This window comes from Pseudoalteromonas sp. 2CM28B, assembly GCF_023161935.1.
Map to the genome: position 1 here is coordinate 230687 of NZ_JALNTH010000002.1, position 57671 is coordinate 288357.

Consider the following 57671-nt stretch of genomic DNA (forward strand, 5'->3'; position numbering starts at 1 on the left):
GCCAGGTAATGTTGTATTCATACAAATTCATACCATAACTTTGCATGCCTTGTTTTTGCTTTTTATACGCTGGGCGAGGATCTTGTTTTAGCACATTGCTGATAAACGCTTGTAGCTCAGGATAGTGGCTTTGTTTATTTATAAATTCCAAAGCTTGCTCACTAAATTCAACACTCATGTGAGTTTCTGGGCGCGTGTCGGCAAAGCCTGCACTGGCATCAGGTAAAGCGTCTGAATAGGGCAAATAAGGCTTAATATCAACAATAGGTGTACCATCAAGTAAATCAATACCGGCGAGCAATAACGCTAACTGCCCTTTTTTGTATTCAATTCCCTCTAACTTAACAGCACTCATCCCTATAGCGTTAGGTCTGAATGTAGCGCGTGTGGCAAAAACGCCTTTACGCTCATTGCCACCAAGGCGCGGCGGACGCACCATTGCTGAATAGCCTTTATCTGCGGTTTCATGAAAACGAAATAATAGCCAAATATGGCTAAATTCATCTAAACCACGAACAAATTCTTCACGATTAAAATCTGGAGCAAAAATAAGTTTAGCTTTTGCTTCTGGCACTAATCGAGGTTGTCTAGGAATGGCAAACTTTTGTTTATACGGTGATTGAATATGACCAATAGCCGAAATCTGATAATCGCTCATAATGCTCGCTAACAAATAAAATAGGGAGGTATTCTACCTGTAATTACCATTGGTGGCATTAGCTTAATATAATCAGCATAAAGAGAGTTTAGACTGATTCGTTTAAATGTGGAATAACAAAGGGCAAGGCTAAACCTAGCCTTACCCTTACATTGCAACTATTGAGTTGTTATTAAAACATATATTGGAAAGATACTGACGCAACGTCCATTTCTGGGTCGATATCATCATCTAATTCGTAACGCTCATACTCTAAACGCACTTGCATATTGGTTGTGAAAGCATATTCAATACCTGCACCATAAAATACGTCACCACCGTCTTGTGATACGCTAACGCTGCCTACTGGTAGTTCTTGAGTTAAATCAGCATCCCATTCGAACCAACCGCCTTTTGCATAGATAGAAAAATTTTCAGTGATTGGCGCTGCAAAACGCGCTGCTAGTGATACCCCATCAATTTCTGCTTTACTGTCTATGTCACTCACTTCATCAAAATTTTGATAGGCAAGTTCAAGGCTTATATGTTCATTAAATTGAGTACCGATATAACCTTTTAACATTTGCGCGTCGTCATCGAAATCGGTGTCGTTTTCGCTATCTTCAAACTGAAATGAATATTGGCCGTAACCAATACCCGTATAAATACGTGGAGAGTCCATGTCGGTAACATCTGCCTGTGCTGCTGAATTAAAACCCAGTGTTGCTAAAGCAAGTGCAGAAAGAGAAAGTGTTTTAATCATTGTATAGCTCCTTTAAAAAATAATATCTAATGTTCGATAGATTCATCAAACGTCGATTTACTTATTGCAGTGAACATGCCAATAATTTTTTTGTTAATATTTGCTCTTAAAGTGTATTTATTGAACTTTTTTGGTGGTTTAAGTACGCAAAACATCCAGCTGTTAAGCGTACTGTTAATTTGTAAAAAAATAAAAATTGTAGAATTTACAGCTTGCTGTAGTTTATACATACCTGCAAAAGGTACCGAATTAGACTTGATAAAGTAAGTTTTCTGTTTCTATCGCTATTTGTTTCATTTTAATGGCATAATTTTCTAGCTTTTTATCTTCGTCAGTAACAGATGTGAATTCAGGAACGGCAACAGGGTAACCGGTCTCATCCATAGCAACAAAACTTATTACACAATGATTAGTTTCAACTAAGTTTTGGGTTTTAGGGTCGCCACAGCGTACTTGTATGAAAATTTGCATACTGGTTTTACCTGTGTGTGCAATTTTGGCTTCCACTTCAACAATCTGGCCAACCAAAATAGGACGGCTAAACTTAACGCCCGCAACCGATACGGTTACGCAGTAATGACCGCTCCAACCTGCAGCACAGGCATAGCCTGCTTGGTCAATCCACTTCATGACCACACCACCATGCACCTTACCACCAAAATTTACATCGGTAGGCTCTGCTAAAAAACGAAAAATTACACTCGACGACGCCATAACATACTCTCATTTATTCATATTACTTAACAGCATAGCGCAAAAAAGGGGCCGAAGCCCCTGCAATTTAGGATAAGTTTATAATTTCTTTAGAAAGGTTGTTACATATTGGGGTAGTTAGGACCGCCGGCACCTTCAGGAGTGACCCAGGTGATATTTTGGCTCGGATCTTTAATATCACAGGTTTTACAATGGACACAGTTTTGCGCATTGATCACAAAGGCTTGCTCGCCTTCGACTTCTTGTACTTCATAAACGCCGGCAGGGCAGTATCGCTGTGCAGGTTCATCAAATTTAACTAAATTTACCTTAATCGGAACTGATGCATCTTTGAGTTTCAAATGACACGGCTGCGATTCTTCATGATTAGTGTTTGATAAAAATACCGAAGAAAGCTTATCAAAGCTGAGTTTGCCATCAGGCTTCGGATAGGCAATCTTTTGAGCTTGATCAGCGTCTTTCAAAGTGGCGTGATCGGGTACGTTATCTTTAAAACTAAACGGTAGGGCACCCTTAAATATGTTTTGATCAAGGGTGTTATACGCACCGCCTGCAAATTTGCCTAAGGTATGCATAGCGGGGCCAAAGTTACGAGATTGATACAGCTCTTTATACACCCATGATTTTTTAAACTCAGCGGTGTACTGGGTTAAATCCGTGTTAGCTAAATCGTTTTGTAGCGCATTAAAAATCACCTCAGCGGCTATCATGCCTGACTTCATAGCCGTATGATTACCTTTAATCTTTGCAAAATTTAGGGTGCCTGCATCACAGCCCACTAACAAGCCACCCGGGAAATGCATTTTAGGCAAAGAGTGTAAACCGCCTTTGGCAATGGCGCGCGCACCATAAGCAATACGCTCACCCCCTTCAAGGGTTTTTTTAAATACCGGGTGGTGTTTTAAACGCTGAAACTCATCAAATGGGCTTAAATGTGGATTTGAATAATTTAAATCAACAATTAAACCAACCACCACTTGGTTGTTTTCGCTATGATACATAAAAGCACCACCGCCAGTATCGCCACTCAATGGCCAACCGGTTCCGTGAACTACTTTACCAAGCTGATGTTTAGATTCATCTACTTGCCAAATTTCTTTAAAGCCTAAACCGTAATGCTGTGGCGAGCTTTCATCGTCTAAAGCAAACTGATTGATCAGTTGCTTACCTAAATGGCCGCGACAGCCTTCAGCAAATACCGTGTATTTAGCACGTAACTCCATACCCGGCATGTAACCGTCTTTTTCGTCGCCGTTTTTATCCAGCCCCATATCACCGGTAATAATGCCTTTAACAACATCATCTTCAATAATAAGTGAATGAGCACTAAAGCCTGGAAATATTTCGACGCCCAAGTTTTCTGCTTGCTCAGCAAGCCAACGACATACATTCCCCATAGAAACAATGTAGTTACCGTTATTATGAAATGTGTTAGGGGTTGCAAAATGAGGTATAGAGGTTGCCTTTTGTTCGTTATTAAACCAATAAATTTCATCGCTTTGGACTTTAGTCGTAACAGGCGCGCCCAATTCTTGCCAGTTTGGCAGTAGTTCATCCAATGCTTTGGTTTCAAAAACAGCACCTGATAATACATGCGCGCCCACTTCAGAGCCTTTTTCAACCACACAAATCATGCACTCTTGTTGTTTTTCTTGTGCTTGCTGCGCGAGTTTAATTGCTGTTGAGAGCCCAGCAGGGCCTGCCCCTACAACAACAACATCAAATTCCATGGTTTCGCGTTCAATCATAATAACCTCTTTATCTATGACGGACTTACTCTTGCCCTATAGGCAAAAAGTAAGCTAAGCAACCTGTTATTTTGTGATGCAAATTAAACGTTACAGGTTGTGAATAGTTTAAGGTTATTTTAGGTTGACGTTTACGTCAACAGGAAGTAGTCTGATTTCATAAAATAAATAGGTTGACGTATACGTTAGCTTATAGGTTTAAATAATTATGGAGTCCCTATGAAAGTTCTCGTACCAATAAAAAGAGTGATTGATTACAACGTAAAAGCTCGCGTTAAACCTGATAACAGCGGTGTTGATTTAACAAACGTAAAAATGGCAATGAACCCATTTTGTGAAATTGCGGTAGAAGAAGCGATTCGTTTAAAAGAAGCGGGTACTGCAAGCGAAGTGGTTGTTGTGACTATTGGCGCTAAAGCATCACAAGAGCAATTACGCACAGCACTTGCCCTTGGCGCTGATAAAGCGATTCATGTTGAAACCGAGCAAAACCTAGAATCTCTTCATATTGCAAAGTTACTTGCGAAAGTGGTTGAGCAAGAATCTCCTGAGCTCGTTATTTTAGGCAAGCAATCTATCGATTCTGATAATAATCAAACGGGCCAAATGCTCGCTGCATTAACTAATCGCGGCCAAGGTACATTTGCTTCAAAAGTGGTTATTGAAAATGGCAAAGTGAATGTAACCCGCGAAGTTGATGGCGGTTTGCAAACTGTTGCACTTAATTTACCAGCGATTGTAACCACAGATTTACGTTTAAACGAGCCACGTTATGCGTCGCTACCTAATATCATGAAAGCCAAACGTAAACCGCTAGAAGTTATTGCGGCTGATTCGTTAGGTGTCGATTTAACACCGCGTATTGAAGTCGTTCGTGTAGAAGAACCAGCAAAACGCAGCGGCGGCATTATTGTTGAAGACGTTGCACAGCTTGTGGAAAAACTTAAAACAGAGGCAAAGGTGATTTAAATGAAAACTCTTGTAATTGCAGAGCACGATAACGGTGCCTTAAAACCAGAAACCTCAAAAACCATTAACGCCGCTAAAAAATTAGGCTTTGATGTCGATGTATTGTTAGCTGGCATAAACTTAGGTGCCATGAGTGAGTCACTTGCGAGCATTGAGGGTGTTACAAATGTATTACTTGCAGATAACGCGGTGTACGAGCATCAACTTGCCGAAAGCATGACAGATTTAGTGTTATCACTTGCAGATGAGTACAGCCATATTGTGGCAAGTGCCACAACGACAGGTAAAAACTTTATGCCGCGTGTTGCCGCATTATTAGATGTTGCACAAATTTCAGAAATTATTGCTGTTATTGACGCAGACACGTTTAAACGCCCAATCTATGCGGGAAATGCCATAGCAACGGTTAAATCACTCGATAATAAAAAAGTGATCACCGTGCGTGCAAGTAGCTTTGATTTACAAGGCGAACAAGCGCCAGCTAATGTCACAACCTTAGATACGGTCTCTGATTCACAGTTAAGTAGCTTTGTTAGTGTTGAGCAAACCGAATCTGAACGCCCAGAGCTCACTGCAGCTGATGTGGTTATTTCAGGTGGTCGAGGTATGCAAAATGGTGAAAACTTTGCACTTCTTAATGGTATTGCCGATAAGCTGGGGGCTGCAATTGGCGCTTCACGTGCAGCGGTTGACGCAGGCTTTGTCCCTAACGATATGCAAGTAGGTCAAACAGGTAAAATTGTTGCGCCTAATTTATACATAGCCGTAGGTATAAGTGGTGCTATTCAGCATTTAGCTGGCATGAAAGATTCAAAAATTATTGTGGCCATTAATAAAGACCCAGATGCGCCAATATTCCAAGTGGCTGATTACGGTTTAGTTGCTGATTTATTTGATGTATTACCTGAGCTTGAACAAGCTTTATAAAGTTTAATAATCACAGCATAATATAAAGTTAAATATTCTGATTTAAAGCCGCCGTTTCATTATTGATTCTGCGGCTTTTTTCATTAAAAAAACCAACAGCACAGCTAATGCAAGCCAAGTGTTACGGCTGATAAAACGAGCAGCAATTATTTTTGCTATTGGCTTAGCGTTAACTATTTACCCCTTTACCACGAGCATTGAAAACTTGAGAATACTGGGCGTATTACAGCGAATAGGCATTGCCTATATTTTAGCGTCTATCTGTGTATTGTTACTCAATAGGCGAGGGGTGATCAGCTTATTGGTTGTTATTTTAATTGCATATTGGTTACAGCTTTTAAGTGTTGGTTCTAATAATGCCTATGCACTAGAGAATAACCTGGATAGAACGGTTTATATAGCGGTGTTAGGTGAACCGCATTTGTGGTGAAATAAAGGATTAGCGTTTGATCCAGAAGGGCTTTTGAGCACCTTACCTAGTATCGTGAGTGTTTTATTTGGCTTTTAGGTTACCCGCCTACTTACCAGCTCTAGCAGTCAATGGACAAGTATTAAGCGTTTGTTGTTAATCGGGGTTGTCGGTATTGCACTAGGGCAATTAGGCTCGCTGATTATGCCAATTAATAAATCGCTTTTGACCAGTACCTTTGTTATTTACACCTCAGGGATTGCCTGTATTGTACTGGCCTTTTTTTGTGGCTTTGCGACATAGTAAAACCCGAACGTCTTGTTAATCCATTAATTGTGTATGGCTCGAATCCTTTGTTTTTTTATGTGTTATCGGGTGTGTGGGTACTGAGCTATTCACTAGTTAATATTGGCGAGCTAAACTTGGGGGGTGGATGTATGAGCAACTCGCTTTAGTTATGAGTGCTAAATTGGCATAGTTCACCTTTGCTTTATTACATGTTATGGGCTTTTAGTTAATGTCAAATATGCTTTATAAACGCAAGATATTTATAAAGATTTAGATAAAGACAATAAAAAACCAACCCTTAGGTTGGTTTTTTATTTAACGTTACAAAGCGTGGCTTAGTACGTTGCGCTGCCTTTAGTACGTGGGAATGCAATCACATCACGTACGTTACCCATACCGGTAACATAAGCAACTAAGCGCTCAAACCCTAAACCAAAGCCAGAGTGTGGCACGCTACCGTATTTACGTAGGTCGCGGTACCAGCTGTAGTCTTCTTTATTTAAGCCCATTTCGTCAAGGCGTGCATCTAATACATCAAGACGCTCTTCACGTTGTGAACCACCAATGATCTCACCAATACCAGGTGCCACTACGTCCATAGCCGCAACGGTTTTACCGTCTTCGTTTTGACGCATGTAAAATGCTTTAATATCTCGCGGGTAGTTTTTAATAACAACCGGTGCTTTAAAGTGTTCTTCTGCTAGGTAACGCTCGTGCTCAGACTGTAAATCTACACCCCATTCAACAGCGTACTCAAATTTCTTGCCACATGCTTTTAGAATTTCTACAGCGTCTGTGTAATCAACTTGTGCGAAGTCTTTTTCAACAAATTCTTCTAAACGGCTAATCGCAGTTTTTTCGATACGTTGAGCAAAAAACTCCATGTCGTCACGGCGTTCTTCTAATACCGCTTTAAACACGTACTTAAGCATGTTTTCAGCCAATTTTGCGATATCTTCTAAATCAGCAAACGCAACTTCTGGCTCTACCATCCAAAATTCAGCTAAATGGCGAGATGTATTTGAATTCTCTGCACGGAACGTAGGGCCAAAGGTGTAAATTTTAGACATAGCTGATGCATATGTTTCACCGTTTAGCTGGCCAGATACCGTTAGGAATGCTTCTTTACCAAAAAAGTCTTCGCTGTAATCAATTTCGCCTTTATCTGTCATTGGCAGGTTTTGCATATCAAGGGTTGATACGCGGAACATTTCACCCGCACCTTCACAGTCACTGGCTGTGATGATTGGTGTACTGATCCAGTAAAAGCCTTGCTCATGGTAAAAACGATGAATCGCTTGCGCTAAACAGTTACGTACACGCGTTACTGCGCCAATCATATTGGTGCGCGGGCGAAGGTGAGCGTGCTCACGTAAATATTCAATGCTGTGGCGCTTAGCCGACATTGGGTAAGTATCTGGATTTTCAACCCAACCTAACACAGTCACTGAATTAGCTTGAATTTCGAAAGATTGACCTTGTCCTGCAGATTGCACTAATACACCGGTGACCGACACAGAACAGCCTGCTGTTAAGCTTGTAACTTCATCATAATTATTCAGTGAATTAGGAACTACCGCTTGAATAGGATCAAAACACGAACCGTCATGAACGGCTAAAAATGATATTCCTGCTTTTGAATCGCGGCGTGTACGGATCCAGCCTTTAATGGTTACTTGGCTGTCTACCGCAACATTGCCTTTTAATAGCTCTGAAATCGCTAAATGGCTCATCTTCACTCCAATGATATAAGTTGCCTAACTATATAAATTAATTGTGCGTTACTCATGCATTTATGTATGTAAGGTCACTGCACTTGAACCTTGTATAATACCAGTAAAGTAAAATAAAAAAACTGTTGTGGGCAACTCTTTAAAAGTTTTTAGTCACGCGCGGTTTTTTTAACCAGTTTTTAGAGTTAAATGGCTACTATTACCATTTGTTACTCTGAAAATTCATCAATTTGTGGCATTATTAGTAATCAAACCGAATTAACGTTTACCATTAATAAAAAATGGATGCTATGAAACAAGTTTTTATTTTACGAGGACTGCCAGGCAGTGGTAAGTCATATTATGCGCAAAATCTCGCTGACGAATTATCGGGCGCAGATGAAAGCAATTATTTTATTTGCTCAACAGATGATTACTTTGTAAACGAGCAGGGTGAATATCATTTCGATAAGTTTAAATTATCGCAATATCATAACCTAAACCTAGCACGTTTTATTAACGCGTTAGCACAAGGTATTGAACTGGTTATTGTTGATAACACTAATATTAAAAAATGGGAATTCATTGCCTATTCGCAAGCAGCGATAGCTTTAGGGTATCAAGTAAAAGAAGTGATTGTTGGTGAAGTAAAAGACAAATCAATGCAACACTTATATGCCAAGCGCAATAGTCATAACATACCGCTTAAAACCATTAGTAAAATGGCCTACATGTTTGAGTGGTAATTATTAAATTTCAGCTAAAACGTCTATATCAGCGTGGGTAATGGCATCTAAATGAGCGGTAATTTTTTCACTGCTCCAGCCCTACCATGCAATTGCTAAAAGTTGATTGATAGTTGTTTCATCAAAACGCTTTTTTATTACTTTTGCAGGGTTACCGCCAACAATGCTATAGGCAGGTACATCATTGGTTACCACAGATTTACTCGCTATGATGGCGCCGCTGCCAATTTTTACCCCCGGCATAATAGTGGCGTTGTAACCAATCCATACATCATTACCTATTTCAGTATTGCCCTTGAAAGGTAAGTCAATTTGTTGAAGTGCAGACTTTTCCTAACCGTTACCAAATATAAAAAATGGATAAGAAGAAAAGCCGGAGGTTTGATGGTTAGCCCCATTCATTATAAAAGTAACGTCTTTAGCTATGGCGCAAAACTTACCTATGATGAGACGATCCCCAATAAAATCGAAATGATAAAGGACATTTTTTCAAAATGTTCAGGCCCATCAGGGTCGTCGTAATAGGTGTAATCACCCACTTCTATATTAGGTGACTTAATAAAGTTTTTTAAATAACCTACTTAAGGAAAACCGTCCATAGGTGATGGATTGTTTGGATTTGGTCCGTTCATGGTTTCCTCTCAAGTAAGATAAATACGCTACTAGCTTTTAAATGCCGCCAATGGGTGAGATGTACTGAGCGAAACATGTACCTTGTCACCTGGGTGTACAACCACCTCATGGCTTACTCGGCTAGTTACTACGGTTTCGCATGCAAGTTTAACCGCGCATAAACGGCTACCGCCTTCAAAGCGTACCCAAATTACTTCACCATTATTACCAATACTGCTTTGTACTAATAATACATCATCTGGACGAAGTAAAACTTCTACCTCACCAGTGTCACAATCAATGCCGTTTGCAGGCACATTACCAATGTCGGTAAGCGCTTGGCCGTTATTTAGGGTTCCTTTTATAAAGCTGGCTTCACCTAAAAAGCGCGCAACAAAGCGGTTGTTTGGGGTACTAAAACACTGCTCTGGGGTGTCAATTTGTTGTATTTTACCGCCTTTTAAAACACCCACACGATCGCCCACCGAAAGCGCTTCTTCTTGATCGTGCGTTACCCAAATTGCCGGTACACCAGCTTCTTTTAATGCGTTGCGGATATCCCAACGCAACATATCTTTTAAGGCAGCATCAAGGTTAGATAACGGCTCATCAAGTAATACAAAGTCAGGTTGGTGGGCAAGGGTACGCGCTAATGCTACGCGTTGCTTTTGCCCGCCTGACAGTGTGGCTGGTTTTTTATGCCTAAATGCATCTAAACCAAGAAGTTTTAGCCAGTGATCGGCAGGGCTGGTGTCTTTAAGTTTAAAACATACGTTTTGCTCAACTGTTAAATGAGGGAACAACGCAAAGTCTTGAAACACCATACCTACGCTGCGTTTTTCAGGCGCCACAGTATGCTTTGGTGTCGCTGTCCATTTAGCTACTTTAATTTCACCCTCACTAATTGGTAAAAGCCCCGCTAACGCTTGTAAAATAGTACTTTTTCCGCAACCTGTTGGACCAACAAGCATTAATATTTCGCTTTCACCTAAGGTGAAATTTAAATCGCTAACAACACGGTTACTGCCATAATCTATAGACAACTGACTTACAGATAGCATTTTTTATAAATCCTTAATGTTCAAACTGGTTGCGTTTTTCGCCAGACATCATAATAGCTAAAGCACCCGCAGAAATCACTACCAACAATAAGCCAGGAATAGCAGCACGGCCAAAATAACCGGCTTCGTAAACACGCCATAAGTAGGTAGATAGCGTTTCAAAGCCTGTGGGGCCTAGTAAAAGTGTGGCTTCTAATTCACGCATTGACTCTAAAAAGACCAAGGCGCCACCTGCAATAATACCACGCATAGTTAGGGGTAAAGTAATACGCGTAAAGGCTTCGCGCGGGCTTGCGCCTAGTACCCGCGCTGATTTTACCAAGCTTGGGTCAAGATGCTCGGTGCTGGTACGCACAGAACCTACCGCAAGTGGTAAAAAACGTAGCATATAAGCAATAATCAATAAGCCCAGCGTTTGATATAAAAAGGGTAGTTGTAAGCCGCCGTACACAAGCGCTGTGCCCATAACAATACCCGGAATACCAAAACCAAAGTAAGTAACACGTTCCATTATTTTACCAGCCTTACCACTTAAAGCCGCATGGGCAACCGGAATGGCAACAATAACTGTAACAATAGCGGCAATGGCTGAAGCGTAAGTTGAATGCCAGGCAATACTAAAATCAAACGAGCTAAAGCCATCACGCACTAACCACAAAGTAAATACTGCTAAGGGTAGGCCAATAGCGAGTAACAAAATAGGTGCAAAGGTGGCAAACATAGCGCCTAGTTGCCATTTTTTAGGGAATAAAATAAGCGAACGACCTTGACGCTCTGAGGCGGTTTTTATTTGTGATTCAATCATTAATAAAAAGCCAACAATTACCATCAGTTGCAGTGACAACATAGCCGCACGGCTTAAGGCAAAAGCATTATATTCCACATAAATAACACGGGTAAACGTATCTAAGCGCATCATTGCGGGAGTACCAAAGTCAGATAAGGTATATAGTGCAACCAATAACGACCCTGCAGCAATGCCATTTACTACGCGGGGTAAAATAACTTTAAATACGCTTTGCGTCATCGACATACCCAGCGTTCGAGCAGCGTTGACCATACTGGCATCTAAACTAAGTAAAGACGAACGGGTAGTCATCATAACAAACGGAAAAGTATACAAGGTCATGACAATGGCGGCTCCCGTTAAGCCATACATAGAAGGGGTTTCAAAACCAAGTAAGTTGTTTATTTCACCGCCAGGACCAAATGCAGCATAAAGCGTAAAAGCGCCAATGTAACTGGGAATAGCAAGCGGGGCTGCAAACACCACCAGCCAAAACTTTTTAAACGGTAACTGCACATAGGCGCTAATGAATGCTAAGGGCACACCAATTAAAATTGAACCTAATACAGTTAATCCCATTAACGACAGGGTATTGCCTAAAATAGTTAAATTATGGCTATCAAAAAAAGAGCTTGCGTCAGAGGCAAGCGTAATTAAAACAAAAATAGGGGTCAGGGTCACTAGCGCTGCAAGCAGCGCCATTGGGTAAGATGTAGGTATTCGCATTATAAAACGCCGCTGCTGCGCATTAAATCTATAGTTGGGCGTAAATCAGCCAACTGGGTTAAATCAATTTTAGGTGGCGAAATACTGGTTAACTTTGGCAATCCATCGGGTTGAGTAATGCCATTAACCAGTGGGATTTCATAGGCTTCGCTTGCTAAATAACTTTGCACTTCAATGCTAAGTAAATAGCGCATAAAGTTGATTGCCAGTGGGTCGTCAGATAACGATAAAATACCTGAAGCGTTAACTAAACAGCCAGCATCATTTTGCGTAAAGGCTAAATCAAGTTTTGCATCGGGCTTACCTGATTTTAAGCGCAGCGTGTAGTAATGATTAGCAAAACCAATGTCTACTTCACCACGTTCAACGCCCATTACCACACCGAGTTCACCGGCGTAGGTTTTAGATCGTTTTTTAACTTTTTTGAGCCACTTAGCCGTTTTATCATCACCTTCTAAAAGCCGCATAGCAGTAATAAACGATTGAAAAGAAGCATAAGCAGGCGCCCAACCAATACTTAAATCACTGTCGGCAATGTCCATAATGCTCGTTGGAATTTGCTCTTTGGTTAAGCGATCGGTATTAAAAGGTAAAGTACGAATACGGCCAGTAACAGGTGCCCATTCATCATATCTAAATTGTGGCTGTAATTGCGCTGATAAATCACTCGGCATGGGCTTGGCAAGACCGGCATCGGTAACTAAACCAATTGCCCCAGAGTCGACTGCCCAAAATAAGTCGGCACGTTTAACCCCTGCATTTGCTTCGGCAACAATGGTGTTGGCAAGCGCTGCGGTAGGGCCGCGACGAATGGCAAGGTCAAGTTCAGGGTTCTTTTTTTGAATGGCTTGTAATACGTTTTCGTATAAGCCACCTTCACCACGGCCTAAATAAAGCGTCAATGCACCTTTTAGTTTAGGCAATGTATCAACAGACACGGGGTTTGCAATAGCAATATCAGCGGCAAAAGCGCGTGAAAGCGATAGCGGTAAAGCACCCGCTACCCCTAACGCAGCTAAGCCTTGAATAAAGGTTCTGCGTTTCACTTAAAATACATCCTTACGTGCTTTTTCTGCTTTTTCAATCAGCGTTTGAGCGCGGCTTAGTTTGGTTTGCATATCAACAACCACATCACGAACTTCATCAACACTTTTATTATTAGAAATTGCTTGTGGAAGTGTGACGTTAAAGTCTTTTTCTAGGATTTCTACTAACTTCGCGTCTTGCTCAATTAGTGTACCTTCAACACCTTCGAATAAATGTAGGTAGGTGTCGTGCACTATGTTGGTGGCTTCATCGCTTAAACGTTCTGCGTATTTAGCGACCACTCGGTCTAATTTGTGTTTAATTTCGTCGATAGTCGCGCTTTGCGTCATTTCTTTGGTTGCTGTTGCTTTAACGCTATCTAATAACCCTTTTTGTTGAAACTTAGCCGCCAGTTTAACTGCGCCTAATCCTTGCCATAGGGCATTATTCATTGCTTGTTGTTGTTTGCGTACTTCTGACGCTGGTTTTTTATTATCGATAGCCATTTTTATGCCATACAAACCTTGCCAAATAGAGGCATAGACAGGCACGTAATTAGTTTCTATGGCGCTGTGGAATTTAACTGACTCCCAGTACTCAACCAAATCATCACTATTGACTGCTTTTGCGCCTTTTTTCTCGTAATCGCTTACCATGGTATCGACTTTAGAGATCATCCATTCAACGTCTTCATTGTAAGTTTTTAAATTAGCTTGAAGGTGATTAACATGCTCACCAATAGGGCCATTAGCAAGTGCCGGTTGTGCAAAAATCGCAGAGGCGAGTAAAAAACTTGCACTTAATGTCTTGGCAGGCTTAAGTAATATTTTCATAGCAAGTGAGTCCATAAATGTTATTGTAAATGATAGGCATTATCATATCCCTAAAGATCACTCAGATCAACACACTAAATGACAGGTCAGGGCTAAAAATACCAATGTTTTGGGACGAATAGGCAGCAAACTAATTATTTGCATAAATTTTAACGTAATCCTTGATGATAGTTAACCTATCTATACGTAATGTTTACCTTTTATGGCGTTATAAATAGCATCACATAAAGCGCGAATACTGTTTTTGTCACTTATATACGGTGGCATTAGATAAATTAGCTTACCAAAGGGGCGTATCCATACTCCTTGAGATACAAAATAAGCCTGAATTTTAGCGACATCAATGCTACCAGCCTCTTCTGTAAGCTCTACTACGCCAATAGCTCCTAAAGTACGTACATTCGCCACGGTGCTGAGCGCTTGGCATTTATGCAGCTGCTGTAATTGAGTATTTATTTCGCTGATATGGTGTTGCCAGTTTTGGCTTAGTAATAAATCAATACTGGCACAGGCAACAGCACAGGCAAGGGGATTTCCCATAAATGTAGGTCCGTGCATCAAAACCCCAGCTTCTCCTTCGCTGATCCCTGTGGCTATTTTTTCGCTAGTTATGGTTGCCGAAAGTGTCATTGCGCCACCAGTCAGCGCTTTACCTATACACAGTATATCGGGCTCTATATTGGCATGCTCTACAGCAAACAATTTGCCGGTGCGGCCAAATCCGGTGGCAATTTCATCGCAAATAAGCAGCACATTATATTGAGTGCATAGTTTACGCACACAGGCTAAATACTCAGGATGATAAAAATTCATTCCTCCGGCGTTTTGCACTATAGGTTCAATAATAAACGCGGCAACGTGCTGGTGGTACTTTAAAAAATAGCTTTTGAGTTCATCAGCCTCAGCTTGATTAAACGCACTATTAAATTGGCTAATAGGGGCAGGCACAAAAATATGCTCAGGCAAAAAACCAGCGTACAAATTATGCATAGAATTAATAGGATCGCACACACTCATCGCTGCAAACGTATCGCCATGGTAGCCTTTGAACGGAGTCATTAATTTTTGTTTTGTTGTAACCCCTTGGCTTAACCAATATTGCAGCGCCATTTTTATCGCTACTTCCACACTTACTGAGCCACTGTCGGCTAAAAACACCTTTGTTAATCCCTCTGGCGTTATCGCTACCAGCTTTTTACAGAGCTCTACTGCCGGCTGGTGGGTTATGCCACCAAACATTACATGGCTCATTTTATCTATCTGGGCGTGCATCGCTTCATTTAAAACCGGATGGTTATAGCCGTGAATAGCACTCCACCATGAGGCCATACCGTCAATAAGTTGTTCACCCGTTTCTAAGTAAATAAGGTTGTGATTTGCATGCGTAACGGGGTAAACCGGAATAGGTTGAGTCATTGAGGTGTAGGGGTGCCAAATGTGCTGACGATCAAAATCAAGGTCTATCGTTTGTTTTTTGTTCATATGTAAACTTTAACTAAGTGGGCTTCGTTGACAATGGTACGGCAATACGTATTCTAAGCCAATAACACCAAGAGCAAAAAATAAAAGAGAGTATTATGGAGCTTGCAACAGTTCGACACGATTGGACCCATCAGGAAGTAAAAGCCTTATTTGAAATGCCATTTAACGATTTATTATTTAAAGCCGCCTTTGTGCATCGCGCTAATTTTAATCCAAACGAAGTACAAATTTCTACGTTGTTATCTATTAAAACAGGTGCCTGCCCAGAAGACTGTAAATATTGCCCGCAATCGGGGCATTACAAAACTGATTTAGAACGCGAGCGCCTAATAGAAGTAGAAAAAGTGGTAGAGCAAGCACGGTTAGCAAAACAAAAAGGCGCCACTCGTTTTTGTATGGGGGCTGCATGGTCAGATCCAAAAGACAGAGACATGCCATACATTTCGCAAATGGTAAAAGAAGTAAAAGCCCTTGGCCTTGAAACCTGTATGACTTTAGGCATGTTAAATAACGAAAAAGCTCATGAACTGCGCAGTGCAGGGCTTGATTACTATAACCACAACCTCGACACTTCACCTGAATACTATGAGCAAATTATATCAACTCGTACCTTTCAAGACCGCCTTGATACTATAGGCAATGTGCGAGACGCTGGTATGAAAGTATGCTCCGGCGGTATTGTCGGTATGGGTGAGCAAGCAAGCGACCGCTATGGCTTATTAATGCAGTTAGCTAATTTACCCCAGCAGCCCGAAAGCGTGCCAATTAATATGCTAGTAAAGGTGAAAGGGACACCGCTTGAAAACGTTGATGACTTAGATCAGTTTGAGTTTATTCGTACCATTGCCACAGCACGTATTATGATGCCCCATAGTTACGTACGTTTATCAGCAGGACGCACAGCAATGAATGAGCAAATGCAGTCAATGTGCTTTTTTGCCGGTGCTAACTCTATATTTTATGGTGATAAACTTCTTACTACCGAAAACCCAGAAGCCGATGCCGACATGCAATTAATTAAAAAGCTCGGGATGAACCCAGAAACACGCCACGATTATTCAGATGAAGCCGTTGCTGCGTCTTTGTCATCGCAAGTGGCTGATAAAGCAACCGCAGAATTGTTTTACGAAGCGTAAAGTGCTCAGTACTATGCTAATGGTTTAAAGTATTGCGTTGAAGGTTAAAGCATTTATGTCATTTGAATTTATAAACACCCATTTAGATGAACGCAAAGCACAGCAGCTCTTGCGTAAACGCTATGTAGTACAAAGCGCAACAGCGCGCACTATTACGGTTGATGATAAAACCTACCTTAACTTTGCGAGTAACGATTATTTAGGGTTTGGCGATTCGCCGGTGGAATTAACCAGCGCGCCATTACTAGGTAGCCACAGTTCAGCACTAGTGACAGGTTATCAACAGCCACAGCAAGCGCTTGAGCAAGCTTTATGTAGTGCTTTGGGTTATGAGGCAGGTATGCTGTTTAATTCGGGCTTTAGTGCTAATAGCAGTGTTATAAAAGCGCTATTTCAAGATAAAGCGACAGCGCAACACAGTGCGATTTTTCAAGATAAACTCAATCATGCCAGTTTAATTGATGGCGCATTACACGCCAACGCCGCGTTAATACGCTTTAACCATAACGATATAAACCATTTACGCTCACGGCTAGAAAAATCAAAAGCGCGAAATAAGCTCATTGTATCTGAAGGTGTGTTCTCCATGGATGGTGATACCGCGCCAATCAAAGCGCTATTAACCTTAGCAAAGCAGCATAACGCGTGGTTAATGATAGACGATGCCCATGGTTTTGGTGCTTTAGGAAAATCGGGGCTTGGCAGTTGTGAAGCCTTAATTGCAGCCGACACCTTGCCCGATATCTTAGTGATCACCTTTGGTAAAGCGGTTGCTAGTAGTGGGGCGTGCGTATTAGGTTCGCAGCATTTTATAGATTACATGCTGCAGTTTAATCGTGATTATACCTACTCAACCGCTATGTCGCCGTTTATTGCCTCACATACTTTAGCGCGTATAAAGAGCATAAGAGGCGCCAACGACAAGCGAGCCAAATTAAACGCTAATATTGCGCTGTTTAAACGCCTAGCAAAAGAGCAGCACATTGCGCTAATGGACTCTAACACCGCGATTCAACCAATTGTTTTAGGCTGCGCCGAGCAAACGTTAAAAGCCAGTGAGCAACTAAAGCAGCAGTGCATTTGGCTAACGGCTATTCGCCCGCCAACTGTTTTACACAATACCTCGCGTTTGCGTATTACCTTAAGTGCAGCCCACACCCATGACGATATAAAACAACTCGTTGGTAGTTTACAGAAGGTCATTTCATGATAAGCCCGCAGGCAATTAAAACTAAGCCACTTAATCCCACCACAGTGTATTTAGCGACTCAGGCTTTAAAAAAAACCACAGCGCATAACTTTTCAAAAGCAGCAAACAGTTACAGCCAGCATGCCAATGTGCAAAAACAAGCAGCAAATGATTTATTTAAACTCATTAGAGCAAACCCTAAAAGGCTCTGTGTTGACCTAGGCGCAGGGCCGCTTGTTAATACTCAGGCTTTAAGGGCATTATTTGGCCAAGTTGTTGCCATAGATTTAAGTTTTAACATGCTAAAAAGCAGTGATTTATACACCCCAAAACTGTGCGCCGACATGGATAATTTACCGCTGCAAGCTAACAGTATTGATGTGCTATTTAGTAATTTTGCTTTGCAGTGGTCTACTAATTTTGAAATCTTAATGCACTCGCTTTATCAAGCATTAAAACCAGGCGGACAAGCCTATATTAGTACGGTTGTTGCAGGGTCATTAAACGAGATCAAAACCGCCTTTGCAGTGCTTGATTCACATAATCATATTAATCAGTTTGCAAGCCATAATAATATAAACCAATCGGTCGAAAATGCCGGGTTTAAGATCACCACCTCAAAAAAAGTCATTTATACCGATCAGCACAGTAGTGCATTAGCGGCTATAAAATCGATCAAAGCCATTGGTGCCACCACACAAAATCATGCAACAAGTCGTCGTGGTTTATTAACTAAATCAGCGCTGCAAAAAGTATGTGATGCTTATCCGATTATAAACAATAAAGCCCATGTATCTTACCATGTAGTATTGTTATCATTAGAAAAAGCCCAGTAAAAATAATAAGGCCATGCCATGAACCAGTTTTTTATTACCGGTACCGATACCGACGCCGGTAAAACTCATGTAACCAGTTTGCTGTTAAAGTTACTCGCGCAACATAAAAAGCGCGCAATAGGTTTTAAGCCGATTGCCTCTGGGTGTGAAATGGCGTTTGAGCAGCTTGTGAACGCCGATGCACTAATGCTAATGGAAAGCGCCACAGTCAGCGCTAAATACGACATAATTAACCCATTTGCATTTGCGCCGCCAATAGCTCCGCACATTGCTGCAGAGCAAGCAGGTATAAACATAACAGTAGAAAAGCTCAGCATAGCTTATCAACATGTTAAGCAACAAGGCGCCGATTACCTATTAACAGAAGGTGCAGGCGGCTGGGCATTACCAATTAATAATAACGAGTATTTATACGACTGGGTAAAAGCAGAGCAACTGCCAGTAATATTAGTGGTAGGGATGAAACTAGGCTGTATAAATCATGCATTACTCACTGCTGCACACATGCAAAGCTTAGGGATTAATTGTGTAGGGTGGATTGCAAACCAAGTTGATGCCACTATGGATGAATTCCAAGCAAACCTAGATTCACTGAAAACACGTTTACCATTTCCACTGCTTGCCATTAGCCCATACACAGAGCAAGCTCATAAATTACAAATTTATAAAACCCTGCTTGAAATATTATCGATAAATCCATAAATAACCCTTGTGTTGTGACATAGTTTGTCACAGAATAGCGCTGACGTTATGACATAGTGTGTCATAACGCAGTGATTGCTCAAAGCCGATCAAACATAGTAAATCGCTCAGCAATAAATGTTATTTTTGGAGAACTCGTATGAAACGTGTATTTTTGTTTTTATTAACTAACCTCGCGGTTATGTTGGTATTAGGTGTGGTGCTTTCAATAATAATGAGTGCGCTGGGCTTAAGCCATCGTAGCCTTGGCGGAATTTTACTAATTGCGACTGTATTTGGTTTTGGTGGATCGTTTATTTCGTTATTTATGTCGAAATGGATCGCCAAAAAATCAACTGGTGCGCAAGTGATCACCCAACCTCGTACCGAAACCGAACAATGGCTGGTAAACACTGTGGCTGCTCAAGCTAAAAAAGCCGGTATTAACATGCCAGAAGTGGCGATTTACGACAGCCCAGAAATGAACGCGTTTGCAACTGGCCCGAGTAAAAATAATTCGCTGGTGGCGGTAAGTACGGGTTTATTACATAACATGAGCCAAGATCAAGCCGAAGCCGTATTGGCGCACGAGGTATCGCATGTGGCTAATGGCGACATGGTAACGCTAACGCTTATTCAAGGTGTTGTGAATACCTTTGTTATTTTTGCCGCTAAAGTAATGGCTGGCATTGTTGACAACTTCATCAATAGCGATGAAGAAGAGGGCGGCAGCAGCTGGACTTACTTCTTATTCGATATGTTATTCCAAATATTATTTGGCGTACTGGCAAGCATAGTGGTTGCTCATTATAGCCGTAAGCGTGAATTTGCAGCCGATAGCGGCGCAGCTCAGTTGGTAGGCGCAGATAAAATGCGTTCAGCCCTTGAGCGATTAAAGCAAAACCACCCATCGCAATTAGAAGGCTCAATGATGGCCTTCGGTATTGCCAGTGGTAAAGGCATGGCTGAGTTGTTTTCATCTCACCCGCCGCTTGACGCACGTATAGACGCACTACGTCGTTAAAAAAATTCAAGTTTTTCACAGTACTTGTAAACAAAAAGCCTGCATTTGCAGGCTTTTTTATTTTTAATGTTTTTTATTGCGATTGAATTATGTCAGTAATGCCCTCCGGCGAGAGTATTTCAATCCAGTAACCGTCTGGGTCTTTAATAAAGGCAAGGCCTTTCATAGAACCGTCATCTGGCTGTTTTACAAACTCCACATCGTACTTAGCAAAGCGCTCACAGGCAGCGTATACATCGGGTACACTAATACCAATATGGCCAAAGCCTTTTGGTTCTTCATTACCGCTGTGATAACCGCTAAAGCTGTCGTCGTTTTCAGTGCCCCAGTTATGGGTAAGCTCAATCAGCGCAGGGCGGCGAAACACCCACTGGGTTTTTTGTTTATCATCGCCTTTTGGCATATCTTGCTCGTAGCCTAAAAAGTACAATGTAAATTCCATATCAGGAAAGTCGTACTTACCTAACAACTTCATGCCCAATACGTTTTCATAAAATGCCAGCGACGGTTTTGGATCTTTAATACGTAACATAGTTTGCTGCATCACATAGCCCTCAGTGGCTTGTGCAATTTGCTCTGGGGATTCGTTATAGCTAGACATGAGATAATCCTTAATAAAATGACTGAAAAAACCTTAATGGATTTAAAAATGCAGGGGGTGAGCTCATCATAATATACAACAGCAAAAATTATAACCACCTAGCTAAATCACTAGCCAATGAGTTGAGTGTTTTATAAGCGAAAAATGGCATGTTTATCGATACTGTTTATTTATGCAGTTGAGGTGTTTTGTCCAATAACATTATTTAAAGTCGCTTTGGTGTATTTAACAAGAGGTGTTTTACAGCCTACGTAATTAATTGTTTAAATTGAAGTTGTTTAGTGGAATTATTAAACAATGTAATATACGCCGTTTTGGGGTGTTATAACCCTCAAAGTGGTGTTCAACAAGCTGTTAAAACTCAAAAGTTAATAGGAATGTTAACAGATAAAGAAAGATCACAGCTTCAAGAGCGACTAGTAAAACTTTACTTACGATTAAACGGATACTTTTCTGATGGTTTTATTGTTCATCATGATATTAATGGCAGGATTAGCTCAGAAGTTGATATTTTGGGAGTTAGATTCCCAAATCATAGTGAATCCGAAAGAGAAGCGGGGTTATGTTCACGTTTGCAGCTAAATGACAGTAATAATATTGATGTCCTTATCGGAGAAGTTAAATCCAATGGAGTTTCACTAAGGTTTAACAACACAATATCGACAAATATTGAGGTTTTGCGCAAGATCTTAAATCGAGTTGAAACCATCTAATAAGTTATGACCAAATACCAGTAATAACCCAGCTATAAATACAGGGTATATACTTATTAAGCGAAGCAAGCCAAGCACCACAAAGCCCCAGCCAATCGCCCAAATTACTTGAGCATATAACGTCGGGAAAAGAGGATTAAAACTCCATGACCATGATACAATTGTAAACTCAAATAAAATAAGCACTAAGCCTCGAACTATTAAAGCGTTAGCAAACTGACGAGTACACGCGTATTTATGCTCTGTAATAGCGGCAGAGAGGCCTGCTAGAAATACAAATAATGGCGCACAAAAATGCGATATAAAGCGTGTGAAAAAAGTAAGCGCATCTGTTCCGGGTAAGGTCATGGGATCAGTTACTGAATAATTTAGACAATAATACATGCCGTGATCTATCACCATAAATATGATGATAATGCCGCGTAATAGATCAATATGATGCAAGCGACTTTGCGATAAAGCTAATGACATAAAATACAATTAACAAGAATGAAAAAAATGAACTTGATAATATGTTATATTATATCAAAAGGCGAGTTTGAGGGTTGAATTTAACAGGGTGATCGCGTCAGCGCTAAGCAATTAATTATAATTTTCCTTATTTAAATTTTTTAACATACCTAAGCGTTATGAAGTTTATTACTGCCAACAAAATAGCTATTTCATAGCGGCTGTACGCAATAGCGATACCAATTAAACCCATATTCCAAATACTCGCAGCTGTTGCTGTTCCAGATGTAGACTGGTTATTTTTTAAAATAGCGCCACCACCAATAAAACCAATACCTGTAATAATACCTTGTAACATTTTAGATTGCGCCTCTGCGCCCTCTAAAACTGACATTGCAATCAGTGCATAACCACATGATGCGACGGCAACTAAAGGAAACGTTCTTAGACCTGCACCATTATGGCTACGCTCTCTATCATATGCCATTGGCAGGGCAAGTAAATACGCCATGCCAAGATGAATCAAATTATCAATAATGTCACTCCACTGTAGATCAATTTCCATTGCTATTTCCACGGATAAATTCTAAATAAGTAGCAAAAATTGAACCAAGGTATTAATTTAAATAAAATCATTGTGTTACCTTTTTTTTATCGAGGGGGATGAGTGGCGTTAGCAATATTTACACAATAAAGTGCGTTTTTACCCAGCAATGAATTTCAGCTGCGTACCACACAAGCAAACTCTATTAGGTAAAATTGTGGGGCTTACATATTTTTACAACACTCCTTTTTAAGTCGTATATAATTTGGCTCATTTGCAACGAGAGTTTACATGCGCATTTTATTAATTATTATCTTTTCAAATAATGTATTAAGTGGTTGTACAGTTATGGGTATATTTTTGGATGAAACGGCGAGATCCAAGTCAAACATCAATAGCACTAACAGTTTTGTAAAGGATAAAGATAGTTTTAGTTTTAGCAAGCTTGGTTACGAAACTGATAAAGCCATAATTGAATTTATAAAAGGAGATGACGGTGTGATTAAAAAATGTAGGCAGGTTACTAAGGTCTTAAAAGAATGTGTAGAAGTAGATAAATCTACTCTACACAGTAATGGATCTAAGCCGCTAGAAACTGATGATGAAATAATAAGTGTTGGTCTATAAAGCTACTAATAAAAAAGTAACTATGATCGTAGCCAGCGTGCATTTCGAGCTGCAGCGGATACGCTTTTTTATCAGCGATATCGACCAAGTTTTGCGGCTTAAGCTGCTCTTCTAAAAAGTTATCAGCATCACCTTGGCTTACCAGCATAGGTAAATAGTTTGCTTGCTCGGCTTGTTGCATTAATTCGCAAGTATCGTAGTGTGCCCACGTTGTTTTGTCGTCACCTAAGTAGCCTGTAAATGCTTTTACACCCCACGGACACGCCATAGGATTAACAATAGGACTAAATGCCGAAGCGCTGGCGTACGAATGTGGGTTTTTAAGTGCAATCATCAATGCGCCATGCCCGCCCATTGAATGACCACTAATTGCTTTTTTATCTGTAACAGGAAAGTGTTGCTCAATTAGTGCCGGTAACTCATTAACAACGTAATCATACATATTAAAATGGGTGTTGTAGGGCGCTTTTGTGGCATTAAGGTAAAACCCAGCACCTTGTGCAAAATCATAGCTGTCTTCGTTTGGCACGTTATCACCACGTGGGCTCGTATCTGGCGCTACAATGGCGATACCCAGCTCCGATGCTTTTTTAAATGCGCCTGCTTTTTGCATAAAGTTTTCATCGGTACAGGTTAAACCTGATAACCAGTACAGTACCGGCACCTTATTGGTTTCACTGGCGCCTGGCGGTAAAAACACTGCAAAACGCATAGTGCAACGAGTGCTTGAGGCGCTATGGCTGTATTGCTTATGCCATCCGCCAGCCACTTTAGCTGTTGAAATATTTTCTAACATAACAATCCTTAAAAGCCGTTACTTAATAGCAACGGCTTGTGATGGTAATTAAGTGAAATGAGCGTATTAGTAATGAATTACAGTACGAATACTTTTACCTTCATGCATTAAATCAAAGGCATCGTTAATTTCTTCTAGGCTCATGGTATGAGTGATAAAATCGTTTAGCGCAAATTCACCCGCCATGTAACGCTCTACAATTTCAGGAAGTTGTGAGCGACCTTTAACACCACCAAATGCGCTACCACGCCATACACGGCCAGTAACAAGTTGGAACGGACGAGTTGAAATTTCTTGGCCAGCACCGGCTACACCAATAATCACAGACTCTCCCCAACCCTTATGACAACACTCAAGTGCAGAGCGCATTACATCAACATTACCAATACACTCAAATGAGTAATCAACACCGCCGTCGGTCATATCAACAATCACTTCTTGAATTGGCTTGTCGAAGTCTTTAGGGTTAACTAGGTCTGTTGCACCAAGCTTAGTGGCTAAGTCAAACTTGCTGGTGTTGATATCAACACCAATAATGCGACCCGCGCCCGCCATTTTTGCACCAATAATAGCCGATAAACCAATACCACCTAGGCCGAAAATAGCGACAGTATCACCTGGTTTAACATTTGCTGTATTTGTTACCGCACCCATACCTGTGGTTACGCCACAACCAAGTAAACAAATTTCTTCAAGTGATGCTTCTTTGTTTACTTTAGCAAGTGAAATTTCTGGGAGTACGGTGTACTCAGAGAATGTTGAGCAACCCATGTAGTGATAGATAGGCTCACCATCTTTATAAAAGCGTGTAGTGCCATCTGGCATTAGGCCTTTACCTTGCGTTTCACGTACTGCAGAGCACAAGTTAGTCTTACCAGATTTACACATCTTACATTCACCACATTCAGCAGTGTAAAGTGGAATAACATGATCGCCTACCTCAACACTGGTTACGCCTTCACCTACAGCGTAAACGACGCCAGCACCTTCGTGGCCTAAAATAGCAGGGAAAATACCTTCTGGATCTTCACCAGATAATGTAAAAGCATCAGTGTGACAAACACCAGTGGCAGTGATTTTTACCATTACTTCGCCTTTTTTAGGCATCATCACATCAACTTCTTCAACGCTTAAAGGCTGATTAGGACCCCAGGCAATCGCTGCTTTTGATTTTATAAATTCAGACATGTGTATATCCTTTGTAGTGGTTTGAATATGAATTATAGACCCATACTGTTTGGGTGATGAGGTTATTGTATTTGTTTCTCAGATAATGATAATCTTCAATTTAATAAAACACTTTTACAGTATGGTAATAATTATGCGTTGGGAAGGTATTGATGAGTTTATTGCTGTTGGCGAAGAGGGAAGTTTTACCCAAGCTGCACAGACGTTAGGTTTATCGGTTGCTCATATTAGCCGCCATGTTACAAAGCTTGAACAACGGTTAAATACGCAATTATTAACACGTACCACTCGAAAGGTTGTGTTAACCAAAGAGGGCGAGCAGTTTTTACACCAAGTTAAACATTTACAGCACGCAATGGACGAGGCCACTCAAGGCTTAGCATCGGTACAAACCTCACCTAAAGGTAAAATTAAATTAACAGCACCGGTTATGTATGGTGAAAGTTTTATTATGCCCATTGTGCATTCATTTATGCATGATCACCCTGAGGTAGAAGTAATCGCAACGCTCTCTAACGAGCAAGAAAACTTATTAGAGGGGGGCTTTGATTTAGCCATTCGACTAGGCCATTTAAAAGATTCAAGCTTAAAAGCGCGGCGCTTGAGCTCGCGACGATTTATTATGTGTGCTTCACCTGCATATTTAGCGCGTTTTGGTGAGCCTCACACTTTGGGGGAGCTTAATAATCATCAATGTTTAATTGGCAATAGTAGTTATTGGCGAGTAAATGAAAATAATCGTGATAAACATATTAAGGTCGCAGGGCGATTGCATTGTAATAGCGGCTGGGCACTGGTTGACGGCGCTAAAAAAGGTTTGGGTATTGTTCAGTTGCCTGATTACTATATTGAAAATGAAATTAAATCCAGTCAGTTAGTGCCTATATTAACTGCATACCAACCACAACAAGAGGGCGTGTGGGGGCTATATCCGCCACGGCAATTTGTGGCTACTAATGTACGGGTATTACTTGATTACTTAATAACAGGGCTGAAAGTTTAGCAGAGTTTACTGGCTTGTTTAAAATATAGCCAAGTGTCAGATTTATAAATTATTTCTTACATTTATGGTGATATTCAATTGCGCTGAGTTCGTGCTACTATAAGCCACACTTTTGGCATTAATGTTTAATTAATATGTTTCAACCTGTTAGCCTATTTATCGGACTCAGATATAGCCGCTCCTCTAAAGGCAATGCGTTTATTTCGTTCATTTCGTTTTTTTCTATTGCAGGTATAGCGATTGGTTTAATGGCGCTTTTTACGGTCAGTAGTGTAATGAACGGCTTTGAGAGTAGTTTAAAATCAAATATGTTGGGGCTTATTCCACATGTTGAAGTGCAAGCCAAAGATCACTCCAAAGCGCAAATGAATTCGTTAAAATCTGCGCTTGAGCAATCACCGTATGTTGATCATGTTAGTTTATATCGCCATGGTGAAGCCATATTGCAAACCAATAAAGATCTTCACGGGGTGTTATTACAAGGGCTTTACGACAACAACGGCTCGCTATATAAAATCACCGACAAAATAGTGCAAGGCAATTGGCTAAATGTACTAAACAATAATTATAATATTGCAATAAGTCGTTATTTAAGCCGCAAACTTGGCGTTGGCTTAGGTGATAAGTTACGTGTAATTATGCCTAACGCATCTACGTACACCCCACTTGGGCGCATGCCAAGCCAACGTTTATTTAAAATTGCTGCTATCTATGAAACTGGCTCCGAAATAGACATGGGGTTGGCATTTACCAGTGGCGTATCACTACAACGGGTTTTAAAACTTAGCAACAATACCGTACCTAATTTAAGCGTGTCACTGCATGAGCCGTTTGCACTTGACCAATTTATGCAAGACAGCCAACACATACTCAATGACTTTAAACTCACCGACTGGCGAAGCAGTCAAGGCACTTTATTTGCCGCCGTTGCGATGGAAAAACGCATCATGTCTATGCTCCTTGGCTTAATTGTGCTGGTGGCGGTATTTAATATTGTATCGGCACTGACCATGATGGTCAGTGAAAAACAAAGTGAAGTAGCAATTTTGCAAACATTAGGACTCACACCAAGCCAAGTGCAAACCGTATTTATGGTACAAGGGCTCTATAACGGGGTAATTGGCACAGTCGTGGGTGCTTCTTTAGGTATTTTATTAAGCTTATATATAAATGAACTGCTGGCTTTGGTTGGTTTAAATTTACTATCGGGAATTTCACTCCCCGTCAAATTTGATGTGGTTAGTTTAAGTGTTATTGCCGTTTTAAGCTTAGCAATGAGCTTTTTAGCGACTTTATATCCAGCGCGCCAAGCCGCTAAAGTAAACCCAGCAGAGGTATTACGTTATGAATGATTTAGTAATTAGTTGTGAAAAAATAAGTAAGGTGTACCAAGACGGGCAAAATCAGGTTGAGGTATTAAAAGGGGTTGATTTAGCCCTAACGCAAGGTGAAATGCTGGCAATTGTTGGCAGCTCAGGTTCAGGTAAAAGCACCTTGTTACATATTTTAGGCACCTTAGACACGGCCAGTGCGGGTAGTGCAAAAATAAAAAACCAAGACGTTGCTAAGTTATCTCGCTCGCAGCAAGCGGCTTTCAGAAATAAAAACTTAGGGTTTATTTATCAATTCCACCATTTATTAATGGAATTTAGTGCAGTTGAAAACGTTGCCATGCCATTACTCATAAAAGGATTGAGCGCAAAAGAAGCCAATAAGAAAGCGCTTAACATGCTAGATAAGGTAGGCCTTGCACATAGAAGTAGCCATAAGCCATCGGCTCTTTCTGGTGGTGAACGCCAGCGTGTTGCCATTGCACGCGCTCTAGTGACAGAGCCTGCGCTGGTGCTTGCTGATGAGCCAACGGGTAATTTAGATAAGCAAAATGCAATTAAAATTTACGATTTAATTAATCAGCTAAATAAAAGTTTAAACACCAGCTTTGTGGTGGTTACTCATGATTTAGAGCTGGCTGATAAGCTGGGTAAAATAGCGTACTTAGATGATGGTAAACTAACGATAAAAGAGTCTAGCCATGTTGCTTAGTGCCTTTATTAGTAAACGCTTTAGAGCCTATTCAGGCCATAAAGATGAAAAAAATGCCTTTGTAAGTTTTATAGCCAAAGCATCCACTATCGGTATTTTACTTGGTGTTGCAGTGTTAATTGTGGCGTTATCGGTGATTAATGGGTTTGAACAACAATTGGTTCATCGTTTATTAAGTGTCGTGCCGCAAGTTGAATATGTTGCCCCAAGTAGGCCGATTGCCGATTGGCCTAGCAAAGTCGAAAAGTTAAAACAGCAACCACACGTAACAGGCGCAGCCCCATTTATTGCCGTTAATGGTATGGCGCAATTTAAAAGCCAATTAAAAGCGGTTGAGATCCGAGGTGTTGAGCCTTCGTTGGAAGGTGACGTGTCAGCCATCAACCAATTTACACAAGGTAAATTAGTCAGCCAGTTAACAGGTGATGATGTTATTTTAGGCACGCAAATTGTTAAGCAACTTAATATCGCATTAGGTGATAACGTGACCTTGTTAATCCCGCAAATTAGTGAAAAAGGCCGGTCATTACTCGCCCCAAAACGTGTTACCCTCACGCTTGCGGGCATTATAGAAATGGGCGGACCAATCGACAGCAGCGCTGCTTTTATTCATCTTAACAAAGCACAACAAACCTTAGGCTATGATCAAAGCCAAGTAACAGGGTTACGCTTGCGTGTTGATAATGTGTTTTCGGCGCATCAAATAGCGCTTCGTGTTGGCCAGACTATTACCGATTATGTGTATATTTCGAGTTGGCTTAGAACGCAAGGTAGCTTGTATCAAGATATTCAAATGGTGCGCACGATTGTTTATATTGTGGTGTTTTTAATTATCGCGGTGGCGAGTTTCAATATTGTGTCTTCACTGGTAATGGAAGTGCGTGAAAAAGAAGGCAATATTGCTATTTTAAAAACCATGGGTGCCAAAGACAGTACCATATTGGCTACTTTTGTCATGCAAGGCTTAACCCAAGCATTTGTGGGTGTACTTTTAGGCTCAATTGTTGGCGTGATTTTAGCAATTAATATTAGTGAGCTATTTACTTGGCTGAGCTTGTTACTGGGTGAAAACCCGCTAGAAGGTGTGTACTTTATCGAATTTTTGCCCAGTAAATTAGTTTGGCAAGATATAGTGTTAACTGTTATTGCCACCTTTGTGCTTGCAATATTGGCGACGCTGTATCCAGCATGGCAAGCAACACGAGTTGATCCGGCAAAAGTATTGGGTAATTAAAGACAGTATTTAATAGGGCACTAAGTGTAACTCTGATAAACTGCGCCGCTACTTAACAGCGTTTGTTTGCTGAGCACTTATTTACCTTGGAATTTACTTTGACAAATAACGATATTTTACGCCGTATTCGCTACACCTTTGATTTAACAGATTCAGCTATGGTTGATGTTTTCGCCGCAGCAGCGCAGAGCGTAAGCACTGAGCAGGTGATTGCATGGTTAACTAAAGAGGGCGAGCCTGGGTATACCCCAATAAGTGACACTGAATTTGCGGTATTTTTAAATGGTTTTATAAATACCAAGCGCGGCAAGCGTGAAGGTGAGCAGCCAGAGCCTGAAAGTAAATTGAACAACAATATTATTTTTATGAAGCTACGTATTGCTTTAAATATGAAAGCAGAAGATGTGATCGCGACCTTGGCGTTGGTTGATTTTGATTTAAGTAAACATGAGCTAAGCGCATTTTCACGTAAAGTTGAAAACAAGCATTACCGTGTGTGTAACGATCAAATCTTGCGTTTATTTTTAACCGGTGTACAGCGTACTTTTCGCCCAGATGGCGAAAAAGCTTAATGTATTTTATGGAGGTTGAATACAACCTCCATTTTGACCTCTCCACATTTACTCAATTATCAGCCTATTCTTCTACAACTTCAGTCTCATAAAGCATTTTATTTTGTCGCTCTCGTAAAAGTGTAGAGTCGTATTTTGTTTTACTATTTTTTTAATACTTTTAACATGTTATTCATTCAAACGGCTGTTTTTAGCATATAAATTCTTTTTTAATGAGTTTTTATACAAAAGAAACAACAATTTAATTCAACATCAAACACGTGCATCCAGTTTATCTATGATGTTAAAGTGTAAAAATAATGATCGGATAATTAATTTCTTCACTAGCAATAGCATTGATCATTTTTCCTATTTCAAATTAAAAAATACCTACATGGAAGAATAAATATGAATTATATACACAGAACAATTGCGCAATTAAAGCAGACGAGCCCTGCGCAATGTGAGTTTTATCAAGCGGTAGAAGAAGTGCTAGACTCGCTAGAGCCTATATTTGCGCAAACCAGTCATTACCAACAACAAGCAATTATTCAAAGAATGGTAGAGCCAGAGCGCCAGTTAATGTTTCGCGTGCCTTGGGTTGATGACGAGGGCAATATTCAAGTGAATAAAGGCTACCGTATTGAATTTAATTCGGCGCTGGGCCCTTACAAAGGCGGCTTACGTTTTCACCCGAGTGTAAATGCCAGCATCATAAAATTTTTAGGCTTTGAACAAATTTTTAAAAATGCACTGACTGGTTTGCCTATAGGCGGTGGAAAAGGCGGTGCGAACTTTGATCCTAAAGGACGCTCTGATGGCGAGATAATGCGTTTTTGCCAATCGTTTATGACCGAGTTATATCGCCACATTGGTCCTACAACCGATGTACCTGCAGGGGATATTGGCGTAGGTGCCAGAGAAATTGGTTATATGTTTGGCCAATATAAACGCTTAACAGGGCGCTATGAAGGCGTACTAACCGGTAAAAGCTTACTTTGGGGCGGATCGCTTGCTCGCAAAGAAGCAACGGGTTATGGCGCAGTTTATTTTGCTAACTATATGCTTGAAGATCGTGATGACAGCTTATCAGGAAAACGCTGTTTAATTTCAGGCTCAGGCAATGTGGCTATTTATGCCATGGAAAAGTTATATCAACTTGGTGCAACACCAATTACCTGTAGTGACTCAAAAGGCACTTTGTACGATGAGAATGGTATTGATTTAAAGCTGATAAAACAGCTCAAAGAGCAATCAAGAGGGTGTTTAAGTGACTACTTAGATAGTCATTCACAAGCCAAGTATACGCCCCGCGATGATTACCCAGAGGATGGTCATGCTGTATGGCGTTACAGTGCGGATGCGGCTTTTCCTTGTGCCACACAAAATGAATTAACCCAAGCTGATGCAAAAGCACTACTTGAAAATGGTTGTATTTTAGTTAGTGAAGGAGCCAATATGCCCTCAACCAAAGAGGCGATTGACTGCTTTATTGAAGCAAAAATAGCTTATGGCCCTGGCAAAGCAGCGAATGCCGGTGGGGTAGCAACCAGCCAATTAGAAATGGCACAAAATGCCAGTATGCAAAGCTGGACGTTTGAAGAAGTTGATGAAAAGCTTAAGCAAATAATGAAAGATATTTTCACCACAGCCAACGACACCGCAAAAGAGTTTGATCAACCCGGCAACCTACTACTAGGCGCTAACATCGCCGGTTTTAGACGTGTAGCCGATGCAATGATTGAACAAGGCGTTGTATAGTAGCGCCTCGGCTATTTAATTAACTCTCTACTTTTATTCGTTATATCCTGAATAGGGATTGTTCAGGGTATAGCAAAAATAATGTTTAATATTATTTAATAAGGTAAATTTAACTCGCTAATTAATAACAATAAACTTTAGTGTGGATAAGGATCAGTGAGCTTATTAAGGAGAGTGCAGGTGCGTCTTATATAGCCATACCGATGCTGCACTTAGGACATAAACGGGTATTATGGTCAATAATTGGTATTGCATAGATATTTATTGAGCTTTTTTCTTCTACTTCTATTGCATGGACACTTCATTTTTATTTCAGCATAGTTATTGTATTGGCCATAGTGCAATACCAACTAGATTCCTTGTTAAGAAAGCAATATAAAGCGGAATTATTTGAAACTGAAAAAGCCAATACCGATCAATTAACAGGTATGCATAATCGGCATAGTTTTGATAGACGCTGTAAAGCATTAATTAACAAGTTAGCGCCATCACAATATTTAGGGTTAGCCATGATTGATGTCGACTATTTTAAAAATTATAACGATAACTACGGCCACTTAGAGGGAGATAACGTATTAGTAGCAGTCGCAAACCGCCTAAAACATTGTGATGCTGATATTGTGGTGCGTTTTGGCGGTGAAGAATTCATATTGGTAAAAACATTGCAAGCGAATGAGCTAGACTGGTTGAATGACTTACCTAAACGCTTCGCAGACGATCCGATTGCACATCAGTATTCACCCTTTAACCGTATTACTGTCTCTGCCGGTATTGCAATTGATCAATACACGACATACAGACCTTCAATTAAATCATTGTTGGCAACAGCTGATGTAGGGGTTTATAAAGCTAAAAATGCAGGACGAAATATCAGTATTACCGATTGTGTTGACCCTAAACAACCTGAAATTGAGTAAGACAATGCAAAGCACTAAGCTGATAGTGCTTTGCATTTAATCGGATTACGAAAATGCAGATTCGGCGAGCTCTTCTTGCATTTGTTCACGCATTTTAAATTTTTGCAATTTGCCGGTTACCGTCATCGGGTAATTTTCAACAAAGCGAATGTATTTAGGTTGTTTAAAGTAGGCGAGTTTGTCCTTTAAAAACAGACGAATTGCTTGCTCATCAAGCACTTCACCTTCTTTGGGTTGGATCCAAGCACAGACTTCTTCACCGAATTTTTCATCACTAATGCCAAAAATAGAGGCGTCTTGTATACCCGGGTAGGTGTAAAGCACTTCTTCAATTTCACGCGGATAAATGTTTTCACCACCACGAATAATCATGTCTTTAATTCTGCCAACAATGCTGACAAAGCCTTCGCTGTCCATTACCCCTAAATCGCCCGAGTGCAGCCAGCCTTCATTGTCGATAGTGGCTTTGGTTTTTTCTTCATCGTTCCAATAGCAGCGCATAATGCCGGCACCACGGCTACAAACTTCACCGGGTTGGCCTATTTTTTGAACTTCACCCACTTCATCAATAATTTTTACTTCAGTGTGTGCAAGCGCTCGTCCTACTGTGGTGACTTGACGCTCAATTGATGAGTCGGTTTCAGTGATGTTGTTGATTGGGCTACACTCTGTTTGTCCATAGGCTATAACGACTTGGTTCATATTCATGAGTGTTTGTACTTTACGCATAACTTGTTCGGGGCAGGTTGAGCCTGCCATAACACCGGTTCGTAATGTACTTAAGTCGTAATCACTAAAGTTATTAAGCTCTAATTCGCTTATAAACATAGTGGGTACACCATGAAGGCCGGTGCATTTTTCTTGTTGTACCACCTCCAATGTGGTTTTTGGATCGAAAGAATCACTTGGATAAATAGCTGCAGCGCCTTTACTTACGCACAATAAGCTGCCTAAAACCATGCCAAAGCAGTGATAAAGCGGTACAGGGATACAGAGCTTATCATATTCAGTAAAGTGCATAGCTTGTGCGACTAAAAGCGCATTATTCAATATATTTTTATGTGTCAACGTAGCCCCTTTAGGGTTTCCGGTGGTGCCAGAAGTAAATTGAATATTGATATCTTGATTGCAATCGAGGGTTTTAGCCACCGCTTGAAGTTCTAATTTATGTGCATCGGTGGGCATGCTCATAACCTCATTAAATGAGAACATACCATCGACGGGTTTATCACCAATACAAATTACATTTTTTAAGGTGGGTAATTTGGCTGCGGTTAACTCACCTTTGTTACAACGGCTAAGCTCAGGTGCTAAACTTTGCAGCATATTAATATAGTGGCTGCCTTTAAATTCAGTGGCGGTAATAAGCGTAGAGCATTCCACACTGTTTAGTGCATACTGCAGTTCACTTGGACGATACGCTGGGTTAATGCATACCATAATGGCACCTATTTTAGCGGTGGCAAATTGTGTTAAGCACCACTGTATATTGTTCGGTGACCAAATACCGACCCGTTCACCAGGTTTTACCCCTAAAGCCAGTAACCCCATAGCAAGTTGATTAATCTGCTGTTGAAATTGCTTATAGCTTAAACGTATATTTTGATGGGCAACGACTACGGCCAGAGCGTCTGGGTTATTGTCGACAATGGTGTCAAAGTAATCGCCTATGGTTTGTTCTACTAATGGTGTGCTCTGAATTCCTTTAAAATAGCTGTTTGATAGCGGTATAGTGTTTATTTGCTCTACTTCTTTTATCACTTTTTGTGTCGCTTTCATGACATACTCCATGTTTTTATTTTTGGGAGGCCTACTGCTTAAATAAACACGAATTGTCGACAAAGGAAAGGGGGTTAGACTAATGTATTATACCAACCCGCAATAATACTAAATCATTTTGAGGGGGCAAATCAGACGCTAGCTGTGTTAAAAATTTCTCATTTAGAACAACTAACTAACGAAATTTTTGCCTTGATATCGACACGATTTTCCTCCCTCAAATTAGATCACTTAGTTAAGCGAATTGGTATTACTGTTTTTATATAGAATTTAAACAAAAAAAACGTGTACTCTCTAGCGAATACGCGTTTTTATGAGGGTGTAATTAATTTACATTTCGTCGCTGCGATACGTTTTTTTCATGATGTAAACGTAAGCATTAACAAATGCATTTTCTTGATACTTTTTCAGACCGGTGTCTTCGAACGCGATAGGGATTGGGTTGCGTTTTACTTGCTCTTTTATTTCAGTAGTTGAAAACACGCGAACATCGAGGTTGTCGATTAACTGAATAGCGGTTTCCATTTTGAATCCTTTAGCGCTGCCAGCAAACTTACCTTTAGGTTGGCGTTCGCGAATGGCAACCGAATCAATTTGGTAATCTTGCATTAACTTGGCAAAATCAAACTGAAACTTACGCATTACTTCAGTGTCGTTACCGTTACCTAAGGTAAAGCGTGTTTGGCGCACGTCACGAATATCAAAAACGTCATTATCTTTACTTAAAATACAAAGTAGTACATCACTACCGGTAATTTCTACACCACATGTTCTCATTGCTAATCTCTACTATAACTTAATTACCCGTTATTATACGCAACACGCATTAAAATGCGAGTTTAAGCACTTACAGTGGTGTTTTTGTTTGCGCTTAACGTCCATTCGTCATTTTGATGTAACAAGGTCTGTTTATCTTTGCGGCTAAATGTGCAGCCCTCCTTTTTTTAGCTAAGACAGCGCTATGGTTTGTTTACTTTAAACAGGTGTGAGCGTTGCTCAATTTTTACTTAGCACCAGGTGATAGCTCCCGCGCTTTAACTAAATCGCCCCTAGATTAAACAAATCCTAATACTGAAAACTCAACAGACTCTTATTAAACGTTATTAATTGCACTTTTATGGTAAAATTGGGTGGTTTTTAATAGCTTAAAACTTGTAATTAATGCTGCAGCACGCGACAATAACTTTCTTGTAGTTGAGCAGACTCAGCATCTACATTAGCCATTTACGGCGAAAAATAGTCAATGCTTATTCGTAAAAGCGTTGTCGAGTCATTCTCATTTAATTAATTAAAAATACACGTGATACATTGTAGGTGTCACCACTGTATGTAAGGATTTATAATGCCAGTTATTACTCTTCCTGACGGTAGTCAGCGTAGTTTTGAAAACCCTGTAAGCACTCTTGATGTAGCAAACAATATAGGCCCTGGTCTTGCTAAAGCCACCATTGCGGGTCGTGTTAATGGCGAACGCGTAGATGCGTGTGATTTAATTAGTGACGATTCTCGTCTTGAGATCATTACCGTAAAAGACGACGATGGCCTAGAGATTATTCGCCACTCGTGTGCGCACTTAATTGGTCATGCTGTTAAACAACTTTTCCCTGATGCAAAAATGGCGATTGGTCCAACAATTGATAACGGTTTTTACTACGATATTGATATGGAACATTCGTTATCTCAAGATGATCTTGATGCTATTGAAAAGCGTATGTTACAGCTTGCAAAAACAAACTACGACGTAGTGAAAAAAACCGTTAGCTGGCAAGAAGCGCGCGACACTTTTGCAGCGCGTGGCGAAACATACAAAATTGAAATACTAGACGAAAATATCCCACAAGATGACCGTCCAGGTTTATATCATCACGAAGAATACATCGATATGTGTCGTGGTCCTCATGTGCCAAACATGAAATTTTGTCAAAACTTCAAAATTATGAAAGTGGCCGGCGCATACTGGCGCGGTGATAGTGAAAACAAAATGCTACAGCGTATTTACGGCACAGCATGGGGCGATAAAAAGCAACTTAAAGCGTATTTAAAGCGTTTAGAAGAGGCTGAGAAGCGCGATCACCGTCGTATCGGTAAAGCACTCGATTTATGGCACTGGCAAGAAGAAGCGCCAGGTATGGTATTTTGGCACAACGATGGTTGGAGCATTTACCGTGAGCTAGAAGACTTTGTGCGTGAAAAATTACGTGAGTACCAATACGAAGAAGTGAAAGGTCCAATGATGATGGATCGCTCTTTGTGGGAAAAATCAGGGCATTGGGAAAAATATTCAGAGGCAATGTTTACCACTGAATCTGAAAAGCGTGAATACGCAATTAAACCAATGAATTGCCCAGGCCACGTACAAATTTTCAACCAAGGTTTAAAATCGTACCGTGACTTACCACTACGTATGGCAGAGTTTGGTTGTTGTCACCGTAATGAACCATCAGGCGCGCTTCATGGCTTAATGCGTGTACGCGGCTTTACCCAAGATGATGCTCATGTATTTTGTACAGAAGAGCAAATCATGGATGAAGTATCGGCCTGTATTAAAATGGTTTACGATACCTATGAAACATTTGGTTTCGAAAAAATTGTTGTTAAACTTTCAACTCGCCCAGAGCAACGTATTGGCGAAGATGAAATGTGGGACAAAGCAGAGCTTGCACTTGCTGACGCACTTAAAGCAAATGACATTGAATTTGATTATTTACCAGGTGAAGGGGCGTTTTATGGCCCTAAAATTGAATTTACTTTGTACGATTGCTTAGACAGAGCGTGGCAGTGTGGTACAGTGCAACTAGATTTTGCATTACCGGGTCGTTTGGGCGCTACTTATGTAGCTGAAAATAACGAACGTCGCACACCTGTTATGATACACCGCGCTATTTTAGGGTCTATTGAGCGTTTTATCGGTATTTTAACAGAAGAGTACGCTGGTTTATTCCCAACGTGGCTTGCGCCTAAGCAAGTGGTGATTATGAATATCACCGATAAACAAGCACCTTATGTGCAGGAAATTGTACAAAAATTAAATAAACTTGGAATTAGAGCCGCTGCCGACTTGAGAAATGAGAAGATTGGCTTTAAAATCCGAGAACATACACTTAAGCGTATTCCTTACTTACTGGTTGTTGGCGATAAAGAAGTTGAACAACAGCAAGTAGCAGTACGAACTCGCACAGGTGAAGACCTAGGCAAATTTAATGTCGATGATTTTATCGCTAAAATCAGTGAAGAAATCAAAAATCGACAGTAAAAATCGAGCGTGTAGGGCAATCACAAACGGCCAACTACACGCTTATATTATTGATATTCTTGGAGGAACGTACCATTAGAGGCGGCAAGAAAGGGCAACAAACAGCTCAAAAAAATCGTATTAACGAAGAAATTACAGCGCTAGAAGTTCGTTTAATCGACATCGACGGCGAACAAGCTGGAATTCAGTCATTAAAAGACGCGCAAGCTATGGCTGATGCAGCGGGTGTTGATCTTGTAGAGATCAGTCCAAACGCTGAGCCGCCTGTTTGTAAGGTTATGGACTACGGTAAGTTCATCTTTGAAAAAAGCAAAGAACTAAAAGAGCAGAAGAAAAAGCAAAAGCAAATCCAGATTAAAGAAATCAAATTCCGTCCGGGAACGGATGAAGGCGATTATCAGGTTAAGCTGCGCAACTTACGTAAGTTCTTAGAAGCTGGCGATAAAGCTAAGATAACTATCCGCTTCCGTGGTCGTGAAATGGCTCACCAAGAAATTGGTATCGAATTATTAAACCGTATTAAAACCGATTTAGAAGAGTTAGCAGTTGTTGAGTCTTTCCCAAATCGTGTTGAAGGTCGTCAAATGGTTATGATGATGGCACCGGTTGCTAAAAAGTAATAATTAGGCGATAATACGCACCGAATTTAGCTCAGGTTTGCAAGTGGTGTGAAAATGTCCACCTGAGTTAACCGGTTTTAAAGTAAAATTGCGGTATTTATATCGGGTTTTCACCGGAACATAGCAGTAAGTTAGGCCTTTAAAGTGGAGCTATAGCAATATATCTCACGCCTTCTTACTAAATTTTAAGCAATACAATTGGAGTTATTGCAATGGCTTACAAGCTAAAAAGTCACAGAGGCGCAGCTAAGCGTTTCAAAAAGACTGCTTCTGGCGGTTTCAAGCGTAAACAAGCGCATCTTCGTCACATTCTGACTAAGAAAACTTCTAAGCGTAAGTTACACCTACGTCCTAAGATGATGGTTCATAAAAATGACCATGGTCTAGTTTCACGTATGTTACCATTCGCTTAATAGGGGTTTTTAGAAATGGCAAGAGTTAAACGCGGCGTTGTCGCACGTGCACGTCACAAAAAAGTTTTAAAACAAGCGAAAGGTTACTACGGAGCACGTTCACGTGTTTACCGCGTAGCTTTCCAGGCTGTTACTAAAGCGGGTCAATACGCTTACCGTGACCGCCGTGCTAAGAAACGTACTTTCCGTCAACTATGGATTGCACGTATCAATGCTGCTTCACGTCAAAATGGTCTGTCTTACAGCCGTTTTATCAATGGTCTTAAAAAGACATCTGTAGAAATCGATCGTAAGATCCTTGCAGATATCGCTGTTTACGACCAAGTTGCATTCGCAGCGCTTGTAGCAAAAGCAAAAGAAGGCCTAGCGGCAGCTTAAGTTTTTGTATAAGTAATGAAAAGGAGCCCATGGCTCCTTTTTTTGTGCCTGTAATTTACTGTTTTAGCTATGCCATACCTTTTAGTGCCGTGTATCCATTTAACTTAAATTAGCTAAACCAGAATTTTAGGCATGTTCATTGTTGCTCTTAAGGTTGATATTAATTATGTTTTTATCAGTACTTGAGCAAATAATCAAAGGGAACTGCAGTTGGCTGCATTTTTTTGTTGAACCACCGCAGTTTTGGCATCTAAAAAGCTTTAATTGCTATAATTTCTTTAATTAATGCGTTTGCTAGAGAAGTATATGTTTATATGTTTATAAGTTTATTGGTTTTATCTGCAAGTATGGCAAATAGCGATCATTTACCGCCATTATTACCATGGGAAGGTAGTAGTACCTCACTATTACAACAACAGGGACCTTTAACCACAGACTTTGAAATTTCTGCGGGTGTCTCGTCTCCTAATTATGCTGATACCATGGCATTTGTTGATAGGTTGGTAGCGGCGAATCCCACTCAATTTAAATCAAAAACGATTGGCTATAGTAATAGTAAACGAGCAATAAAAATGTTGATTGCCAGCGAACAAGGTTTTTTTAATGCGGGGCAAATGGCCAATAGCACCAAACCAACCGTGCTTATTCAGGCTGGTATTCACGCTGGTGAGATTGATGGTAAAGATGCAATGTTTATGTTGCTTAGAGATATTGCTACGGGTAAACGACGCGATATATTAAAAAAGGTAAACATTTTATTTATTCCAATATTAAACGTTGATGGTCACGAGCGTAGTAGTGCGTTTAATCGTATTAATCAGCGTGGCCCTGTCAAAATGGGTTTTAGAACAAACGCAAATAATCTTAATTTAAATCGTGATTTCACTAAATTAGATACCCCCGAGGTTAAAAGCGTACTTGCAGTCATTAACGATTATAATCCGAATTTATATATAGACGTACATGTGACTGATGGGGCTGATTACCAATACGATGTCACCTACGGCTATAACCCAGTATTTGCTAGCGAGTCGCCTGCCATTTCAGATGCGCTTAACCGTTATTTTAAACCAGTGATTGATCAAACTCTCGCTGAGCAAGGCCATATTCCGGGCCCTTTAGTGTTCGTTATGGATAAGCAAGAATTTAAATCGGGGCTGGCCGGTTGGGTTGCCACACCGCGGTTTTCAAACGGGTGGGGTGATTTAAAGTCATTGCCTACCATTTTAGTTGAAAACCATTCTTTAAAGCCATACAAACAACGCGTGTTAGGGACTTATGTGTTTATAGATGGTGCTATTGAAGCATTATCAGCGCATAAAGATAAACTCGCTAATGCAGTAAAAAAAGAACAAGAATTTGTTCCTAAGCAATTAATTGTTAAGCGTGGTTACTCTGAGCAGCCAGATCATATCGCGTTTAAAGGTATTGCTTATTCTAAAAGCCTGAGCCCATTGTCAAATCAACAAGAAGTAAGCTATTTGGGTAAAAAACAAGATTATGACAAGCTGCCTATTTTTTGGCAAAAAGAGGTGCAGCACAGGGTTGAAGTACCAAAATCATTTTTTATTCCACCTGTTTACACCGATATTATTGAGAAATTAGTCCTGCATGGGGTGTCAGTTAATAAGCTCAGTGGTGCCAACACTCAGCCATTAAAAATGGCAAAAGTAGCGCAATATAGTTTTGATAAAGCGCCATTTGAAGGGCGTTTTAGAGTGTCGGCTAGTTTTGATTATGTACCAGCTACAAATGTGGATTTAGATGGTTGGTTTGAAGTGAGTACACAGCAAAAGGTAGGAGAGTTAGCTGTCCACTTGCTACATCCTGAGGCACCAGATTCATTTTTTGCTTGGGGGGAGTTTAATAGTATTTTTCAGCGCACTGAATATATGGAAAATTATGCTTTGATACCGTTTGCTGAAAAAATGCTTGCTGATGACCCAAAATTAGCCCAAGAATTTGAAAAAAAAGTAAACCAGGATAAAGACTTTGCTAAGAACGCTGATGCACGTTTAAATTGGTTATATGAGCATAGCCCATTTTATGATCAAGCTTATTTAAAATACCCAATATTAATGTCATACGAAGAGAATATAGTTATTCCAGCGCAAAAAGATAAAGAAATATAAGATGAAAATAATCACTATTCCCGTAACCCCGTTTATGCAAAATTGCCGCATTATAGTATGTGAACAAACCCAGCAAGCTGTCGTGGTTGACCCTGGCGGTGATGCTGACAAAATTAATGCAGCACTTAAGCAGCATAATTTATCATTGGCAGCGATTTGGTTAACCCATGGGCATTTAGATCATGTGGGCGCTGCGCATAATTTACGCGAGCAACACAAGGTAAAAATGATTGGGCCTCATGAGGATGAACGTTTTTGGTTCGACAATTTACCGATGCAAGCCACTATGTTTGGCTTTAAACCGATCAATTCCTTCTATCCTGATGAATGGTTAGCTCATGGTGATAGTATCAAGGTTGGGCTGCTTGAATTTAAAGTACTTCATTGCCCAGGGCATACACCAGGGCATGTTGTGTTTTATCAACAAGCACACAATACGGTTATCGTCGGGGATGTTATTTTCAAAGGTTCAATAGGGCGTACCGACTTTCCTAGAGGCGACAGCAAGCAGCTAATCGACTCTATAGTACAACATATCATGACATTACCACCGAACACTGCAATTTTAAGTGGCCATGGTAACAACACCCATGTTGCTCATGAACAGGCTACTAACCCATTTGTAAGTGGCCAGTTTGGTTGATGTGCATATTTGTTAAAAATAAGCAGACTGCTTTTTAAAAAAGCTGTATAATTTAACCAATTTATTAGATAAATAAGAAATAAAATGTCTCTAAATCACGTAGATCGCCAAATATTGGCACTTTTACAACAAGATGCAAGTTTATCAACTGCTGAGATTGCAGACAAAGTCGGACTTTCTCAGTCTCCTTGTTGGCGTCGTATTGCTAAATTAGAACAAGATGGCTATATCAAAAGTAAAGTCGCATTGCTTGATGAAAAAAAGCTGGGCTTTGATATGTTGGTTTACGCCCATGTACGTTTATCAAACCATGGTAAAAAGAATTTAGCTGAGTTTGAAAAATTAATACTTAGCTATGATGAAGTGACTGAATGTTACACCATGGCTGGCACTATGGACTTTATGTTGCGTATTATTTCTCAAGGCATAGAAGGTTATGAGCACTTTGTACGCGATAACTTGCTTAGCTTAGAATATGTACAAGAGGTTCATTCTAATGTGACCATGACGTGTGTTAAACGAAGCACAGCACTGCCACTTTAAACTTTACTAAGCAGCTAAAAACACACAGGCTGAATTAACTATAATTGTGAAATGAGCGCTAATTCGATAAAATCTAGCGCTTTTTTTGTTAGCGAAATAAAACTGAGGAACTCAATGTTTAACTTACTCAGCAGAGCGCCAAGCTCTGCTAAAAACGATATTCTCTCTGGATTGACAGTGGCACTTGCCTTGATCCCAGAAGCTGTTGCATTTGCCTTTGTTGCAAATGTAGAACCTCTTGTTGGTTTATACGCTGCATTTATTGTGGGCTTAATTACGGCTATTTTTGGTGGTCGTCCGGGTATGATTTCGGGTGCAACCGGTGCATTAGCGGTTGTGATGGTAAGTTTAGTACTTGATCACGGAGTGGAATACCTATTTGCCACTGTGTTGCTGATGGGGCTACTACAAATATTGGCTGGGGTATTTAAGCTCGGTAAATTTATTCGTATGGTTCCACATCCTGTTATGCTCGGTTTCGTTAACGGTTTAGCGATTGTTATATTTTTAGCCCAGCTTGGACAGTTTAAAGTGCCTGATGGTGCTGGCGGCCAAATGTGGATGACGGGCAGTGCGCTTTACATCATGTTAGGTTTAGTGGCGCTAACGATGGCAATTATTCACTTTTTACCAAAATTAACTACCGCGGTGCCTTCATCACTGGTTGCTATTGTTACTGTAACGGGTTTAGTGATTGGTCTTGATTTAGAAGCACGTACGGTACTTGATTTCTTAAAAGGCATGACAGGAAATGAAGCTGCAACCATTGCCGGTGGCTTACCACAGTTTCATATTCCTATGGTGCCTTTTAATTTAGAAACACTACAAATTATCTTTCCATATGCGCTTATTTTAGCAGCAATTGGCTTAATTGAATCGCTGTTAACGCTAAGCTTGATTGACGAAATTACAGAAACCCGTGGCCATTCTAATAAAGAATGTATTGGCCAAGGTGCGGCCAACGTCACATGTGGCTTTTTTGGTGCAATGGGTGGCTGTGCCATGATTGGCCAATCCATGATCAATATTAATTCAGGTGGACGTTCGCGTTTATCAGGTATTAGTGCCGCATTGATGTTACTGGCATTTATTATCTTCGCTTCAAGCTTAATCGAAATGATTCCACTGGCCGCATTAGTTGGGGTTATGTTTATGGTGGTACTGGGTACATTTGAATGGGCGAGTTTCAAAATGATGAAACGTGTGCCTTTATCTGATGCTTTTGTAATTGTATTAGTTTCGGGTGTAACGGTTATTACCGACCTTGCGATTGCGGTGTGTGTAGGTGTTATTGTCTCTGCGTTAGTGTTTGCATGGCAGCATGCAAAACATATTTACACAACTAACTATATTGATAAAGAAGGTTCAAAAGTGTACGAGCTACATGGGCCTTTATTTTTTGGTTCGGTTAAAAACTTTGCTGATTTATTTGATGTTAAGAACGACCCTAAAGATGTGATTGTTGAGTTTAAATACAGCCGCGTTGCGGATCATAGTGCGATTGAGGCCATCGACAGCTTAGCTGACAAATACAATAAAGCGGGTAAAAAGCTGCACCTGCGTCACTTAAGTAAAGACTGTACAGAACTACTTCATAAAGCACGTGACTTAGTTGAAGTGAACGTAATTGAAGATCCGACTTATAAAGTTGCTTCAGATAAGCTTGCTTAAAAAATAAAAGTAAACATTGATAAGCGAAAGGTGGATGCCTTTCGCTTTTTTTATGCGTTTTAAACCATCCGCCAGGGGTAATTGCAACACGAGTTTTAGTTTGTCTAATGTAACAACTAAACCAGAACTGAACATCCATCCTGTATTTATTTAATTTATTGTTTGCGATAGGGCTATTAAAAAGTAAGACAGTTGGTAGTGCTATACCTGACGATAAATCGATATAATAGTGACAAATTTACAAGGTAATAATTAATTTTGAATTGGCAGTCTTTAATTGATAACAGGCAACGTTTTTTCTGGCTTTTGCAAATTGCAGGCTGGATAGGTTATGCGTTAGTTAACTACATTGGTTCTAAAGTATTCGAAATGCGTGATATTTACGTATTCGTTATTTTACTAAACGCCTATGCGGGCTGTTTAATGACTGTGCCTCTGCGTTATATTTATCGCAAAATTTGGAATGCCTCACCTTGGGTATTAATTATTGTTGTATTTGGCGCCTCTTATATAACCGGTACATTATGGGCCGTGGTGCAAAAGTTTAACCTGTGGGAAATTTATCGCCACGGATACCGTCCTGAAGAATGGTTTTATTATTTACAACAAGGACTTGATTCTGTTTATATTATTTTGTGTTGGAGTGGTTTGTACTTTGGGGTTAAGTATTACCAGTTATTACAAAGTGAACGTCAAAAAGCCTTAAAAGCGACCACAATGGCGCACGAAGCGCAGTTAAAAATGCTTAGATACCAGCTAAATCCTCATTTTTTGTTTAATACGCTCAATGCAATATCAACCTTAGTTTTGGTAAAAGAAAATAAAGATGCTAACTTGATGGTATCTAAATTGAGTGACTTTTTACGCTATACGCTTAATACTGATCCAATTAAAAAAGTGCCGCTGGAGCAAGAGTTACATGCATTAATGCTCTATTTAGAAATTGAACGTGTACGTTTTGATGAGCGCTTACAAGTTAATGTGGACGTGAGTGAGCAGGCCAAACAAGCATTAGTGCCAAGCTTAATATTACAACCGATCATTGAAAATGCCATTAAGTACGCCATTGCCCATATGTCAGAAGGTGGTGTTATTGATATAAAAGCGCAAGTTTTTGCTAATGAATTATTACTTGAAGTGGGCGATAATGGGCCTGGCACTGATATTGAAAATGGTCAGTTAGTTAATGCACAAGGCGTAGGGGTGGCAAACACCCGAGACAGATTAAAAACGCTCTACGAAAATAATTACTCGTTTGTATTATCACATAATACGCCAAGTGGATTAAAAGTTAATCTGCGTGTCCCGTTTGAGAAGGCTGTGAAGAAATGACAAGAATAAAAACGCTTATTGTTGATGATGAACCATTAGCACGTAAAGGTTTAGCCGTCAGGCTTGAAGAGTTTTCTGATATTGAAGTGATCAAACTGTGTAGCTCAGGTTTTGATGCGATTGAAAGTTGTAAAAACGAAAAAATTGATCTTGTCTTTCTTGATATTCAAATGCCTGGTATGAACGGTTTTGAAGTCGCACGTGCTTTAAGTGAAAGCAGTAAAGATTTACCTGCCATTGTGTTTGTTACGGCGTTTGATCACTTTGCTGTTAAAGCATTTGAAATTCATGCTTTAGATTACATTTTAAAACCCGTTGATGATAACAGATTAAAACAGGCGGTAGAAAAAGTGCATACCTATTTAAAAACTCAGCAGGATAACGCCCATAAGAAAAAACTAGCGAGTTTCGTAGCAGGGATAACAGGTAATAACTGCGAAGAAATTCTAAAGAAATTAGCCACTGGCGATACTTTAACTGATCGTCGCTATCCTGAATCATTGGCTGTAAAAGAGCAGGGGGAAATTGTCAGAGTACCTGTTGCTACTATACAATGGGTAGATGCGGCAGGTGATTACATGTGTCTGCATTGCCAAGATGGGCAAACGCATATATTACGTAAAACTATGAAAGAGCTTGAACAAGAATTGGATCCAAGCCTATTTGTACGTGTTCATCGCAGCGCGATTGTTAACACCAAACAAATTAGCAAGCTGGTAACTCAGGTTAGTGGTGAATATTTATTAGTGTTAGATAACGGACAAGAGCTTAAAGTAAGTAGAAGTTACCGTGATAAAGTAAAAGCAGCATTAGCTAGCTAACTTTAATAAATAGCATAAAAAAACGCGAGCTTTTAGCTCGCGTTTTTTATGCGTGTTACGATTACGAAACCGTGACTATTTTCATCGTGTTGGTTGCACCAATCGTTTCCATCGCATCACCGTGGGTAATGATCACGGTATCGCCTGCTTGTAAAGAGCCTGCGGCTACGAGTGTGCTTAGTGCATCTTTAACCATGCTATCTTTTTCACATTTTGTAGAGTCAAAAAATACAGGGTAAACACCACGATACAGTGCTGTTTGACCTAATGTACTTGCATGACGTGAAAGTGAATAAATAGGCAGTCCAGAGCTAATACGCGACATCAATTTTGCCGTGCTACCTGACTCAGTAAGCGTGATAATCGCTTTAACAGAGTCTAAGTGGTTAGCTGCATACATAGCTGATAAGGCAATTGATTCGGCATTAGAAGAAAAACGGCTGTCTAAACGATGTTTAGAAACGTGTGTTTCTTTTTGCGATTCAGCACCTAAACAAACACGCGCCATAGTCGCAACGGTTTCTTCCGGGTAATCACCAGCGGCTGTTTCAGCAGAAAGCATCACTGCATCTGTGCCATCAAGTACTGCATTGGCAACATCCATAACTTCTGCGCGTGTTGGCATAGGGTTATCGATCATCGATTCCATCATTTGCGTAGCGGTTACTACGGTACGATTTAATGAACGAGCACGACGAATAATAAGTTTTTGTTTACCCATCAGTGCAGCATCACCAATTTCAACACCTAAGTCGCCACGGGCAACCATAACAGCGTCAGACGCTAAAATAATGTCATCAACTGCTTCTTGTGTTTCTACTGCTTCAGCACGCTCAATTTTAGCTAAAAGCTGTGCATTAGAGCCTGCAGCCTCCGCTAATGAACGTACATAACGCATATCATCGCCACTGCGAGGAAAAGAAACCGCAATGTAATCAACACCAATTTCAGCAGCGGTGATTAAATCTTCCTTATCCTTTTCCGTAAATGCAGGTGCCGTTAAGCCACCACCTAAACGGTTAATCCCTTTATTATTAGAAAGGACGCCGCCAACAGTCACAATGGTGTGAACTAAGTGACCTTCAACACTTTCTACGGTAAGTTGAATTAAGCCATCGTTTAATAGCAATAAATCACCAGGGGCAACATCTTGTGGTAGCTCTTTGTAGTCAATACCGACGGCGTTAATATCGCCTTGGCCTTTTTCCATTTTGGCATCAAGAATAAATTTTGCACCAACAGATAAGGTCACTTTGCCTTCTTTGAAGGTTGAAACGCGAATTTTTGGGCCTTGTAAGTCAGCGAGAATCGCGATGTGCTTACCAAGTTTAGTTGCAATATCTCGAACAGCTTGTGCACGGTTTTTGTGATCTTGTGCAACACCGTGTGAGAAATTTAATCGAACGACATTTGCGCCTGCACGAATAATTTTTTCTAAGTTATTATCTCTATCTGTTGCAGGTCCAAGTGTCGCGACTATTTTTGTACGTCTTAACATTAAATTCTCCTGTGTGCTTTTTTTAAGCAAGTTGACGGTTATTTTGTTTTTAGCGATTACTAATAAAGAGCAATCTTTAGTTTTATGCAATTTTTATAACATTGCGACTATTATATACAAAATGAATATGTCATCATTATGACACCGGTGTCACAGGGCGTCAATGATCTAAAAATTTAAATAGCACTGCTATTTCTTCCCCTGAGAGGGCGGTTGTTTGATATAATTGCGGCGTTTATTTTAACTGTAATAAATGCATGTAGCTTTGCTCATGGCTGCGGTCTGAGTATAATGCACGCGGTATTATTTTAATTTACTAACCAAATAGTTGTTACCGAGGAGGGCACTAAATGCAAGTTGCATTAGTAGGGTTAGGCGTTATGGGGAAAAATCTTGCCCTGAACTTGATTGAAAAAGGGATAACGCTTGTCGCTTATGACAAAAACCCAAATGCGGGTGAAGAATTACTAAGTTGTGCTAAATCACAAGGCATGGCTGATAAACTTCACATTGTCTCTGATCTAGGGGATATGGTTAGGCGTTTAGAAGCACCGCGTTCTATTTTATTACTTGTGCCTGCTGGTGAGTTAGTTGATGCGGTTTGCAACGAGCTTATTGAAGCGGGTGTTCAGTGTAGTGACATTATTGTTGATTGTGGCAACAGTAATTACAAAGACGGTATTAACCGTAAGCTCAAATACCAAGATAAGTTTGAATTTGCCACTATGGGTATTTCAGGCGGTGCCGAGGGTGCACGTCACGGTCCAGCTATGATGGCCAGTGGTTCTGAAGGTGGCTGGGAGCGTGTCGAGCCATGGTTTACAAAGGTTGCTGCAAGCTATAAAGGCGAGTCGTGTTTTGCGCGTGTGGGCCAGTCAGCCAGCGGCCATTTTGTAAAAATGGTTCACAATGGAATTGAATACGCACTCATGCAACTGATTGCTGAAGTGTATCAGCTACTTCGTCACGGCACTAATCGCTCACCTAAAGAAATTGCAGAGATATTTAACGAATGGTCTCAAGGGCAGCTAAATAGCTATTTACTGTCAATTTCAAGCCATATTTTATCACTTGAAAATTCGCATAATATGCCGCTTGTAGATTTAATTGACAATAAAGTAGGCGCAAAAGGCACCGGTTTATGGACAGCACAAAACGCCCTTGAATTAGGTATTGCGGTACCGTCGCTAGTGGCTGCTGTACAAGCTCGTCATTTAACCAATGCGTGTAATACCACTGCCGCACAAGAAATGACGTACAGCGCACAAAATACCACGCAAGTTGATATTGATTTAGACGAGCTTAAAGATGCGTTTACCCTTGCGAGCCTGTTGGCATACCGTCAAGGACTTGCATTAATTAAAGGCGCTTCACGAACCCATCAATGGAAAGTTGATTTAGCGAAAACGTTACAAACATGGCGTGCAGGGTGTATTATCCGTGCTGATTACCTTGATAGTGTAGCGCAAGGCGTTGAGTTTATTGACACGCTTGAAAAAGAGTCATTAGCGATGCGTAAAGTGACTGGCCAAGCCGTTATGACGGGTCTGGCGTTTCCTGTGCTTAGTGCAACACAAACCTACTTAGCAACGCTAACAACACCAAGTAATGGGCACTTAGTTCAAGCCCAGCGTGATTACTTTGGTGAGCACGGCATTAAAACTCACAGTGGTGAAACGTGTCATTTAACTGACTTAGTTGATATTGACGCAAAAGTTCGTTAATAAAATCTAAGTAAACAAAAAAGGACGCTATATAGCGTCCTTTTTTGTTATTCGCTTAACTGATTACTTAACGGGTCAGCTCACCACGCAGGTTATCTTGCATTAAATGGCGAATTGTTTCGATTTCTAGGTTTTGACTAAATAAGTAATGCAGTTTAGTTAAGCATGCTTCTAAGGTCATATCGTAACCGCTGATCACGCCTATGTTTAACAGCGCATTACCCGTGGCATAACCGCCCATGTTCACTTGACCTTTTAAACATTGGGTTAAATTAGTAATAATAACACCCCGCTTACTTGCTTCATCCAGAATATCTAAAAACTCAGGGTCTTGTGGCGCATTGCCTACGCCAAAGCTTAGCAGTACGAGGGCTTTAATATTGCCATTAACTAAGCTTTTTACTACTTCTTTGCTGATCCCTGGGTATAAATACAGCACGCCAATAGCTTGCGGTGTAATAGGGGTAACTTGGAGTTCATTTTCTACATACGGGCTTAATTGCCCTTTGATCAGCTGAATATTAATACCTGAAAGCGCAAGCGGCTCTAAGTTAGGTGAGGCGAATGCATCAAACCCATCTGCATGGGCTTTAGTTGCACGATTGCCTCTGAACAACTGATTATTAAAAAATAAGCTGACTTCTGCAATGGGGTAGTTAGCCGCTAAATACATGGCATTAAGAAGGTTAACTTGACCATCTGAGCGTAATTGAGACAGCGGAATTTGTGAGCCGGTTACAATAATAGGTTTAGTTAAGTTTTCAAACATAAACGATAGAGCTGATGCAGTATAGGCCATAGTATCGGTGCCATGCAGTACCACAAAGCCATCGTAATCTTGGTATTTACTTTTTATGTCATCGGCGATGAGTTGCCAATGAGTCGGTGACATATCTGAAGAATCTATGAGTGGGCAGTATTCATGAATATCAAATAATGGCATTTCTTCACGATTAAACTCTGCGTTATTAACCACGGTTTCGGTTAAAAACCCTTCAGCAGGAATATAGCCACGAATTGATTTTTTCATTCCTATGGTACCGCCAGTGTAAGCGATATAAATGCGTTTACGTTTCATAAAAAAGCCCAGTAAAAAAACTGGGCTTAGTATAACGCTAACTGCTAATCAATACAGCCTGTTAAGGCACTATTGTGCAACTGTACACTCTAAACAGCGGGCATAAACACCTTGTGGATCGTTATAATCTTTTAGGTTTTCTAGTTCACTGCTTAATTGTTTAATAACACTTTGCAGATTAGCTTGGCTGGCTAATACTGCTGTTTTTTGTGTTTCAAGCCCAAGTACTGATTTAACGGCGGCACTGCTGAAGATATCTTGAAGCATTTTTTCTTGTGGGCTAAGCGATTGCTTAATTGTTTTAACGTCATAATAGTTAAGCTTAGCAAGCTCAGCCGCTGCTTTAATCGCATCTTGTTTATTACCAAGTTTATCAACTAAACCAAGCTCTTGAGCTTGAGAGGCAATCCATACCCGACCTTGGGCAATTTTATCAACTTGCTCTGGGGTCATATTACGTGCCTCAGCAACCACATCTAAAAAGCGTCCATACGCTTCTTCAACACTCATTTGAATAACTTTAGCCATTTTCTGGTTAAGTGGGCGAGTGATTGAAAAACCTGCCAATTCGGTGGTCGCTACGCCATCTGAATACACACCTATTTTAGCTAGAGTATCTTCAAATGTCATAAAGGTACCAAATACGCCAATTGAACCGGTAATTGTACTCGGCGCTGCCCAAATTTCATTGGCCGCCGATGCAATCCAATAACCGCCTGATGCAGCTACTGAGCTCATTGATGCAATAACGGGTTTACCAGCAGCTTTAAGTGCAAGTACTTCAGCACGAATTACTTCTGAGGCAAACATGCTGCCACCGCCTGAATCTATACGTAAAACCACCGCTTTAACCTTGTCATCAAGTCGCGCTTTGCGAAGGAGGGCTGCAGTTGAATCACCACCAATTTCACCAGCACGGCGTTCACCATCAACAATGGTGCCTTTAGCAACCACAACAGCGACTTTTTCAGTCATAGGGTTATCAAATTCAATAGGCGGTTTTACTAAACTTAAGTATTCACCAAAAGAGACTTGTTTGAATGTTTTTCCATCTTCATTTTCTCCAACCAATTCAATTAATTGTTGGCGAATTTGCTGATTGGTTTTTAATGAATCAACCCATTGGTTATCCAGTGCATATTTACCGGCATCACCATTAGCGGCTTGCATTTTAGCTAAATAAACATCCATTGTTTCATCAAAGTTTGACTCATCAAAAGGACGTACAGCACTAACGTCTTGCTTATATTCATTCCATAAAGCACCTAGCCATACGCGGTTAGCTTCTTTAGCTGCCTCTGACATATCGTTTCTGATAAACGGTTCAACGGCCGATTTAAAGGTACCTACACGAAATATATGCTGAGTGACTTCTAATTTTTCTAATGCGTCTTTGAAGTAAAGCGGGTACATACCGTAGCCTTCAATAAGCACACTACCATAAGGATGCATCGCAATTTCGTCTGCATGTGCGGCAATGTAATATTGTGCTTGGGTGTAGTAATACCCTGAGGCAATCACTTTTTTACCGGTTGCTTTAAATGTTTCAAGTGCCTGTGTAATTTGTTTGAGCTTATTTAAATGTGCTTTTGGCATTTCTTGTAAATCAAGCAAAATAGCGCTTATACGCGAGTCTTGTGCTGCTTGATTAATTACTTCAACTACATCGTCGAGCAATATTTCACTGGGTGAGTCAGCACTGGCCGTTGCATCATTAATAGCGGCTTCAACAGGGTCTATATAGGTTTTTTCTTCGACAATAGGGCCATTAAGGTTAAGTCTAAGAACAGAGCCCTCTTCGACAATAATTTTATCACCGTCACTTGATACCGATACGATAAAAATAACGACCAAAAATAAAAACAATACGTTGAGTATTAAACGACGTGAGAAGTTGATCCCCGTCCATATACCTTTAAATACCTTTGCTATCAAAATAGCTCCTTAAATTGGTACAGCTAAAACGTTATTGCCATCTTAGCGTAGAATATAAATAAATTTAACTGCTAAATCGTAACGAAACATTTATAAATTCAATTACACTTGAAATTAAACACGTGTTTATTTAATAAATAATTACTGAAATTATGGCTGTAGTCACTACTTTTAACTCACGCTATTGGTCAAGATAAACGCAGTCAACAGGTTTTAAGTTAAAAAATTATTAAGTTTAATCTGCTCATATATTGCTTATTGTTGGTCATTAAAGCAGAATTGACTAAATGCACACAGGTTAGACCAGTTATTGGGGCACATGATGTTAGAACAAAAATTAGAACTAAAACACACACAACTACGCAACCGTTTAGTAATGGGATCAATGCATACCGGCCTCGAAGAGGGGTGGCATAATCGTAAACGCCTACGTGCTTTTTATGAAGCACGTGCTAAAGGTGGCACAGCAATGCTCATTACGGGGGGATATAGCCCTAATCTTCGCGGCAAGTTAACGCCTATTTCATCATCATTTAATAGTTATTATGATGTTTTTAAACACCGTGCTTATACACAAGCTGTTCATCAACATGGTGGTAAAATTTGCCTGCAGTTATTGCATGCTGGGCGCTATGCCTATCATCCATTCAATCAAGCACCAAGTGCTATAAAAGCACCGATCAATCCCTATAAACCTAAGGCTATGTCTTTAAGTTCAATCAAAAAAACCATTAAAGATTTTGCTCACTCTGCATATTTAGCAGAAAAAGCAGGTTACGATGGCGTTGAGGTGATGGGCTCTGAAGGTTACTTAATTAATGAATTTATGGCACCGCATACAAACAAACGAGACGATGAGTTTGGTGGTAGTCTTGAAAATAGAATGCGTTTAGCTGTTGAGATTGTAAAAGCAGTAAGAGCTAAAGTTTCAGATAAATTTTTAATTATTTTTAGACTGTCTGTAATCGATTTAATTCCTAATGGCTCAACTCCTGAGGAAGTAACACAACAAGCTATTGCACTTGAAAAAGCAGGTGTTGATATTTTTAATACTGGCATTGGTTGGCATGAAGCACGGGTACCGACAATTGCAAGCATGGTACCCCCAGGCGCATTTAAAGAAGCGTCAAAGCGTTTGAAAGATGTCATTAGCGTGCCTGTTATTGCCGTAAACCGCATTAATACACCAGAGATTGCTAATGATATTTTAACGGCGGGTGAGGCTGATTTAATCTCTATGGCGCGTCCTTTACTTGCAGATCCCGATTTTTTTAATAAATATCAAGCCAAGCGCTCTGAACATATTAATATTTGTATAGGGTGCAATCAGGGCTGTTTAGACCATGTATTTAAAGGTAAACGTGCTACGTGCTTAGTGAACCCACAAGCGGGTTTTGAACTTGATTACCCTCTAGAAAAAGCCGCAACAGCTAAAAATGTATTAGTGGTTGGAGCGGGTCCTGCTGGGCTTTCTTCAAGTTGCTACTTAGCGCAAAAAGGTCACAATGTAACGCTTATTGACCAAAAGCAGCATATGGGTGGGCAGTTTAATTTAGCCATGCAGATACCAGGTAAAGAAGACTTTAACCATACATTGGCTTATTTTACCAATGAACTTAAGCGTTTAAACGTCACCGTTGAATTAGGCAAAGCATTTGATGACGGTATGCTAAGCCAGTTTGATGATGTGGTTTTTGCCACGGGTGTAAGGCCACGTGAAGCCTCTATAGAATGTAGTGATGACAAACGTGTTTTTGCCTACGATGAAGTCATTCGCGGTGAGGTTGAACTTGGTAATTCGATTGCGATTTTAGGCGCAGGCGGTATCGGTTTTGATATGGTGGCATTTTTAAGTGAACATAAATCACAAAGTATCAGCGACTTTAAAACCCAGTGGGGAATAGAGTGCGATGCTCAGCCTCATAAAGATGAGCGTCAACTTTATATGCTTAAACGCAGTGAAGGGCGCTTTGGTGGTGATTTAGGCAAAACAACCGGTTGGATACATCGTCAAGTTGCTAAACAACATGGCGTTAAGCAAATTGCCAATTGCCAGTACCATCGTTTTGATAAAAACGGCCTAACTATCAGTGTTGCTGGCGAAACACAAGTATTGCCAGTTGATACTGTGATTGCTTGTATTGGCCAAGTGTCTAATGACGAACTATTTAAGGCGCAAGCAGAGAATGCCAAGGTTCATGTTATTGGTGGCGCTAAACTAGCAGCGGCTATTGATGCCAAGCGCGCTATATTCGAAGCCTTACAAGTTGCACGCAGTATCTAATATGCAATTTAAGTAAGTACACGGGTCTGATTATTTTTTTAAGATAGTTAACTTATAATCAGACCCTTATATTGTTGTTTTTTACCTTACCCCATTCCTTGTATAGCTAATAAATACGCTATTACGATTTTCAATGGTGTCTCGGCTACAACGCTTAACTGGCAAAATTAAATCTATAAAGCCTCTCATTAGTTCGACCTAATTATTTATACCAATTCGCTTAATTAAGTGATCTATTTTGAGGCTGGAAAAACGTGTTGATAGCTAGGCAAAAAATTTGCTATTTAGTTGTTCTAAATGAGAGTTTTTTAACACAGATAGCGACACGTTTAGCCCCGTAAAATGATTAAGTATTATTGCGGATTGGTATTACACGCAAAAGGCGAGCGCCACTTTGTAATGGCACAAATACACGGCTATTTGGGTTGCGATATTATTTGTGTGCTTTTTAACCTAGGTACTTTCTTGATAAGCAAATAATAACAGCGGGGTGCCCATTATATTTTAACCTAAGGGTTTCAATGGTATGCTATTGTTTTGTCTTTTGAGTAATTATAATGGATGCTATTGAGCTTTTATTAACCCGCCAGTCAGATGCAAAACTGACAGAGCCAGGCCCTAATGAAGAACAACTAAACATTATTCAGCAGGCTGGGCTCAGAGTTCCCGATCATGGCTGTATTGCGCCTTGGCAATATATTATTGTTCAAGGGGATGCACGTCATAAGTTGGGTGAAATTTATTATCAAAGCGCTTTGGCCGAGCAGCAAGCTGAAAAAGTAATTAATCGTGCTAAAGAGTTACCCCTTAGAGCACCCATGATCATTATTGCCATTGCAAAATATCAACAACATCCAAAAGTACCAAGAATAGAACAAGTTCAAAGTGCAGGCTGTGGCGTGCTGGCTATGCAACAAGCCGCATTTGCACAAGGGCTTGGCGGTATTTGGCGCACAGGCTACTTTGCACAAAGCCCCAGTGTTAAACAAGCGCTTAACTTAAACAATGATGATGAAATAGTGGGTTATTTGTATTTAGGGACGCCAGCAGTTGAGTGTAAAAAGTCACCGCGCCATAAACCAGAAAACTATTTTAGTTTTTTGTAGCAATAGGATGAACTTTTTATATTCAACATAGTCATAATTCATTAAGTTAATCGTGTTACACTACTGCGGTTAATATTGTAGCTGCGAGAAGCGCACGGAAGCACCATACGCAATAAATCTTCTTCAGTTTGTTTTTTAATCGGTTGTTTTTTGGTAATGTATGGAAAGTCTTACCAATAATAACGATAAAGAAGACGAAAATGATGGGAAATTTATTTTTACGTGAAAAAGAAAACTGGTTTGCTTGGTCAATCTGGGGTGTTGTTGGCGCGCTTGCGACATTTTATGTTGCAATGAATACACAAGCAGCTCATTTTATTGCTGCAACTGCGATGGGTGTCCTAGTACTGCTAACATGGTGGATGCAACAGTCTCGACGATTTGATTTTGGCAGAGCCTTTAAAATATGCTGCTATGTTCTATTATTCACCGTCCTACCTTCGTTTGTGTTAGTTGTGATCCCAAGTGATGATTTAAACCGCTTCGATTTAATATTTCAAAGTATTGCATTTTTAACTGCCAGCTTACTGGTGTGTTTAGTATGTTCTTGGATTGCCCGCAGACCTAAACAATATTACTAGGGTTTATGACTATCCTGATTAATATTTAACTATTTAACCGGTTTTAGTAAAATAGGGCTTTACAAGCTAAGCGTATGATCTTATTATGCGCGCCGTACGGAGAGATGGCAGAGTGGTCGAATGCACCGGTCTTGAAAACCGGCAGGGGTTTATAGCCCCTCTAGGGTTCAAATCCCTATCTCTCCACCATTATTTAAAAAACCGCCTTATTGGCGGTTTTTTGCTATCTGGAGCTTTATTATGTCACAGTCCCCGGAGTTATCCTTTTCTAAACGTTTACTTAAGCACATCCTGCTATGGACTGTGTTTGGTTATTGTTACCAAAGTGCCATATCGTTATTACAAAAAATGGCCATTGATGCATACCCAGATAATGCGCTGATGATGACTTTCTTATATGGCATCGGGTTTAATCTTTTATCCGGGCATTTAATCACAAAATACGATCATTTTTGGCCAGTGTGGGGCGCGTTTTACATTGGCATTATCGGTTTAGTGGCTGTGCCTCTTTTATTGAACGGCGTGGCTGGATTATTGCCGATGAGCTTACTTGTTGGAATTTTGCTCAGTTTACCTGTATGTACCTTTGCTATTGGTTTAATTAAAGAAAAACTCAATAAAAACTAGCCCCAAACGGCTTTTGTTTTGTGATAGCATATACGGGTCTTTTAACTAACAAAACGTGAATAACACATTATGTCAGATAATTTTACTACAGATGCTGAAAAAGCAAGTTACGGTATTGGCTTACAAATGGGTGAGCAACTTAAGGCTAACCCTTTTGAAGGTTTAAACTTAAATTCAGTATTTGAAGGCATGAAAGATGCGTATGCAGGCAGTGCTTTTCAAGTAGAGATCCCTGAGATCCAAGCTGCATTTGAGAAAATCAACGAAGAGATCCAAGCTCGTCGTGAAGAAGAAGCTAAAGTATTGGCTGCTGAAGGTATTGCATTTTTAGAAGAAAACGCAAAACGTCCTGAAATTACAGTTACTGAGTCAGGTCTTCAGTACGAAGTACTTGCAACAGGTGAAGGCGAAAAGCCAACTGCAGAGTCTACAGTACGTGTTGATTACCACGGTACTTTAGTAAACGGTACTGTTTTTGATAGCTCATACGAGCGCGGTCAACCTGCTGAATTCCCAGTA

The 57671-nt window shown here is 40.3% G+C and carries 53 protein-coding genes, 1 tRNA gene and 2 pseudogenes (2 of these 56 running past the window's edge); 35 read left to right on the plus strand and 21 right to left on the minus strand.

What is annotated here, in order from left to right; all coding sequences use genetic code 11:
* From tsaA to MTN96_RS03525, 4 genes are all read right to left on the minus strand, one after another.
* Nucleotides 1–658, minus strand: the 5' portion of a protein-coding gene (gene tsaA, locus MTN96_RS03510; protein WP_138627650.1) for a tRNA (N6-threonylcarbamoyladenosine(37)-N6)-methyltransferase TrmO. 47 nt of this gene lie to the left of the window's left edge; only the first 658 of its 705 coding nucleotides appear in the window; the start codon lies at nucleotides 656–658; the stop codon falls past the left edge of the window.
* A gap of 172 nt (nucleotides 659–830) precedes the next feature.
* A complete protein-coding gene (locus MTN96_RS03515) occupies nucleotides 831–1400 on the minus strand; it encodes an outer membrane beta-barrel protein (protein WP_069439394.1) in 570 nt (189 codons plus the stop codon).
* A gap of 249 nt (nucleotides 1401–1649) precedes the next feature.
* The gene (locus MTN96_RS03520; protein WP_024602547.1) at nucleotides 1650–2114 is read right to left on the minus strand and encodes an acyl-CoA thioesterase; all 465 of its coding nucleotides are present in this window, start codon (nucleotides 2112–2114) and stop codon (nucleotides 1650–1652) included.
* Nucleotides 2115–2215: 101 nt separating this feature from the next.
* Nucleotides 2216–3862: an electron transfer flavoprotein-ubiquinone oxidoreductase gene (locus MTN96_RS03525; protein WP_248530761.1), complete on the minus strand. Its 1647-nt coding sequence runs from the start codon at nucleotides 3860–3862 to the stop codon at nucleotides 2216–2218.
* Nucleotides 3863–4081: 219 nt separating this feature from the next.
* Between MTN96_RS03525 and MTN96_RS03530 the strand changes: the two genes are divergently transcribed.
* The 3 genes from MTN96_RS03530 to MTN96_RS03540 all read left to right on the plus strand — a co-directional run bounded on the left by MTN96_RS03530 (nucleotide 4082) and on the right by MTN96_RS03540 (nucleotide 6188).
* Nucleotides 4082–4831, plus strand: coding sequence for an electron transfer flavoprotein subunit beta/FixA family protein (locus tag MTN96_RS03530; protein ID WP_013464986.1), 750 nt, complete (start codon nucleotides 4082–4084; stop codon nucleotides 4829–4831).
* Nucleotides 4832–5758, plus strand: coding sequence for an electron transfer flavoprotein subunit alpha/FixB family protein (locus MTN96_RS03535; RefSeq protein WP_069439396.1), 927 nt, complete (start codon nucleotides 4832–4834; stop codon nucleotides 5756–5758). It abuts the gene before it with no gap.
* Nucleotides 5759–5876: 118 nt separating this feature from the next.
* On the plus strand, nucleotides 5877–6188 hold the full coding sequence (locus tag MTN96_RS03540) for a hypothetical protein (RefSeq protein WP_248530762.1): 312 nt from the start codon (nucleotides 5877–5879) through the stop codon (nucleotides 6186–6188).
* Nucleotides 6189–6790: 602 nt separating this feature from the next.
* On the opposite strand, the gene asnS is transcribed toward MTN96_RS03540, so the two are convergent.
* A complete protein-coding gene (gene asnS / locus MTN96_RS03545; RefSeq protein WP_013464983.1) occupies nucleotides 6791–8188 on the minus strand; it encodes an asparagine--tRNA ligase in 1398 nt (465 codons plus the stop codon).
* Between the two features lie 290 nt (nucleotides 8189–8478).
* On the opposite strand from asnS, the gene MTN96_RS03550 reads away from it, so the two are divergent.
* Nucleotides 8479–8913: an AAA family ATPase gene (locus MTN96_RS03550; protein WP_013464982.1), complete on the plus strand. Its 435-nt coding sequence runs from the start codon at nucleotides 8479–8481 to the stop codon at nucleotides 8911–8913.
* A 3-nt stretch (nucleotides 8914–8916) separates the two neighbouring features.
* On the opposite strand, the pseudogene MTN96_RS36970 reads toward MTN96_RS03550, so the two are convergent.
* The 6 genes and pseudogenes from MTN96_RS36970 to bioA form a co-directional block, all read right to left on the minus strand.
* Nucleotides 8917–9545, minus strand: a pseudogene (locus tag MTN96_RS36970) (CatB-related O-acetyltransferase).
* A gap of 30 nt (nucleotides 9546–9575) precedes the next feature.
* Nucleotides 9576–10586, minus strand: coding sequence for an ABC transporter ATP-binding protein (locus MTN96_RS03560; RefSeq protein ID WP_036982836.1), 1011 nt, complete (start codon nucleotides 10584–10586; stop codon nucleotides 9576–9578).
* 13 nt (nucleotides 10587–10599) lie between these two features.
* Complete coding sequence (locus tag MTN96_RS03565) at nucleotides 10600–12099, minus strand: iron ABC transporter permease (RefSeq protein WP_036982834.1); 1500 nt, start codon at nucleotides 12097–12099, stop codon at nucleotides 10600–10602.
* On the minus strand, nucleotides 12099–13145 hold the full coding sequence (locus MTN96_RS03570) for an ABC transporter substrate-binding protein (protein ID WP_069439400.1): 1047 nt from the start codon (nucleotides 13143–13145) through the stop codon (nucleotides 12099–12101). Before MTN96_RS03570 ends, MTN96_RS03565 begins: the two co-directional genes overlap by 1 nt.
* Nucleotides 13146–13958, minus strand: coding sequence for a hypothetical protein (locus tag MTN96_RS03575; RefSeq protein ID WP_036983462.1), 813 nt, complete (start codon nucleotides 13956–13958; stop codon nucleotides 13146–13148). It lies immediately after the preceding gene.
* Nucleotides 13959–14138: 180 nt separating this feature from the next.
* Nucleotides 14139–15440 carry an adenosylmethionine--8-amino-7-oxononanoate transaminase gene (gene bioA / locus MTN96_RS03580; protein WP_138627433.1) on the minus strand — a complete coding sequence of 434 codons (1302 nt, stop codon included), beginning with the start codon at nucleotides 15438–15440 and terminating at the stop codon, nucleotides 14139–14141.
* A 95-nt stretch (nucleotides 15441–15535) separates the two neighbouring features.
* On the opposite strand from bioA, the gene bioB reads away from it, so the two are divergent.
* The 5 genes from bioB to htpX all read left to right on the plus strand — a co-directional run bounded on the left by bioB (nucleotide 15536) and on the right by htpX (nucleotide 20306).
* Nucleotides 15536–16576 (plus strand): biotin synthase BioB, encoded by a 1041-nt coding sequence (gene bioB / locus MTN96_RS03585; RefSeq protein ID WP_138627432.1) that lies wholly within the window; start codon nucleotides 15536–15538, stop codon nucleotides 16574–16576.
* Between the two features lie 55 nt (nucleotides 16577–16631).
* Complete coding sequence (locus tag MTN96_RS03590) at nucleotides 16632–17786, plus strand: 8-amino-7-oxononanoate synthase (RefSeq protein WP_069439403.1); 1155 nt, start codon at nucleotides 16632–16634, stop codon at nucleotides 17784–17786.
* A complete protein-coding gene (locus tag MTN96_RS03595; protein WP_138627431.1) occupies nucleotides 17783–18601 on the plus strand; it encodes a methyltransferase domain-containing protein in 819 nt (272 codons plus the stop codon). The genes MTN96_RS03590 and MTN96_RS03595 overlap by 4 nt, the downstream gene beginning before the upstream one ends.
* A gap of 18 nt (nucleotides 18602–18619) precedes the next feature.
* Entirely contained in the window at nucleotides 18620–19303 is a 684-nt protein-coding gene (bioD, locus tag MTN96_RS03600; protein WP_138627430.1) for a dethiobiotin synthase, read from the plus strand.
* A gap of 139 nt (nucleotides 19304–19442) precedes the next feature.
* Complete coding sequence (htpX, locus tag MTN96_RS03605; RefSeq protein ID WP_138627429.1) at nucleotides 19443–20306, plus strand: protease HtpX; 864 nt, start codon at nucleotides 19443–19445, stop codon at nucleotides 20304–20306.
* A 73-nt stretch (nucleotides 20307–20379) separates the two neighbouring features.
* Here the strand turns inward: htpX and gloA are convergent, their stop codons facing one another.
* Nucleotides 20380–20907, minus strand: coding sequence for a lactoylglutathione lyase (gloA, locus tag MTN96_RS03610; protein ID WP_036982819.1), 528 nt, complete (start codon nucleotides 20905–20907; stop codon nucleotides 20380–20382).
* A 281-nt stretch (nucleotides 20908–21188) separates the two neighbouring features.
* On the opposite strand from gloA, the gene MTN96_RS03615 reads away from it, so the two are divergent.
* Complete coding sequence (locus MTN96_RS03615; RefSeq protein WP_138627428.1) at nucleotides 21189–21620, plus strand: hypothetical protein; 432 nt, start codon at nucleotides 21189–21191, stop codon at nucleotides 21618–21620.
* Here MTN96_RS03615 and MTN96_RS03620 read toward each other — a convergent pair.
* Nucleotides 21612–22091: pseudogene (locus MTN96_RS03620) on the minus strand (DUF1624 domain-containing protein); the annotation flags it as partial. The gene MTN96_RS03615 and the pseudogene MTN96_RS03620 overlap by 9 nt on opposite strands.
* Before the next feature lie 127 nt (nucleotides 22092–22218).
* The gene (locus MTN96_RS03625; RefSeq protein ID WP_036982817.1) at nucleotides 22219–22635 is read right to left on the minus strand and encodes an MgtC/SapB family protein; all 417 of its coding nucleotides are present in this window, start codon (nucleotides 22633–22635) and stop codon (nucleotides 22219–22221) included.
* Nucleotides 22636–22905: 270 nt separating this feature from the next.
* Here MTN96_RS03625 and MTN96_RS03630 point away from each other — a divergent pair, with 270 nt between their 5' ends.
* A complete protein-coding gene (locus MTN96_RS03630; RefSeq protein ID WP_138627426.1) occupies nucleotides 22906–23241 on the plus strand; it encodes a hypothetical protein in 336 nt (111 codons plus the stop codon).
* On the opposite strand, the gene fghA is transcribed toward MTN96_RS03630, so the two are convergent.
* A complete protein-coding gene (fghA, locus tag MTN96_RS03635; RefSeq protein WP_069439408.1) occupies nucleotides 23195–24037 on the minus strand; it encodes an S-formylglutathione hydrolase in 843 nt (280 codons plus the stop codon). The two genes, MTN96_RS03630 and fghA, sit on opposite strands and share 47 nt — an antisense overlap.
* Before the next feature lie 66 nt (nucleotides 24038–24103).
* Entirely contained in the window at nucleotides 24104–25225 is a 1122-nt protein-coding gene (locus tag MTN96_RS03640; RefSeq protein WP_036982813.1) for an S-(hydroxymethyl)glutathione dehydrogenase/class III alcohol dehydrogenase, read from the minus strand.
* A gap of 130 nt (nucleotides 25226–25355) precedes the next feature.
* Between MTN96_RS03640 and MTN96_RS03645 the strand changes: the two genes are divergently transcribed.
* From MTN96_RS03645 to MTN96_RS03675, 7 genes are all read left to right on the plus strand, one after another.
* On the plus strand, nucleotides 25356–26228 hold the full coding sequence (locus tag MTN96_RS03645; RefSeq protein WP_248530832.1) for a LysR family transcriptional regulator: 873 nt from the start codon (nucleotides 25356–25358) through the stop codon (nucleotides 26226–26228).
* A 134-nt stretch (nucleotides 26229–26362) separates the two neighbouring features.
* Entirely contained in the window at nucleotides 26363–27580 is a 1218-nt protein-coding gene (locus MTN96_RS03650; RefSeq protein WP_069439410.1) for a lipoprotein-releasing ABC transporter permease subunit, read from the plus strand.
* Nucleotides 27573–28271 carry a lipoprotein-releasing ABC transporter ATP-binding protein LolD gene (lolD, locus tag MTN96_RS03655; RefSeq protein WP_036982810.1) on the plus strand — a complete coding sequence of 233 codons (699 nt, stop codon included), beginning with the start codon at nucleotides 27573–27575 and terminating at the stop codon, nucleotides 28269–28271. The genes MTN96_RS03650 and lolD overlap by 8 nt, the downstream gene beginning before the upstream one ends.
* The gene (locus MTN96_RS03660) at nucleotides 28261–29505 is read left to right on the plus strand and encodes a lipoprotein-releasing ABC transporter permease subunit (RefSeq protein WP_069439412.1); all 1245 of its coding nucleotides are present in this window, start codon (nucleotides 28261–28263) and stop codon (nucleotides 29503–29505) included. The genes lolD and MTN96_RS03660 overlap by 11 nt, the downstream gene beginning before the upstream one ends.
* Before the next feature lie 98 nt (nucleotides 29506–29603).
* Nucleotides 29604–30077: a DUF1456 family protein gene (locus tag MTN96_RS03665; RefSeq protein ID WP_024601041.1), complete on the plus strand. Its 474-nt coding sequence runs from the start codon at nucleotides 29604–29606 to the stop codon at nucleotides 30075–30077.
* A gap of 387 nt (nucleotides 30078–30464) precedes the next feature.
* Entirely contained in the window at nucleotides 30465–31817 is a 1353-nt protein-coding gene (gene gdhA, locus MTN96_RS03670) for an NADP-specific glutamate dehydrogenase (protein WP_248530763.1), read from the plus strand.
* A gap of 338 nt (nucleotides 31818–32155) precedes the next feature.
* Entirely contained in the window at nucleotides 32156–32734 is a 579-nt protein-coding gene (locus MTN96_RS03675) for a GGDEF domain-containing protein (RefSeq protein WP_248530764.1), read from the plus strand.
* Nucleotides 32735–32779: 45 nt separating this feature from the next.
* Here MTN96_RS03675 and MTN96_RS03680 read toward each other — a convergent pair whose 3' ends face one another.
* On the minus strand, nucleotides 32780–34513 hold the full coding sequence (locus tag MTN96_RS03680; protein ID WP_214553229.1) for an AMP-binding protein: 1734 nt from the start codon (nucleotides 34511–34513) through the stop codon (nucleotides 32780–32782).
* A 330-nt stretch (nucleotides 34514–34843) separates the two neighbouring features.
* Complete coding sequence (locus MTN96_RS03685) at nucleotides 34844–35290, minus strand: DUF3010 family protein (RefSeq protein ID WP_008110482.1); 447 nt, start codon at nucleotides 35288–35290, stop codon at nucleotides 34844–34846.
* Nucleotides 35291–35855: 565 nt separating this feature from the next.
* On the opposite strand from MTN96_RS03685, the gene thrS reads away from it, so the two are divergent.
* The 10 genes from thrS to MTN96_RS03735 all read left to right on the plus strand — a co-directional run bounded on the left by thrS (nucleotide 35856) and on the right by MTN96_RS03735 (nucleotide 46319).
* Complete coding sequence (gene thrS, locus MTN96_RS03690) at nucleotides 35856–37766, plus strand: threonine--tRNA ligase (protein WP_248530765.1); 1911 nt, start codon at nucleotides 35856–35858, stop codon at nucleotides 37764–37766.
* A 59-nt stretch (nucleotides 37767–37825) separates the two neighbouring features.
* Nucleotides 37826–38386 (plus strand): translation initiation factor IF-3, encoded by a 561-nt coding sequence (gene infC / locus MTN96_RS03695; protein ID WP_008110479.1) that lies wholly within the window; start codon nucleotides 37826–37828, stop codon nucleotides 38384–38386.
* Nucleotides 38387–38598: 212 nt separating this feature from the next.
* Nucleotides 38599–38799, plus strand: coding sequence for a 50S ribosomal protein L35 (rpmI, locus tag MTN96_RS03700; protein ID WP_004587840.1), 201 nt, complete (start codon nucleotides 38599–38601; stop codon nucleotides 38797–38799).
* Between the two features lie 15 nt (nucleotides 38800–38814).
* Nucleotides 38815–39177 (plus strand): 50S ribosomal protein L20, encoded by a 363-nt coding sequence (gene rplT, locus MTN96_RS03705; RefSeq protein WP_008110477.1) that lies wholly within the window; start codon nucleotides 38815–38817, stop codon nucleotides 39175–39177.
* Between the two features lie 314 nt (nucleotides 39178–39491).
* Nucleotides 39492–41309, plus strand: a complete 1818-nt coding sequence (locus MTN96_RS03710) for a M14 family metallopeptidase (protein ID WP_248530766.1) — start codon at nucleotides 39492–39494, stop codon at nucleotides 41307–41309.
* A gap of 1 nt (nucleotide 41310) precedes the next feature.
* Nucleotides 41311–41952, plus strand: a complete 642-nt coding sequence (locus MTN96_RS03715; RefSeq protein WP_036982802.1) for an MBL fold metallo-hydrolase — start codon at nucleotides 41311–41313, stop codon at nucleotides 41950–41952.
* A gap of 84 nt (nucleotides 41953–42036) precedes the next feature.
* Nucleotides 42037–42495, plus strand: a complete 459-nt coding sequence (locus tag MTN96_RS03720; protein ID WP_008110469.1) for an Lrp/AsnC family transcriptional regulator — start codon at nucleotides 42037–42039, stop codon at nucleotides 42493–42495.
* Between the two features lie 114 nt (nucleotides 42496–42609).
* Nucleotides 42610–44166 carry a SulP family inorganic anion transporter gene (locus MTN96_RS03725; protein WP_008110467.1) on the plus strand — a complete coding sequence of 519 codons (1557 nt, stop codon included), beginning with the start codon at nucleotides 42610–42612 and terminating at the stop codon, nucleotides 44164–44166.
* 258 nt (nucleotides 44167–44424) lie between these two features.
* The gene (locus tag MTN96_RS03730; RefSeq protein ID WP_008110465.1) at nucleotides 44425–45498 is read left to right on the plus strand and encodes a sensor histidine kinase; all 1074 of its coding nucleotides are present in this window, start codon (nucleotides 44425–44427) and stop codon (nucleotides 45496–45498) included.
* Nucleotides 45495–46319, plus strand: a complete 825-nt coding sequence (locus tag MTN96_RS03735) for a LytTR family DNA-binding domain-containing protein (RefSeq protein WP_008110464.1) — start codon at nucleotides 45495–45497, stop codon at nucleotides 46317–46319. Before MTN96_RS03730 ends, MTN96_RS03735 begins: the two co-directional genes overlap by 4 nt.
* A gap of 61 nt (nucleotides 46320–46380) precedes the next feature.
* Here MTN96_RS03735 and pyk read toward each other — a convergent pair whose 3' ends face one another.
* Complete coding sequence (gene pyk / locus MTN96_RS03740; protein WP_036982801.1) at nucleotides 46381–47817, minus strand: pyruvate kinase; 1437 nt, start codon at nucleotides 47815–47817, stop codon at nucleotides 46381–46383.
* 350 nt (nucleotides 47818–48167) lie between these two features.
* Between pyk and gndA the strand changes: the two genes are divergently transcribed.
* Nucleotides 48168–49541 (plus strand): NADP-dependent phosphogluconate dehydrogenase, encoded by a 1374-nt coding sequence (gndA, locus tag MTN96_RS03745; RefSeq protein ID WP_036982800.1) that lies wholly within the window; start codon nucleotides 48168–48170, stop codon nucleotides 49539–49541.
* Nucleotides 49542–49608: 67 nt separating this feature from the next.
* Here gndA and ansA read toward each other — a convergent pair whose 3' ends face one another.
* Nucleotides 49609–50619 carry an asparaginase gene (gene ansA, locus MTN96_RS03750; protein WP_036982799.1) on the minus strand — a complete coding sequence of 337 codons (1011 nt, stop codon included), beginning with the start codon at nucleotides 50617–50619 and terminating at the stop codon, nucleotides 49609–49611.
* Between the two features lie 69 nt (nucleotides 50620–50688).
* Complete coding sequence (gene sppA / locus MTN96_RS03755) at nucleotides 50689–52554, minus strand: signal peptide peptidase SppA (RefSeq protein ID WP_248530767.1); 1866 nt, start codon at nucleotides 52552–52554, stop codon at nucleotides 50689–50691.
* 322 nt (nucleotides 52555–52876) lie between these two features.
* Here sppA and MTN96_RS03760 point away from each other — a divergent pair, with 322 nt between their 5' ends.
* The 6 genes from MTN96_RS03760 to MTN96_RS03785 all read left to right on the plus strand — a co-directional run.
* A complete protein-coding gene (locus MTN96_RS03760) occupies nucleotides 52877–54838 on the plus strand; it encodes an FAD-dependent oxidoreductase (protein WP_069439418.1) in 1962 nt (653 codons plus the stop codon).
* A gap of 557 nt (nucleotides 54839–55395) precedes the next feature.
* Nucleotides 55396–55944: an NAD(P)H nitroreductase gene (locus MTN96_RS03765; RefSeq protein WP_036982794.1), complete on the plus strand. Its 549-nt coding sequence runs from the start codon at nucleotides 55396–55398 to the stop codon at nucleotides 55942–55944.
* 203 nt (nucleotides 55945–56147) lie between these two features.
* Nucleotides 56148–56525, plus strand: coding sequence for a hypothetical protein (locus MTN96_RS03770; protein WP_024601029.1), 378 nt, complete (start codon nucleotides 56148–56150; stop codon nucleotides 56523–56525).
* 98 nt (nucleotides 56526–56623) lie between these two features.
* A tRNA-Ser gene (locus tag MTN96_RS03775) sits at nucleotides 56624–56714 on the plus strand.
* A gap of 114 nt (nucleotides 56715–56828) precedes the next feature.
* Nucleotides 56829–57152: a hypothetical protein gene (locus MTN96_RS03780; protein WP_036983456.1), complete on the plus strand. Its 324-nt coding sequence runs from the start codon at nucleotides 56829–56831 to the stop codon at nucleotides 57150–57152.
* 69 nt (nucleotides 57153–57221) lie between these two features.
* Nucleotides 57222–57671, plus strand: partial view of an FKBP-type peptidyl-prolyl cis-trans isomerase gene (locus MTN96_RS03785; RefSeq protein ID WP_008112467.1) — the 5' portion only. Its footprint extends 168 nt past the window's final position; only the first 450 of its 618 coding nucleotides appear in the window; its start codon is at nucleotides 57222–57224; its stop codon lies beyond the right edge, outside the window.

Coding starts and splice junctions, on each gene's coding strand:
- MTN96_RS03515 (WP_069439394.1), bottom strand. CDS start 1,400: ATGATTAAAACACTTTCTCTTTCTGCACTTGCTTTAGCAACACTGGGT.
- MTN96_RS03520 (WP_024602547.1), bottom strand. CDS start 2,114: ATGGCGTCGTCGAGTGTAATTTTTCGTTTTTTAGCAGAGCCTACCGAT.
- MTN96_RS03525 (WP_248530761.1), bottom strand. CDS start 3,862: ATGATTGAACGCGAAACCATGGAATTTGATGTTGTTGTTGTAGGGGCA.
- MTN96_RS03530 (WP_013464986.1), top strand. CDS start 4,082: ATGAAAGTTCTCGTACCAATAAAAAGAGTGATTGATTACAACGTAAAA.
- MTN96_RS03535 (WP_069439396.1), top strand. CDS start 4,832: ATGAAAACTCTTGTAATTGCAGAGCACGATAACGGTGCCTTAAAACCA.
- asnS (WP_013464983.1), bottom strand. CDS start 8,188: ATGAGCCATTTAGCGATTTCAGAGCTATTAAAAGGCAATGTTGCGGTA.
- MTN96_RS03550 (WP_013464982.1), top strand. CDS start 8,479: ATGAAACAAGTTTTTATTTTACGAGGACTGCCAGGCAGTGGTAAGTCA.
- MTN96_RS03560 (WP_036982836.1), bottom strand. CDS start 10,586: ATGCTATCTGTAAGTCAGTTGTCTATAGATTATGGCAGTAACCGTGTT.
- MTN96_RS03565 (WP_036982834.1), bottom strand. CDS start 12,099: ATGCGAATACCTACATCTTACCCAATGGCGCTGCTTGCAGCGCTAGTG.
- MTN96_RS03575 (WP_036983462.1), bottom strand. CDS start 13,958: ATGAAAATATTACTTAAGCCTGCCAAGACATTAAGTGCAAGTTTTTTA.
- bioA (WP_138627433.1), bottom strand. CDS start 15,440: ATGAACAAAAAACAAACGATAGACCTTGATTTTGATCGTCAGCACATT.
- bioB (WP_138627432.1), top strand. CDS start 15,536: ATGGAGCTTGCAACAGTTCGACACGATTGGACCCATCAGGAAGTAAAA.
- MTN96_RS03590 (WP_069439403.1), top strand. CDS start 16,632: ATGTCATTTGAATTTATAAACACCCATTTAGATGAACGCAAAGCACAG.
- MTN96_RS03595 (WP_138627431.1), top strand. CDS start 17,783: ATGATAAGCCCGCAGGCAATTAAAACTAAGCCACTTAATCCCACCACA.
- bioD (WP_138627430.1), top strand. CDS start 18,620: ATGAACCAGTTTTTTATTACCGGTACCGATACCGACGCCGGTAAAACT.
- htpX (WP_138627429.1), top strand. CDS start 19,443: ATGAAACGTGTATTTTTGTTTTTATTAACTAACCTCGCGGTTATGTTG.
- gloA (WP_036982819.1), bottom strand. CDS start 20,907: ATGTCTAGCTATAACGAATCCCCAGAGCAAATTGCACAAGCCACTGAG.
- MTN96_RS03625 (WP_036982817.1), bottom strand. CDS start 22,635: ATGGAAATTGATCTACAGTGGAGTGACATTATTGATAATTTGATTCAT.
- MTN96_RS03630 (WP_138627426.1), top strand. CDS start 22,906: ATGCGCATTTTATTAATTATTATCTTTTCAAATAATGTATTAAGTGGT.
- fghA (WP_069439408.1), bottom strand. CDS start 24,037: ATGTTAGAAAATATTTCAACAGCTAAAGTGGCTGGCGGATGGCATAAG.
- MTN96_RS03640 (WP_036982813.1), bottom strand. CDS start 25,225: ATGTCTGAATTTATAAAATCAAAAGCAGCGATTGCCTGGGGTCCTAAT.
- MTN96_RS03650 (WP_069439410.1), top strand. CDS start 26,363: ATGTTTCAACCTGTTAGCCTATTTATCGGACTCAGATATAGCCGCTCC.
- lolD (WP_036982810.1), top strand. CDS start 27,573: ATGAATGATTTAGTAATTAGTTGTGAAAAAATAAGTAAGGTGTACCAA.
- MTN96_RS03660 (WP_069439412.1), top strand. CDS start 28,261: ATGTTGCTTAGTGCCTTTATTAGTAAACGCTTTAGAGCCTATTCAGGC.
- gdhA (WP_248530763.1), top strand. CDS start 30,465: ATGAATTATATACACAGAACAATTGCGCAATTAAAGCAGACGAGCCCT.
- MTN96_RS03680 (WP_214553229.1), bottom strand. CDS start 34,513: ATGAAAGCGACACAAAAAGTGATAAAAGAAGTAGAGCAAATAAACACT.
- MTN96_RS03685 (WP_008110482.1), bottom strand. CDS start 35,290: ATGAGAACATGTGGTGTAGAAATTACCGGTAGTGATGTACTACTTTGT.
- thrS (WP_248530765.1), top strand. CDS start 35,856: ATGCCAGTTATTACTCTTCCTGACGGTAGTCAGCGTAGTTTTGAAAAC.
- rpmI (WP_004587840.1), top strand. CDS start 38,599: ATGGCTTACAAGCTAAAAAGTCACAGAGGCGCAGCTAAGCGTTTCAAA.
- rplT (WP_008110477.1), top strand. CDS start 38,815: ATGGCAAGAGTTAAACGCGGCGTTGTCGCACGTGCACGTCACAAAAAA.
- MTN96_RS03710 (WP_248530766.1), top strand. CDS start 39,492: ATGTTTATAAGTTTATTGGTTTTATCTGCAAGTATGGCAAATAGCGAT.
- MTN96_RS03715 (WP_036982802.1), top strand. CDS start 41,311: ATGAAAATAATCACTATTCCCGTAACCCCGTTTATGCAAAATTGCCGC.
- MTN96_RS03720 (WP_008110469.1), top strand. CDS start 42,037: ATGTCTCTAAATCACGTAGATCGCCAAATATTGGCACTTTTACAACAA.
- MTN96_RS03725 (WP_008110467.1), top strand. CDS start 42,610: ATGTTTAACTTACTCAGCAGAGCGCCAAGCTCTGCTAAAAACGATATT.
- MTN96_RS03735 (WP_008110464.1), top strand. CDS start 45,495: ATGACAAGAATAAAAACGCTTATTGTTGATGATGAACCATTAGCACGT.
- pyk (WP_036982801.1), bottom strand. CDS start 47,817: ATGTTAAGACGTACAAAAATAGTCGCGACACTTGGACCTGCAACAGAT.
- gndA (WP_036982800.1), top strand. CDS start 48,168: ATGCAAGTTGCATTAGTAGGGTTAGGCGTTATGGGGAAAAATCTTGCC.
- ansA (WP_036982799.1), bottom strand. CDS start 50,619: ATGAAACGTAAACGCATTTATATCGCTTACACTGGCGGTACCATAGGA.
- MTN96_RS03760 (WP_069439418.1), top strand. CDS start 52,877: ATGTTAGAACAAAAATTAGAACTAAAACACACACAACTACGCAACCGT.
- MTN96_RS03765 (WP_036982794.1), top strand. CDS start 55,396: ATGGATGCTATTGAGCTTTTATTAACCCGCCAGTCAGATGCAAAACTG.
- MTN96_RS03770 (WP_024601029.1), top strand. CDS start 56,148: ATGGGAAATTTATTTTTACGTGAAAAAGAAAACTGGTTTGCTTGGTCA.